The 56,531-nt window shown below is 51.8% G+C and carries 58 protein-coding genes and 1 pseudogene (2 of these 59 running past the window's edge); 32 read left to right on the plus strand and 27 right to left on the minus strand.

The features are described from left to right. Together CMR03_RS13925 and ruvX are read left to right on the plus strand one after the other, a co-directional pair. Nucleotides 1–304: the 3' portion of a YqgE/AlgH family protein gene (locus CMR03_RS13925; RefSeq protein ID WP_063880835.1), read on the plus strand. Its footprint begins 260 nt before the window's first position; the window shows 304 of its 564 coding nt (coding positions 261–564); its start codon lies beyond the left edge, outside the window; its stop codon occupies nucleotides 302–304. Continuing rightward, entirely contained in the window at nucleotides 304–720 is a 417-nt protein-coding gene (gene ruvX, locus CMR03_RS13930; protein WP_063880836.1) for a Holliday junction resolvase RuvX, read from the plus strand. Before CMR03_RS13925 ends, ruvX begins: the two co-directional genes overlap by 1 nt. Here the strand turns inward: ruvX and CMR03_RS13935 are convergent. Next, nucleotides 717–1,712 carry a type IV pilus twitching motility protein PilT gene (locus CMR03_RS13935; RefSeq protein ID WP_096011790.1) on the minus strand — a complete coding sequence of 332 codons (996 nt, stop codon included), beginning with the start codon at nucleotides 1,710–1,712 and terminating at the stop codon, nucleotides 717–719. The genes ruvX and CMR03_RS13935 overlap by 4 nt on opposite strands. Nucleotides 1,713–1,727: 15 nt before the next feature. Between CMR03_RS13935 and CMR03_RS13940 the strand changes: the two genes are divergently transcribed. The 4 genes from CMR03_RS13940 to hemW are packed head-to-tail and all read left to right on the plus strand — an operon-like array spanning nucleotide 1,728 to nucleotide 4,749. Continuing rightward, entirely contained in the window at nucleotides 1,728–2,435 is a 708-nt protein-coding gene (locus CMR03_RS13940) for a YggS family pyridoxal phosphate-dependent enzyme (protein WP_063880838.1), read from the plus strand. A gap of 12 nt (nucleotides 2,436–2,447) precedes the next feature. Beyond that, nucleotides 2,448–3,002 (plus strand): YggT family protein, encoded by a 555-nt coding sequence (locus CMR03_RS13945; RefSeq protein WP_063880839.1) that lies wholly within the window; start codon nucleotides 2,448–2,450, stop codon nucleotides 3,000–3,002. Nucleotides 3,003–3,023: 21 nt separating this feature from the next. After that, entirely contained in the window at nucleotides 3,024–3,617 is a 594-nt protein-coding gene (locus tag CMR03_RS13950; protein ID WP_096011791.1) for an XTP/dITP diphosphatase, read from the plus strand. Beyond that, complete coding sequence (gene hemW / locus CMR03_RS13955) at nucleotides 3,610–4,749, plus strand: radical SAM family heme chaperone HemW (protein ID WP_096011792.1); 1,140 nt, start codon at nucleotides 3,610–3,612, stop codon at nucleotides 4,747–4,749. Before CMR03_RS13950 ends, hemW begins: the two co-directional genes overlap by 8 nt. Nucleotides 4,750–4,812: 63 nt before the next feature. Here the strand turns inward: hemW and CMR03_RS13960 are convergent, their stop codons facing one another. After that, on the minus strand, nucleotides 4,813–5,547 hold the full coding sequence (locus CMR03_RS13960; protein ID WP_063881249.1) for a GntR family transcriptional regulator: 735 nt from the start codon (nucleotides 5,545–5,547) through the stop codon (nucleotides 4,813–4,815). A gap of 465 nt (nucleotides 5,548–6,012) precedes the next feature. Here CMR03_RS13960 and CMR03_RS13965 point away from each other — a divergent pair, with 465 nt between their 5' ends. From CMR03_RS13965 to CMR03_RS13975, 3 genes are read left to right on the plus strand one after another with little or no spacing between them, the layout of a single operon-like run. Continuing rightward, the gene (locus CMR03_RS13965) at nucleotides 6,013–6,474 is read left to right on the plus strand and encodes a PTS sugar transporter subunit IIA (RefSeq protein WP_096011793.1); all 462 of its coding nucleotides are present in this window, start codon (nucleotides 6,013–6,015) and stop codon (nucleotides 6,472–6,474) included. A gap of 25 nt (nucleotides 6,475–6,499) precedes the next feature. Then, entirely contained in the window at nucleotides 6,500–6,769 is a 270-nt protein-coding gene (locus CMR03_RS13970; protein WP_096011794.1) for a PTS sugar transporter subunit IIB, read from the plus strand. A gap of 44 nt (nucleotides 6,770–6,813) precedes the next feature. Further along, nucleotides 6,814–8,190 (plus strand): PTS ascorbate transporter subunit IIC, encoded by a 1,377-nt coding sequence (locus CMR03_RS13975; RefSeq protein WP_096011795.1) that lies wholly within the window; start codon nucleotides 6,814–6,816, stop codon nucleotides 8,188–8,190. 193 nt (nucleotides 8,191–8,383) lie between these two features. Here the strand turns inward: CMR03_RS13975 and CMR03_RS13980 are convergent, their stop codons facing one another. The 4 genes from CMR03_RS13980 to melR all read right to left on the minus strand — a co-directional run bounded on the left by CMR03_RS13980 (nucleotide 8,384) and on the right by melR (nucleotide 11,319). Further along, on the minus strand, nucleotides 8,384–9,100 hold the full coding sequence (locus tag CMR03_RS13980; RefSeq protein ID WP_096011796.1) for a YggN family protein: 717 nt from the start codon (nucleotides 9,098–9,100) through the stop codon (nucleotides 8,384–8,386). Nucleotides 9,101–9,142: 42 nt separating this feature from the next. Next, nucleotides 9,143–9,469 (minus strand): YggL family protein, encoded by a 327-nt coding sequence (locus tag CMR03_RS13985; protein ID WP_063880846.1) that lies wholly within the window; start codon nucleotides 9,467–9,469, stop codon nucleotides 9,143–9,145. After that, entirely contained in the window at nucleotides 9,469–10,188 is a 720-nt protein-coding gene (gene trmB, locus CMR03_RS13990; RefSeq protein WP_096011797.1) for a tRNA (guanosine(46)-N7)-methyltransferase TrmB, read from the minus strand. Before trmB ends, CMR03_RS13985 begins: the two co-directional genes overlap by 1 nt. Nucleotides 10,189–10,386: 198 nt before the next feature. Continuing rightward, nucleotides 10,387–11,319: a transcriptional regulator MelR gene (melR, locus tag CMR03_RS13995; RefSeq protein WP_063881250.1), complete on the minus strand. Its 933-nt coding sequence runs from the start codon at nucleotides 11,317–11,319 to the stop codon at nucleotides 10,387–10,389. Nucleotides 11,320–11,584: 265 nt separating this feature from the next. Between melR and melA the strand changes: the two genes are divergently transcribed. From melA to mltC, 5 genes are all read left to right on the plus strand, one after another. Then, a complete protein-coding gene (gene melA / locus CMR03_RS14000; protein WP_096011832.1) occupies nucleotides 11,585–12,940 on the plus strand; it encodes an alpha-glucosidase/alpha-galactosidase in 1,356 nt (451 codons plus the stop codon). Nucleotides 12,941–13,024: 84 nt separating this feature from the next. Continuing rightward, nucleotides 13,025–14,443 (plus strand): melibiose:sodium transporter MelB, encoded by a 1,419-nt coding sequence (melB, locus tag CMR03_RS14005; RefSeq protein WP_096011798.1) that lies wholly within the window; start codon nucleotides 13,025–13,027, stop codon nucleotides 14,441–14,443. 254 nt (nucleotides 14,444–14,697) lie between these two features. After that, nucleotides 14,698–15,783 (plus strand): A/G-specific adenine glycosylase, encoded by a 1,086-nt coding sequence (gene mutY / locus CMR03_RS14010; protein ID WP_096011833.1) that lies wholly within the window; start codon nucleotides 14,698–14,700, stop codon nucleotides 15,781–15,783. Then, nucleotides 15,783–16,055: an oxidative damage protection protein gene (locus CMR03_RS14015; RefSeq protein WP_013027107.1), complete on the plus strand. Its 273-nt coding sequence runs from the start codon at nucleotides 15,783–15,785 to the stop codon at nucleotides 16,053–16,055. The genes mutY and CMR03_RS14015 overlap by 1 nt, the downstream gene beginning before the upstream one ends. A gap of 52 nt (nucleotides 16,056–16,107) precedes the next feature. Further along, on the plus strand, nucleotides 16,108–17,187 hold the full coding sequence (gene mltC / locus CMR03_RS14020) for a membrane-bound lytic murein transglycosylase MltC (RefSeq protein ID WP_063880850.1): 1,080 nt from the start codon (nucleotides 16,108–16,110) through the stop codon (nucleotides 17,185–17,187). A gap of 1,092 nt (nucleotides 17,188–18,279) precedes the next feature. Here mltC and CMR03_RS14030 read toward each other — a convergent pair. After that, on the minus strand, nucleotides 18,280–20,430 hold the full coding sequence (locus CMR03_RS14030) for an ornithine decarboxylase (protein WP_096011799.1): 2,151 nt from the start codon (nucleotides 20,428–20,430) through the stop codon (nucleotides 18,280–18,282). Between the two features lie 602 nt (nucleotides 20,431–21,032). Here CMR03_RS14030 and acuI point away from each other — a divergent pair. Beyond that, on the plus strand, nucleotides 21,033–22,016 hold the full coding sequence (gene acuI, locus CMR03_RS14035) for an acrylyl-CoA reductase (NADPH) (RefSeq protein WP_096011800.1): 984 nt from the start codon (nucleotides 21,033–21,035) through the stop codon (nucleotides 22,014–22,016). Here the strand turns inward: acuI and CMR03_RS14040 are convergent. Beyond that, the gene (locus tag CMR03_RS14040) at nucleotides 22,013–22,531 is read right to left on the minus strand and encodes a CinA family protein (protein WP_096011801.1); all 519 of its coding nucleotides are present in this window, start codon (nucleotides 22,529–22,531) and stop codon (nucleotides 22,013–22,015) included. The two genes, acuI and CMR03_RS14040, sit on opposite strands and share 4 nt — an antisense overlap. Before the next feature lie 282 nt (nucleotides 22,532–22,813). Here CMR03_RS14040 and CMR03_RS14045 point away from each other — a divergent pair, with 282 nt between their 5' ends. Next, nucleotides 22,814–23,107, plus strand: a complete 294-nt coding sequence (locus CMR03_RS14045; RefSeq protein WP_063880854.1) for an Rdx family protein — start codon at nucleotides 22,814–22,816, stop codon at nucleotides 23,105–23,107. A gap of 16 nt (nucleotides 23,108–23,123) precedes the next feature. Here CMR03_RS14045 and CMR03_RS14050 read toward each other — a convergent pair whose 3' ends face one another. From CMR03_RS14050 to CMR03_RS14085, 8 genes are all read right to left on the minus strand, one after another. Further along, nucleotides 23,124–23,663: a PadR family transcriptional regulator gene (locus CMR03_RS14050; protein ID WP_096011802.1), complete on the minus strand. Its 540-nt coding sequence runs from the start codon at nucleotides 23,661–23,663 to the stop codon at nucleotides 23,124–23,126. 98 nt (nucleotides 23,664–23,761) lie between these two features. Next, nucleotides 23,762–24,544: a siderophore-interacting protein gene (locus CMR03_RS14055; RefSeq protein WP_096011803.1), complete on the minus strand. Its 783-nt coding sequence runs from the start codon at nucleotides 24,542–24,544 to the stop codon at nucleotides 23,762–23,764. Between the two features lie 232 nt (nucleotides 24,545–24,776). Beyond that, a complete protein-coding gene (locus CMR03_RS14060) occupies nucleotides 24,777–24,971 on the minus strand; it encodes a hypothetical protein (RefSeq protein WP_096011804.1) in 195 nt (64 codons plus the stop codon). Between the two features lie 168 nt (nucleotides 24,972–25,139). Next, nucleotides 25,140–26,006, minus strand: a complete 867-nt coding sequence (locus CMR03_RS14065) for a helix-turn-helix domain-containing protein (RefSeq protein WP_096011805.1) — start codon at nucleotides 26,004–26,006, stop codon at nucleotides 25,140–25,142. A gap of 225 nt (nucleotides 26,007–26,231) precedes the next feature. Continuing rightward, nucleotides 26,232–26,399, minus strand: a complete 168-nt coding sequence (locus CMR03_RS14070; RefSeq protein WP_074181036.1) for a DUF2474 domain-containing protein — start codon at nucleotides 26,397–26,399, stop codon at nucleotides 26,232–26,234. A gap of 1 nt (nucleotide 26,400) precedes the next feature. Further along, nucleotides 26,401–27,405, minus strand: coding sequence for a cytochrome d ubiquinol oxidase subunit II (gene cydB / locus CMR03_RS14075; RefSeq protein WP_063880859.1), 1,005 nt, complete (start codon nucleotides 27,403–27,405; stop codon nucleotides 26,401–26,403). A gap of 1 nt (nucleotide 27,406) precedes the next feature. Continuing rightward, complete coding sequence (locus CMR03_RS14080) at nucleotides 27,407–28,819, minus strand: cytochrome ubiquinol oxidase subunit I (RefSeq protein ID WP_063880860.1); 1,413 nt, start codon at nucleotides 28,817–28,819, stop codon at nucleotides 27,407–27,409. Between the two features lie 788 nt (nucleotides 28,820–29,607). Continuing rightward, the gene (locus CMR03_RS14085; protein ID WP_063880861.1) at nucleotides 29,608–29,991 is read right to left on the minus strand and encodes a winged helix-turn-helix transcriptional regulator; all 384 of its coding nucleotides are present in this window, start codon (nucleotides 29,989–29,991) and stop codon (nucleotides 29,608–29,610) included. A 102-nt stretch (nucleotides 29,992–30,093) separates the two neighbouring features. Between CMR03_RS14085 and CMR03_RS14090 the strand changes: the two genes are divergently transcribed. From CMR03_RS14090 to CMR03_RS14105, 4 genes are all read left to right on the plus strand, one after another. Beyond that, the gene (locus CMR03_RS14090) at nucleotides 30,094–30,951 is read left to right on the plus strand and encodes an SDR family oxidoreductase (RefSeq protein ID WP_096011806.1); all 858 of its coding nucleotides are present in this window, start codon (nucleotides 30,094–30,096) and stop codon (nucleotides 30,949–30,951) included. Between the two features lie 216 nt (nucleotides 30,952–31,167). Next, nucleotides 31,168–31,488, plus strand: coding sequence for an antibiotic biosynthesis monooxygenase family protein (locus CMR03_RS14095; RefSeq protein WP_096011807.1), 321 nt, complete (start codon nucleotides 31,168–31,170; stop codon nucleotides 31,486–31,488). Then, nucleotides 31,481–31,873, plus strand: a complete 393-nt coding sequence (locus tag CMR03_RS14100) for an amino acid-binding protein (RefSeq protein WP_096011808.1) — start codon at nucleotides 31,481–31,483, stop codon at nucleotides 31,871–31,873. Before CMR03_RS14095 ends, CMR03_RS14100 begins: the two co-directional genes overlap by 8 nt. Next, nucleotides 31,852–32,580 (plus strand): ArsR/SmtB family transcription factor, encoded by a 729-nt coding sequence (locus tag CMR03_RS14105; protein ID WP_096011809.1) that lies wholly within the window; start codon nucleotides 31,852–31,854, stop codon nucleotides 32,578–32,580. Before CMR03_RS14100 ends, CMR03_RS14105 begins: the two co-directional genes overlap by 22 nt. A 43-nt stretch (nucleotides 32,581–32,623) precedes the next feature. On the opposite strand, the gene CMR03_RS14110 is transcribed toward CMR03_RS14105, so the two are convergent. Continuing rightward, nucleotides 32,624–33,130: a GNAT family N-acetyltransferase gene (locus tag CMR03_RS14110; RefSeq protein WP_096011834.1), complete on the minus strand. Its 507-nt coding sequence runs from the start codon at nucleotides 33,128–33,130 to the stop codon at nucleotides 32,624–32,626. Between the two features lie 317 nt (nucleotides 33,131–33,447). Between CMR03_RS14110 and CMR03_RS14115 the strand changes: the two genes are divergently transcribed. After that, on the plus strand, nucleotides 33,448–35,106 hold the full coding sequence (locus CMR03_RS14115) for an alpha,alpha-trehalase (RefSeq protein WP_096011810.1): 1,659 nt from the start codon (nucleotides 33,448–33,450) through the stop codon (nucleotides 35,104–35,106). Between the two features lie 79 nt (nucleotides 35,107–35,185). Here CMR03_RS14115 and CMR03_RS14120 read toward each other — a convergent pair whose 3' ends face one another. The 8 genes from CMR03_RS14120 to CMR03_RS14160 all read right to left on the minus strand — a co-directional run bounded on the left by CMR03_RS14120 (nucleotide 35,186) and on the right by CMR03_RS14160 (nucleotide 41,347). Beyond that, entirely contained in the window at nucleotides 35,186–35,695 is a 510-nt protein-coding gene (locus CMR03_RS14120; RefSeq protein ID WP_063880867.1) for a ferritin-like domain-containing protein, read from the minus strand. Further along, nucleotides 35,692–36,189 carry a YciE/YciF ferroxidase family protein gene (locus CMR03_RS14125; protein WP_096011835.1) on the minus strand — a complete coding sequence of 166 codons (498 nt, stop codon included), beginning with the start codon at nucleotides 36,187–36,189 and terminating at the stop codon, nucleotides 35,692–35,694. The genes CMR03_RS14120 and CMR03_RS14125 overlap by 4 nt, the downstream gene beginning before the upstream one ends. 506 nt (nucleotides 36,190–36,695) lie before the next feature. After that, nucleotides 36,696–36,860, minus strand: a complete 165-nt coding sequence (locus tag CMR03_RS14135; RefSeq protein WP_006118264.1) for a con-10 family general stress protein — start codon at nucleotides 36,858–36,860, stop codon at nucleotides 36,696–36,698. 611 nt (nucleotides 36,861–37,471) lie between these two features. Then, nucleotides 37,472–38,290 (minus strand): alpha/beta fold hydrolase, encoded by an 819-nt coding sequence (locus tag CMR03_RS14140; protein WP_096011812.1) that lies wholly within the window; start codon nucleotides 38,288–38,290, stop codon nucleotides 37,472–37,474. Nucleotides 38,291–38,435: 145 nt separating this feature from the next. Next, entirely contained in the window at nucleotides 38,436–38,879 is a 444-nt protein-coding gene (locus CMR03_RS14145) for a DUF943 family protein (protein WP_096011813.1), read from the minus strand. Continuing rightward, nucleotides 38,872–39,696 (minus strand): DUF3289 family protein, encoded by an 825-nt coding sequence (locus CMR03_RS14150; RefSeq protein ID WP_167385753.1) that lies wholly within the window; start codon nucleotides 39,694–39,696, stop codon nucleotides 38,872–38,874. Before CMR03_RS14150 ends, CMR03_RS14145 begins: the two co-directional genes overlap by 8 nt. Before the next feature lie 97 nt (nucleotides 39,697–39,793). Continuing rightward, on the minus strand, nucleotides 39,794–40,321 hold the full coding sequence (locus CMR03_RS14155) for a hypothetical protein (RefSeq protein WP_158087004.1): 528 nt from the start codon (nucleotides 40,319–40,321) through the stop codon (nucleotides 39,794–39,796). Nucleotides 40,322–40,387: 66 nt separating this feature from the next. Continuing rightward, a complete protein-coding gene (locus tag CMR03_RS14160) occupies nucleotides 40,388–41,347 on the minus strand; it encodes a sensor domain-containing diguanylate cyclase (RefSeq protein WP_096011816.1) in 960 nt (319 codons plus the stop codon). Between the two features lie 438 nt (nucleotides 41,348–41,785). Between CMR03_RS14160 and CMR03_RS14165 the strand changes: the two genes are divergently transcribed. The 7 genes from CMR03_RS14165 to CMR03_RS14195 all read left to right on the plus strand — a co-directional run bounded on the left by CMR03_RS14165 (nucleotide 41,786) and on the right by CMR03_RS14195 (nucleotide 49,735). Next, nucleotides 41,786–42,031, plus strand: coding sequence for a hypothetical protein (locus tag CMR03_RS14165; RefSeq protein WP_241568448.1), 246 nt, complete (start codon nucleotides 41,786–41,788; stop codon nucleotides 42,029–42,031). A gap of 111 nt (nucleotides 42,032–42,142) precedes the next feature. Further along, nucleotides 42,143–42,805 carry a YfdX family protein gene (locus tag CMR03_RS14170; RefSeq protein WP_096011817.1) on the plus strand — a complete coding sequence of 221 codons (663 nt, stop codon included), beginning with the start codon at nucleotides 42,143–42,145 and terminating at the stop codon, nucleotides 42,803–42,805. A gap of 423 nt (nucleotides 42,806–43,228) precedes the next feature. Then, the gene (locus tag CMR03_RS14175; RefSeq protein ID WP_096011818.1) at nucleotides 43,229–44,812 is read left to right on the plus strand and encodes a methyl-accepting chemotaxis protein; all 1,584 of its coding nucleotides are present in this window, start codon (nucleotides 43,229–43,231) and stop codon (nucleotides 44,810–44,812) included. A gap of 200 nt (nucleotides 44,813–45,012) precedes the next feature. Beyond that, on the plus strand, nucleotides 45,013–45,408 hold the full coding sequence (locus tag CMR03_RS14180; RefSeq protein ID WP_063880873.1) for an acyl-CoA thioesterase: 396 nt from the start codon (nucleotides 45,013–45,015) through the stop codon (nucleotides 45,406–45,408). Between the two features lie 298 nt (nucleotides 45,409–45,706). Further along, complete coding sequence (locus tag CMR03_RS14185; protein ID WP_096011819.1) at nucleotides 45,707–46,993, plus strand: methyl-accepting chemotaxis protein; 1,287 nt, start codon at nucleotides 45,707–45,709, stop codon at nucleotides 46,991–46,993. Nucleotides 46,994–47,438: 445 nt separating this feature from the next. Then, nucleotides 47,439–48,191 carry a DUF1868 domain-containing protein gene (locus CMR03_RS14190; RefSeq protein ID WP_244181379.1) on the plus strand — a complete coding sequence of 251 codons (753 nt, stop codon included), beginning with the start codon at nucleotides 47,439–47,441 and terminating at the stop codon, nucleotides 48,189–48,191. A 335-nt stretch (nucleotides 48,192–48,526) separates the two neighbouring features. Beyond that, nucleotides 48,527–49,735, plus strand: coding sequence for an aldose 1-epimerase family protein (locus CMR03_RS14195; protein WP_063880876.1), 1,209 nt, complete (start codon nucleotides 48,527–48,529; stop codon nucleotides 49,733–49,735). A gap of 218 nt (nucleotides 49,736–49,953) precedes the next feature. On the opposite strand, the gene CMR03_RS14200 is transcribed toward CMR03_RS14195, so the two are convergent. Then, nucleotides 49,954–50,775 (minus strand): TIM barrel protein, encoded by an 822-nt coding sequence (locus CMR03_RS14200; RefSeq protein ID WP_096011821.1) that lies wholly within the window; start codon nucleotides 50,773–50,775, stop codon nucleotides 49,954–49,956. Nucleotides 50,776–51,155: 380 nt separating this feature from the next. Then, complete coding sequence (locus CMR03_RS25240) at nucleotides 51,156–51,332, minus strand: hypothetical protein (protein WP_158087005.1); 177 nt, start codon at nucleotides 51,330–51,332, stop codon at nucleotides 51,156–51,158. Between the two features lie 512 nt (nucleotides 51,333–51,844). Between CMR03_RS25240 and iolD the strand changes: the two genes are divergently transcribed. From iolD to CMR03_RS14225, 4 genes and pseudogenes are all read left to right on the plus strand, one after another. Next, nucleotides 51,845–53,785: a 3D-(3,5/4)-trihydroxycyclohexane-1,2-dione acylhydrolase (decyclizing) gene (gene iolD / locus CMR03_RS14210; protein WP_096011823.1), complete on the plus strand. Its 1,941-nt coding sequence runs from the start codon at nucleotides 51,845–51,847 to the stop codon at nucleotides 53,783–53,785. Between the two features lie 93 nt (nucleotides 53,786–53,878). Then, nucleotides 53,879–54,010, plus strand: a pseudogene (locus CMR03_RS14215) (inositol 2-dehydrogenase); the annotation flags it as partial. A 40-nt stretch (nucleotides 54,011–54,050) separates the two neighbouring features. After that, nucleotides 54,051–54,953 (plus strand): sugar phosphate isomerase/epimerase family protein, encoded by a 903-nt coding sequence (locus CMR03_RS14220; protein ID WP_096011824.1) that lies wholly within the window; start codon nucleotides 54,051–54,053, stop codon nucleotides 54,951–54,953. 606 nt (nucleotides 54,954–55,559) lie between these two features. Then, nucleotides 55,560–56,531: the 5' portion of a sugar porter family MFS transporter gene (locus CMR03_RS14225; RefSeq protein WP_096011825.1), read on the plus strand. Its footprint extends 513 nt past the window's final position; the window shows 972 of its 1,485 coding nt (coding positions 1–972); its start codon is at nucleotides 55,560–55,562; its stop codon lies off the right edge, out of view.

Genomic DNA, 56,531 nt, shown 5'->3' on the forward strand with positions numbered 1-56,531 from the left:
TTCGGCACAGCGAACCTTTACCTCCAGCATTCGCGTCTCAGACAACACCGTGATTACCACCTCACGCGACGTTCTGGAAGCGATTGGCACGGCCTCACAGCCCGATCATGTGCTGGTCGCGCTGGGTTATTGTGCCTGGGAAAAAGACCAGCTTGAAAACGAGCTGATGGAAAACGCCTGGCTGACCACACCGGCTAACAGCAACATCCTGTTTCAGACGCCGATCTCTGAGCGCTGGCGTGAAGCCGCACGCAGCATTGGCGTTGATATTCACAATATGGCCAGCGATGCAGGTCACGCCTGATGAATACACAAACGTTGTTAGGTTTTGACTTCGGCACCAAAAGTATCGGCGTCGCGGTGGGACAACAGCTGACGGGCAATGCCCGCCCGTTGAGTGCGCTCAAGGCGCAGGATGGCACGCCTGACTGGCTGCAAATCGAAAAACTGCTCAAAGAGTGGCAGCCTGATTTTGTGGTGGTGGGATTACCGTTAAATATGGACGGCACTGAACAGCCTTTGACCGCGCGCGCGCGCAAGTTTGCTAACCGCCTGCATGGTCGTTTCGGCATTCGCGTGGAGCTGCAGGATGAGCGCCTCAGCACCGTCGAAGCGCGAGCCGATCTGTTTGAACGGGGCGGTTATCGTGCGCTGAACAAAGGATCAGTGGATTCACAGTCAGCGGCAATTATCCTGCAGGACTGGTTTGAAACCCATTAAGCAATAACGCCTTCGGCCTGACGGGCCAGACGGCTCTGCTCAAACGTTTGCATTCCGGCCTGAGCGCCGGTTTGCAAAATGGCAGGAATCTGGTGCATTTTGCCTTCCCGAATCAGGTTGATGACCGCACTGGTCGTAATCAGCACCTCAAACAGCCCGACTCTTTTCTCATCGATGGCAGAAACCAGCTGCTGCGCGATTACCGCTTTCAGGCTGCCCGCCAGTTGCGTGCGTATCAGATTCTTTTCATCTGCAGGAAACACATCCACCAGCCTGTCCACCGCCTGAACCGCGCCGCGCGTATGCAAGGTTGCCAGCACCAGATGTCCGGTTTCTGCGGCGGTCAGTGCCTGACGAATGGTGTCACTGTCGCGTAGTTCACCCAGCATAATCACGTCAGGATCTTCCCGTAAAGCCGCTTTCAGGCCCAGACTAAACGACCGGCAATGCAACCCGACTTCGCGCTGTTGAATCAGGGATTGCTGGCTGTGATGAATAAACTCAATCGGATCTTCCAGCGTCAGAATATGCCGCGCCTGCAGGCGGTTAATGGCATCGACCATAGCCGCCAGCGTGGTCGATTTACCACTGCCGGTTGCGCCGGTAATCAAAATCAGCCCGTCCTGTTTATTCAGTAAGGTCGGCACCACCTCCGGCAGGCGCAACGCTGCCAGCGTGGAGCAATGGCTGGCAATAATACGCAACGCCAGTGACAGCCCGTTACGCTGCCTAAACAGATTGGCGCGGAGGCGTTGTCCATTCACCAGGGTTAACGCAAAATCCAGTTGCCCTTCTTGCTTCAGCTGCGCCTGCTGTTCAGTGTCCAGCCATGCCGAGGTAAACCGCGCCATCCAGTCAGCAGACAGGACAGGCTGGTCGGGAAGCGTTTCAAGCCTGCCCTGACGGCGCCAGTACGGCAAATGTCCGTTACAAAGGTGCAGATCGGCGGCGTTATGCTTTACACTAAGCGCCACTATTTCATCCAAATCCATTTTGATCTCCAGACTATGACTTCAATCCAGCACAACCTACAGCAAGTCCGTCAGCGAATCGCTGCTGCTGCAACCCGTTGCGGCCGGGCACCAGAAGAAATTACGTTACTTGCAGTAAGCAAAACGAAGCCTGCGAGCGCGGTCGAAGAAGCCGCAGCGGCGGGTCAGATTGATTTTGGTGAGAATTACGTTCAGGAAGGGGTCGAAAAAATTCAGTCCCTGGCCTCACATCCTGGATTGATATGGCATTTCATTGGTCCCCTGCAGTCCAATAAAAGCCGACTGGTAGCCGAACATTTTGCCTGGTGCCACACCGTCGATCGCCAGAAGATCGCCCAGCGGCTCAACGATCAGCGGCCTGAACATCTGCCGCCGCTCAATGTCTTAATTCAGGTAAATATCAGTGACGAAAACAGCAAATCTGGCATCATGCTGGATGCGGTTGCCGAACTGGCTCAGGAGATTACCGCCATGCCGCGTTTGCGGTTGCGCGGGCTGATGGCGATTCCGGCACCCGAACAGGATTATCAGCGACAGCTGGCGGTATGTCAGCAAATGGCTGATGCATTTCACCAGCTAAAACAGCAATATAGTGATGTTGACACCCTTTCACTGGGGATGAGCGATGACATGGAGGCGGCCATCGCCGCTGGCAGTACTCTGGTGCGCATTGGCACCGCTATATTTGGCGCGCGTGATTACACACAACCTTCACAACAATAATTGAGGAACTTCATGTTAACAATGACGTTTTTAGTAAAAACGATAATCGATCTCTACGTCATGGTGCTGCTGCTGCGCATCTGGATGCAGTGGTCACGTTGTGATTTTTATAATCCGCTTGCCCAGTTTGTGGTGAAGATTACTCAGCCGATTGTGAAACCCTTACGTCGTATCCTGCCTGCACTGGGTCCGATCGATACGGCATCTCTGTTGTTAGCCTTTGTACTGACAACGCTTAAATACCCGCTTCTGCTGCTCATCCAGGTCGGCGTGTTCTCTGTCGATCCCACCAATTTGCTGGTTGGGCTGCTGTCGTTGCTGAAATCTGCCGGCTATTTGGTGTTCTGGGTGATTATCATTCGCTCCCTGATGAGCTGGATCAGCCAGGGCCGCGGTGCGATGGACTTCGTGCTGATCCAACTGACCGAGCCATTAATGGCGCCGATTCGCCGCATTCTCCCTGCCATGGGCGGCATCGACTTCTCAGCCATGATTGTGATTCTGGTGCTGTATGCCCTGAATTTCCTTGGCATGGATCTGTTCCCGGGTCTCTGGTATTTGCTGTAAATGAATCAAACTGGAACTGTTATGCAAAAAGTTGTTCTTGCCACCGGTAATCCCGGCAAAGTACGTGAACTGGCGGATCTGCTCGCCGCCTTTGGTCTGGATATCGTGGCGCAAACCGAACTCGGCGTCGAATCCGCCGAGGAAACCGGCCTGACCTTTATCGAAAACGCCATCCTGAAAGCGCGTCACGCCGCGCAGCTTACCGGGCTTCCTGCTCTTGCAGACGACTCCGGGCTGGCCGTAAATGCGCTGGGTGGCGCGCCCGGGATTTATTCTGCCCGCTATGCCGGTGAAGAGGCCAGCGACCAGCAGAACCTGGAAAAACTGCTTCAGGCGCTGGAAAATACGCCCGACGGGCAACGTCAGGCACAGTTCCACTGCGTGCTGGTCTATTTACGTCATGCTTCTGATCCCACGCCGCTGGTGTTCCACGGTAGCTGGGACGGGGAAATTACCCGGACGGCAGCCGGTAACGGTGGGTTTGGTTACGATCCCGTGTTCTATGTTCCGGCATTGGGTAAAACCGCCGCCGAACTGACTAAAGCAGAGAAAGGAAACGTCTCTCATCGTGGTAAAGCATTGACGCTGTTACTGGAAGCGATGCGTAATGCCTGATTTACCGCCTCTGAGTTTGTACATCCACATTCCCTGGTGTGTACAGAAATGCCCCTACTGTGATTTTAATTCTCACGCCTTAAAGGATGAGGTGCCGCACGTTGAATATGTGCAGCACCTGCTGCGCGATCTTGAAAACGATCTGCCGCTGATTCAGGGTCGCGAGGTTCGCACGGTGTTTATCGGCGGCGGCACGCCAAGCCTGTTAAGCAGCAGCGCCATGCAGATGTTGATGGATGGTGTGCGCGAGCGCCTGACGCTGACGGCAGATGCGGAAGTCACGATGGAAGCGAACCCGGGCACGGTAGAAGCTGACCGCTTCAGCGCTTATCAACGCGCCGGCATTAACCGCATCTCCATTGGCGTACAGAGCTTCAGTCCGCAGAAGCTGGAACGACTGGGCCGTATCCACGGACCAGACGAAGCGAAACGCGCCGCCGAACTGGCTCAGGGATTAGGCTTACGCAGCTTCAACCTTGACCTGATGCATGGCCTTCCCGATCAGTCACTGACGGAGGCGCTGGACGATTTACGCCAGGCGATTGCGCTCAATCCACCGCATCTTTCCTGGTATCAGTTGACCATTGAGCCGAATACCTTATTTGCCTCTCGCCCGCCCACACTGCCGGATGATGACGCCCTGTGGGATATCTTCGAGCAGGGTCATCAGTTGCTGACCGCCGCCGGTTATCAGCAATACGAAACCTCGGCCTATGCCAGGCCGGGCTACCGCTGTGAACATAACCTGAACTACTGGCGGTTTGGTGACTATCTCGGCATTGGCTGTGGTGCGCACGGCAAACTGACCCAGCCCGATGGCCGCATTGTCCGCACGATAAAAGTGCGTCATCCGCGTGGCTTTATGAAGGGAAACTATCTCGACAAGCAGTACGACGTTGTGGACAGTGATAAGCCGTTTGAGTTCTTTATGAACCGTTTTCGTCTGCTGGAGCCCGCGCCGCGTGCTGACTTTAGCCGCTATACCGGGCTGGATGAAACGTGGGTTCGCCCGCAGATCGACCAGGCGCTTGCCGCAGGCTACATCACCGAAACGCCGGAATGTTGGCAAATTACAGAGAAAGGCAAACTGTTCCTGAACACGTTGCTGGAGCTGTTTTTAGCGGAAGCGTAGCGCATTCCCGGCCCGGAAGCCTGACGCAACAGGTTAGCGTAACCGGGCCGTTTACACCGCCGTTCAACCGCGCTCGGTATTCTGCCTTAGCTGTAACAGCCTCGTGTTAATAATGGCGATGTTAACCTCACAGGGCATACCATCATCCAGATAGACGGTTTCGTTGATCTCCAGCGCCGCATCATTCGCATTAAAATTCAGCAGCCTGAGCTGCTCACCGTCGGTAACGTTGATGGCATTCAGTTGCTGATCACGACGCTGAATTTTCTTGCCGGTGATCTGTTCAATGTACGAATATTTTGAGATTTCCAGTCGCCCAAACTCCATGCTGTTAAACAGGCTGACGGGCAGATGGATATATTCCAGCGCGACAGGGATGTCATCAAAGCACATCAGACGAACGATTTTGTATATCTGGTCGCTGTTCTTGATGCGTAAAGCCTGCGCCATATCGGGCCCGGGCACTTTGATAATACTGGCAGTGAGCACCTTCCTGACCGCTTTGTGTCCTTTTTTGTGCGCCTGATAATCAAACGGCGAAAGCGCATGAAACCGGCCAGAATGATTACTCTTGCCGATTGAGCCGACAAACAAGCCCGAACCTTTTACCCGATAAATGCGCTGCTGCTCAATAAGGATTCGGGTAGCTTCCCGCACCGTCGCCCGGGTAATGCCAATGTTCTTGGCAATGGCAATTTCCGTGTCCAGCTTATCGCCCGGCAGAAGGCCATCCTGCATGATCTTCGTCAGAATATAGTCGACAACCTCTTTTTGCTTCTCTGTAATGCCATCGAACATCAGCATGTTCCCGAATAGTGTGCCCGTGCCTGCGGTGCGCTACAGCAACGCCTTTACGCCTGATTTCCGTCACGACGTGCCAGTAAGAAAGGACCCAGATGTGATCCAGCTAACGATTTTGCACTCAAATTCCCTTCGTCCAGCCAGAAATGATTCTTGCATATTGTATCTGTACAGGTCGAGGTGCATCATCAAGATGACTAGACAGGTTTAACATGTCTATACGTAAGAAACGTTTTTTGCAACAGCGGATGTTCAAAACTGATGCGTGCAGTCAAAATAAAAACCATAATTTATAATGGTTTATATTTATTTTCTTTTTCATCCTGCTGCCAGCCGTTTTGCTGGATAAAACGGAAAAGGGATGACAGCGTGAAGAAACAAAGAAAGCTGACTGTACAGCTTGATGAATGCGGCGAGCCTGCATCCTGACTTTTTTGCATAACTTTTTATCCAGGATAACGTATGGCGAATCTGACCCAATGGCTGAATGCCGACAAAATTCACTATCTTGAACGCGTTTCTGACTGGAAAGCCGCGATTCAGGTCACTGGCGATCCCCTGCTCAGAGAAGGTGCGATTTCACAGGATTACATCGACACGATTGTCCGCCTTAAAGAGGAAACCGGCCCCTACTTCGTTATCGCACCGCGCATTGCCATGCCGCATGCCCGCCCTGAGCAGGGCGCAATGAAGCTGGGACTCTCCGTGGTGAAGCTTGCAAACCCGGTCACCTTTGATGCGGGGGAAAACGATCCTGTCGACATTCTTTTCATGTTCTCCGCCCCTGACAGCAACAGCCACATCGAGATGATCTCGCAGCTGGCTGAAGTCTTGACTGACGACGCCATCATGGAACGCGTGTACCAGGCACAAAGCCAACACGCGTTGTGCGCGGTGCTGTTAGCAAACGACATGTCCAATTAACCTATTCAAATTCAAAGAGGTTTTTATGAAAATTATGGCAGTGTGTGGTTCAGGCCTGGGAAGCAGCTTCATGATGGAAATGAACATCAAAAAAGTGCTTAAAGCGATTGATGTCACGGCGGACGTTGAGCATTCCGATCTCGGCTCAGTGACACCGGACGTGGCGGATGTGTTTGTTATGGCAAAAGACATCGCCTACAGCGCTAACCTGCCGCCGGAAAAAGTCATCATCATTAATAACATTATCGACCTGAAAGAAGTTGAGCAAAAAATTCGCGAGTACTTCAATAAATAATCCTGTCACCCACTTATAAAAGAACACTTACCGCTGAGGTTATTATGTTTATACAAAACCTTTTACTGGTAGTTGTCGACGTGCTGAAAGTCCCCTCTATTCTGGTCGGACTGGTGGCGATGTTCGGTCTGATCGCGCAACGCAAACCGCTGCCGGATGTGATAAAAGGCACGGTAAAAACCATCCTGGGTTTTTTAGTACTGGCAGGCGGTGCCACGGTGTTGGTTGGTTCACTAACGCCGCTGGGGGATATTTTTAAGCACGCATTTAACGTTCAGGGAATTATTCCAAATAATGAGGCGATGGTGTCTATCGCCCTGGCGAAGTATGGCGCGCCCACGACGCTTATCATGGCGTTTGGCATGGTGGCAAATATCACCGTTGCCCGTTTTACCCGCCTGAAATATATCTACCTCTCTGGTCATGTCACCTTTTATATGGCCTGTATGATTGCCATTATCCTGTCGGTGGCCGGATTTGAAGGCGTGCAGCTTATTTATACCGGCTCGCTGACGCTGGGAATGTTAATGGCTTTTTTCCCGGCACTGGCTCAGCCCTATATGCGTAAAATCATTGGGCACGATCAGGTTGCACTGGCGCATACCGGCACGGTGGGTTATGTCCTGTCAGGCTGGATAGGTTCTCTGGTGGGCAAAGGTTCAAAATCCACTGAAGAGATGAACATGCCAAAAAACCTGAGTTTTTTGCGTGACAGCACCATCTCGATTTCCCTGACGATGATGATCATCTATTTTATTTTGTCCGTCTCAGCGGGCAGGGAATATGTGGAGAGTCAGTTCAGCCACGGACAAAACTATCTGGTGTACTCGTTTGTGCAGGCTATTACCTTCGCTGCGGGTGTCTTTATTATCCTTCAGGGCGTGCGTTTAATTCTGGCGGAAATTGTGCCGGCATTTACCGGGTTTTCAGAGAAGCTGGTGCCCAACGCGCGTCCGGCACTGGACTGCCCTATCGTTTTCCCTTATGCGCCTAATGCCGTTCTGGTTGGCTTTATTTCCAGCTTTGTCGGCGGACTGGTGGGGCTGTTTATTCTTGGACAGCTGCACTGGATATTAATCCTGCCAGGTGTCGTACCGCACTTTTTCTGCGGCGCAACGGCAGGCGTATTTGGTAATGCAACCGGCGGTAAACGCGGGGCAATGTTAGGGGCCTTTGCGCACGGTATTCTGATTACCTTCCTGCCGGTCGCCTTATTACCTGTGCTGGGTGCCATCGGCCTGACCAACACCACCTTCTCGGACACCGATTTTGGCGTTACGGGGATACTGCTGGGTAATATGGCCAGGTTCCTTGATAAGGGAACGATCACCATGGTGATCACGGGAATTTTTGCCCTGCTGGTTATTTATAACTACGTTGCCAGCAACAAAACGGTCGCTAAAGAGGTTAACAACGACTAAATCCTGCCAGGGGCTGATGAATTCAGCCCCTTTTGTTTTGCAACGGATTCAGGAAGGGCGCAACCTTGATGACGCCTGACCACGGACGTCTTCATCGCCAGGGCGCGCAGACCCTGAGAACGGGCGACCACTGGCTCAATGAACCGCACGGTGAAGGGCAGACGACCTGCCGGAGCAGGCCCTCTGTGAAGCATTACTTCAGCGAACTGACCAGTGTTTTCCGGTCTTTCTCCAGAGCAATAACCCGGTTACAGACCGCTTTTCCAAACTGCTGGAAGTCGGCTTCCTGATTATTCCACTCGCTCTGAATGGCGTTTTGCAGGCCGCCAAGATTCCCCATCAACCCCTGTAAACCGCTGCCGCCACCGTTGGACATGGCTTTGCTGCCCATCTCATTGATGCTGTCCTGCAGAATACCGCCCATCGCCTGATTAACCAGTTGCTGACCATCGGCACGAACCTGATCGATCGCCTGATGATGGAAGGTTAAACCATCACTGCGATGCTCAATAATGCGGTTCATCTGGGTTTTTAACTGGGTATTCAGCGTTGCCAGCCGCCCATGTAACCGGCTGGATTCCCCGACTTGCTGGGTGATGATGTTATCCAGCGCAGCACGCCCTTTCTCCAGACGTGATGTGGCACCGTTATCGATCCAGGGAAGATCGCGACGTAAGGCATTTTGATAATCAATCGCCTTCTGACGGTTAGCCGCATTCATCGTCATTTTCTGACCGTTGAACTGCACATCGCCCAGCGTCGAGATCTGCATGTTGCCGTTTTCACCCACCACCTGCACGTTTTGTGGCGTAATAACAACATCATCCTGTGGTTTGACACTGCACTCCCAGGCGGCCTGGGCCTGCGTTGCTGCCAGTAAAAGACCGGCGACCAGCGCGTTACGAATCATACAATCTCCCTGTGTGGGTGTGAAAGCGACACTGCTGGTAACTTAGTCCCACCAGACGTCAAAGAGTTCGGTCACTTTCACATCCTGCAGCTTGCGGTCGTCCAGCCACTTGCGTACCAGCTCACGATGTTCATCGGTGCATTTACCGGTTTGCTCCAGGCAAATCAGCCCTTCCCATGCCAGATAACCGCTACCATCGAAAGCCAGACCATTAGGCGCGATCGCTTCATTGATGAACTGATTCAGGGTTTCGTCGATGTCACTTTCAGCGGTGCCTTCAGGAAAACGCCAGGCCACAGAAAAGCCCAGTTCCTGAAATTCATCAATATGTAATTTTTTACGTAAACGGCGGCTGCGTTGTGTGGCCATTATTTCACCCTCTCAAACATTAAATCCCATACGCCATGGCCTAAACGCTGCCCGCGCTGCTCAAATTTTGTCAGTGGACGCGTTTCCGGACGCGGCACATACGTGCTGTCTTCAGACAGGTTTTGATAACCTGCAATGCTGCTCATGACCTCAAGCATATGTTCTGAATAGGCTTCCCAGTCGGTCGCCATATGGAACACGCCACCCAGCTTAAGTTTACGCATCACCAGTTCGGCAAAGGGCACCTGCACAATGCGGCGTTTATTGTGACGGGCTTTATGCCACGGGTCCGGGAAGAAAAGCTGAACCATGCGCAGTGAGTTATCAGGAATCATTTTTTCCAGCACTTCAACAGCATCATGACACATAACCCGCAGATTGCTGACCTCCGCTTCTTTTGCAGAAGCCAGACAGGCCCCCACGCCCGGCGCGTGCACTTCAATCCCCAGGAAGTTTTGATGTGGCGTATTTTGCGCCATGGTCACCAGCGAGGCGCCCATACCAAAGCCAATTTCCAGGGTCACCGGCGCATCACGACCAAACAGCACAGGCAAATCAATGGGATCAGGCTGATATTCAACACCCATCTCCGGCCAGTAATTATCCAGCGCCAGCTGCTGGCCTTTGGTTAAGCGGCCCTGACGGCGCACAAAACTACGAATCCGACGCAACGGGCGTCCATTTTCATCATATTCCGGGGTGATGACATCATTAATCATGTAGAAGCCTGCTGGTTTGCCTGTTCTGGGAAACGGGCATTATGCAAAGTTCAAAAGCAGAAGCAAGCCTTTGCCACGTTCTGCTTTATTCCTGGGTGCCCTGAAGCGCGATTTCCTGCCTGAGTGTAGAGTAAACCGCAGAAATTTCCTTGTTGAGATCACCCTGTCAGGATCTCGACGCATCACGCGAAAAACGGCTTATAAAGCCATCGTCTGCCGCCGCTGCTGGCTCAGCTTACGATACTGCTGTGGAGACATGCCGACATATTTAGCAAATGTACTGTAGAAGCGGCTGCTGGATCGGAATCCGGCCGTCAACGCCACATCAAGCACGGTGATATCGGTGTCGCTCAATAACGCTCTGACATGGTTGATGCGCATGGCGGTAATGTACTGTTTTAACGTGAGCTGCATAACGCGCTGAAAAATGCCCATCGCATAATTGGCATTGAGCTTAACGTGTTCGGCTACGTCATTGATGGTCAAAGCCTGATCGTAGTTATCCGCAATAAATTCCAGCATCTGACTGACATAAAACTGGGCATGACGCGACACACTGTTTTTGTGCGTGCGAGAGGTTTTGTTCACCCCTACCGGCTGCCATCCCGACAAACTAAAGCGTTTAAGCATCAGGCCAATTTCATCGACGGCAAGCTGGCGGATCTGTTCGTCGGGGCTGTTGAGTTCCTGCTGCCAGCGCTGCACTTCAAACACACTGAGTTGCTGCTTTGCCACAGACTTAATCACCATGCCGTGAGTAACATGATTGATTAACTCTCTGTCGAGCGGCCAGGACAAAAACAGATGCATCGGCAGGTTAAGGATAGCCATGTTCTGGCAGTTGCCGGGACGCGTAAGCTGATGCGGCGTACAGGCCCAAAACAGCGTGATGTAACCCTGTTTAATCTGGACGACTTCATTATTGATCAGGTACTCCACGTCACCGTCAAACGGGACATTCACCTCCACCTGACCGTGCCAGTGGCTGGTGGTCATGGCCAGCGGCGGACGCAGTTCGATATCCATGCGCTGGTATTCAGAATAGAGCGACAGCGGACTGCGGGTCTGCTTTTCATCGCTGCTACACATATGCGGGTCGGGTGGAAGCGGTACGCCAGGCTGCATCATCATCATTCCCTCTCCTGAATTATCAGAACCCTGCCATATCTGAAGGGCTCAGGCCAGTAGCAGAGGCCAAAAATGGGCGGTTCGCGTTAATAATTCTCTGCTTTTCAGGCCAGATACTCTTCTTTCCAGGTAAATTTATCCCAAAAACTCAGATCCGATGCTGGCGGCGGGCAGATCTGAGCTTTTGGGAATGCTCCCCTGATTAGAAGGAAGTTTCGTTAGTTACGGCGTGACACTATGACGTTATCCAACCTTGCAATGGAGCATCCTGATGTCTGCACCCAAAATTACGTTTATTGGCGCGGGTTCCACTATTTTCGTTAAAAATATCCTTGGCGATGTCTTCCACCGCGATGCGCTGAAGTCAGCCCATATCGCGTTGATGGATATTGATGCAACCCGGCTTGACGAGTCCTACACCGTGGTCAGCAAGCTGATGAGTTCGGCTGGCGCGGCAGGCCATATTACCTGCCACAGTGACCAGAAAACGGCATTAGTCGATGCCGATTTTGTGGTGGTGGCGTTCCAGATTGGCGGCTATGAACCCTGTACCGTCACAGACTTTGCGGTATGTAAGCGCTATGGCCTTGAGCAGACCATCGCGGATACGCTTGGCCCCGGCGGCATCATGCGCGGGCTGCGCACCATCCCGCACCTGTGGCAGATTTGTGAAGATATGACGGCGGTGTGCCCCAATGCCACCATGCTTAATTACGTCAACCCCATGGCGATGAATACCTGGGCGATGTACGCACGTTATCCGCATATCAAACAGGTTGGCCTGTGCCATTCCGTTCAGGGAACCGCTGAAGAGCTGGCGAACGATCTCAACCTCAACCCTGCCGATTTACGCTACCGCTCTGCCGGTATCAACCATATGGCGTTTTATCTGGAGCTGGAGCGGAAAACCGCAGAGGGTACCTACGTCAATCTGTATCCGGAACTGCTGGCCGCCTTTGACGCCGGGCAGGCACCGAAACCCAATATTCACGGCAATCCACGCTGCCCGAACCTGGTACGCTATGAAATGTTCAAAAAACTGGGCTATTTCGTCACTGAATCTTCAGAACACTTCGCGGAATACACGCCCTGGTTTATCAAGCCGGGACGAGACGATCTGATTGAGCGCTACCAGATCCCGCTGGACGAATATCCTAAACGCTGCGTAGAGCAACTGGATAACTGGCGTAGCGAACTTGAGCATTACAAGCGCGCTGAACGCATTGAAAGTAAGCCATCGCGCGAGTATGCCAGCGCCATTATGAATGCGATATGGACAGGCGAGCCTGCCGTGATTTACGGCAATGTGCGCAATGATGCGTTAATCGACAATCTGCCTCAGGGATGCTGTGTGGAAGTCGCCTGCCTGGTGGACGCCAACGGGATTCAGCCCACCAAAGTCGGCACGCTGCCGTCACATCTGGCGGCCATGATGCAAACCAATATCAATGTGCAAACGCTGCTGACCGAAGCCATCCTGACGGAAAACCGTGACCGGGTTTACCACGCCGCCATGCTGGACCCCCACACGGCAGCGGTGCTGGGCATTGAGGAGATTTATGCGCTGGTGGATGAGCTGATCGCCGAACACGGAGACTGGCTGCCCGCCTGGCTTCACGCGTAACGTCTTTGTCTCCGGACATGCAGTCCGGCTGCTGCTGTATTCCATAACAGAAGGCGGGCGCTGGCAACAGCGTCCCGGTACCCGATGAGCATTTCAATAACGACAAAACTCAGCTACGGATTCGGCGCGTTTGGGAAAGATTTCGCTATTGGCATTGTTTATATGTATTTGATGTATTACTACACCGACGTAGTGGGTTTATCGGTTGGTGTCGTCGGTACACTGTTTTTAGTGGCACGGATCTGGGATGCCATTAACGATCCGATCATGGGCTGGATCGTTAATGCCACGCGATCACGTTGGGGGAAATTCAAACCCTGGATTTTTGTGGGCACGCTGGCGAACTCGCTGGTGCTGTTCCTGTTGTTTAGCGCCCACTTATTTGAGGGCACGGCCCAGTTGGTGTTCGTCTGCGTCACTTACATCTTATGGGGCATGACCTACACCATTATGGATATCCCGTTCTGGTCGCTGGTGCCCACTATCACTCTGGACAAGCGCGAACGTGAAGAGCTGGTGCCCTGGCCGCGCTTTTTCGCCAGCCTTGCCTCCTTCGTCACCGCAGGCATTGCCCTGCCCTTTGTCAGCTATGTTGGCGGTGACAATCGCGGATTAGGCTTCCAGATGTTTACGCTGGTGTTAATTGCCTTTTTTATCGCATCAATGTTGGTGACGCTGCGAAACGTGCATGAAGTCTATTCGTCCACTGACGATGAAACCACGGACGGCAGCCGGTTGGGACTGAAAGCCATTGTCGCCCTCATCTATCGTAACGATCAGCTTTCCTGCCTGCTGGGAATGGCGCTGGCTTACAACGTCGCGGCTAACATCATTACCGGCTTTGCCATCTACTATTTCACCTACGTTATCGGCGATGCCACTCTTTTCCCCTACTATCTCTCTTATGCCGGTGCGGCGAACCTGGTGACGTTAATCCTGTTCCCAAAACTGGTGAACATTCTGTCGCGCCGAATTCTGTGGGCGGCGGCATCCGCGCTGCCCATACTGAGCTGTGGCGTGCTGTTTGCCATGGCGCTGGCGGGCTATCACTCCACTCCGCTGATTGTGGTGGCCGGCATCCTGTTAAATACCGGTACTGCCCTTTTCTGGGTGCTCCAGGTGATCATGGTGGCGGATACCGTCGATTACGGTGAATACAAGCTGCATGTGCGCTGCGAGAGCATTGCTTATTCGGTGCAGACTATGGTGGTGAAAGGCGGTTCAGCCTTTGCCGCTTTCTTTATCGCCGTGGTGCTGGGGATAATTGGCTATATGCCTAACATCGCGCAGTCACAGGAAACCCTGGTAGGTATGCAATTTATTATGATCGCACTGCCCGCGGTATTTTTTATGCTGACGCTGCTGCTCTATTTCCGTTTCTACAGGCTGAACGGCGATATGCTGCGGAAAATCCAGATCCATCTCCTGGATAAATACCGTAAACCGCCGGCGTCAGAAGCGATTCCGGTCAGGAGCCTTGCGATACCTGGATCTGAACCGTAAAAGCCGCACGCCGGGCTTTTAATACCGGGTTTCGAACAGCCACAGCAGGCCAGGTGCATGTCATCTGGCCTGCTGCTGTCTGGCATTTGTGATTGATGCTGGCGTGCCCGTGGCGACTCGCCCAGGGGCGGTCAAGGCAACGCATCCGATGGGCCTGAATGAAACAGGCCTTTTCAATCTTCCGGTTTACTCTCACGTGCGCTTATGCTGGAATTCCTGCCCGAATGTCGCGTAATCACGGAAATATCCCCTTTATGATGCAAGCCCCGCAGTTCGCGCAACAGGTGCTGGACTGGTATCAGCGCTTTGGCCGTAAAACCCTGCCGTGGCAGTTGGAAAAAACACCTTATAAGGTGTGGCTGTCTGAAGTCATGTTACAGCAAACCCAGGTGACCACCGTTATTCCCTACTTTGAACGCTTTATGGCGCGGTTTCCTACCGTCAGCGATTTAGCCGCCGCGCCCCTGGACGAGGTATTGCATCTCTGGACCGGTCTGGGTTACTACGCCCGGGCGCGCAACCTGCATAAAGCGGCAAAACAGGTCGTGGATGTTCATGGCGGCGAGTTTCCCCGCAACTATGATGACGTCGCCGCTTTGCCTGGCGTGGGACGTTCTACCGCTGGCGCTATTTTGTCTCTGTCGCTGGGTCTGCATTTTCCTATTCTGGATGGTAACGTTAAACGGGTTTTGGCACGTTGTTACGCGGTAGGTGGCTGGCCGGGTAAAAAAGATGTCGAAAAACGTCTGTGGCAAATCAGCGAGGACGTCACCCCAGCCGAAGGCGTCAGTCAGTTTAACCAGGCAATGATGGACCTGGGCGCAATGGTGTGTACCCGCTCCCGACCGAAATGTGACATCTGTCCGCTTAACAGCGGATGCGAAGCCCGGGCGAACAACAGTTGGGCCAGCCATCCAGGGAAAAAGCCGAAACAGACGTTGCCGGCGCGCAGCGGCTGGTTTTTGATGATGCAACATGGCGACAAGGTCTGGCTGGAACAGCGTCCGCCGGTGGGCCTTTGGGGCGGATTATTCTGCTTCCCGCAGTTCACCAGTGAAGAGGCGATGACCGACTGGCTGACGGCGCGAGGCATCCGGGCGAAACCTCAGCAGCTCACGGCGTTTCGTCATACCTTCAGCCATTTCCATCTGGATATCGTCCCAATGTGGCTGTCATGGCCTTCTGCCGGGGCATTAATGGATGAAGCGGGCGGTCTCTGGTATAACTTAACGCTGCCGCCGTCTGTGGGATTAGCCGCACCCGTAGAGCGTCTTTTGCACGAACTGCGCCATCCCCAGCAGTTGCCTTTAGGCCGCTGTGAGATTAACGAGGAAGAATAATGAGCCGCACTATTTTTTGTACTTTTTTACAACGTGACGCTGAAGGACAAGATTTCCAACTCTACCCTGGCGATCTGGGAAAACGCATTTACAATGAAATCTCGAAAGAAGCCTGGCAGCAATGGATGGCCAAGCAAACCATGCTGATCAACGAGAAAAAGCTCAACATGATGAACCCCGAAGATCGCAAAGTGCTGGAAAAGGAGATGATTAATTTCCTGTTTGAAGGCAAAGACGTCCACATTGAAGGCTATACGCCACCCGAAGCATAACCTTTTTGGCCTCAGTACTGGGGCCGTTTTCCAGGTCAGGCATGTATTTTAGATGAATAAAAAGCTGATAGCCCTGCTGGTGATTGCACCCCTTTTAGTTTCCTGTTCCGGAAAAAAGAACCCGACCTATTCAGAAGAGTGGGTGAAGGACACCAACGGATTTGACATCCTGATGGGGCAGTTCGCCCATAACATTGAGAACATCTGGGGTATCAATGAGGTTCTGATTGCCGGACCAAAAGACTACGTCAAATATAGCGACAACTATTACACCCGCAGCCATATCAACTTTGAAAGCGGTAATATCACTATTGAGACCATTTCCGGTACCGATCCCACTGCCAGCCTGCGTCAGGCGATCGTGACCACCTTGCTGATCGGCGAGGACCCGGGCAATGTCGATCTTTATTCTGATGTCAACGATATCCAAATCAGTAAAGAACCGCTGCTGTATGGTCAGGTACTGGATAACACCGGGCAGGCCATCCGCTGGCAGGGCCGTGCTCAGGCGTTTGCGGACTATTTGATTGCGAATAAACTGCAGCGTCGCAATTCTGGTCTGCATGTGATCTACTCAGTTACCATCCCGATGGTGCCTAACCATCTTGATAAGCGTGCGCATAAATATCTGCCGATGGTGCGCAAGGCTGCTGAGCAATATGGTGTTGATGCGTCTCTGATCCTCGCGATTATGCAGACCGAATCCAGTTTTAACCCCTACGCCGTCAGCCATTCTGACGCACTGGGTTTAATGCAGGTGGTACAGCATACCGCGGGCGTAGATGTGTTCCGCATGAAGGGTAAATGGGGCAAACCAAGCCGCAGCTACCTGCTGGATCCCGAGAACAACATTGATGCCGGTACGGCTTACCTGTCATTGCTGCAGCGCAGCTATCTGGCAGGCATTCAGGACCCGCTTTCGCGTCGCTATGCCGTCATTACCGCCTATAACGGCGGTGCAGGCAGCGTACTGCGTGTGTTCTCCAGCGATAAGGATCGTGCGGTCACTATCATTAACGGTATGTCACCCAGTCAGGTTTATCAGACGCTGTCTAAACAGCATCCGTCTGCGGAATCGCGGCATTATTTGTATAAGGTGAGTACGGCGCAGCGGAGTTATCATCGGTTTTGATGGGGGGCTGCCCGTCGGGCGATGGGTTGTTCTGCCCTTCGGGCGTTGGGTTGCTTACTCTGGCTGTGAGAAGGTTCCGCCCGCCAGGCGTTGGGTTGCTTACTCTGGCTGTGAGAAGGTTCCGCCCGCCAGGCGTTGGGTTGCTCACTCTGGCTGTGAGAAGGTTCCGCCCGCCAGGCGTTGGGTTGCTTACTCTGGCTGCGAGAAGGTTCCGCCCGCCAGGCGTTGGGTTGTTTACTCTGGCTGTGAGAAGGTTCCGCCCGCCAGGCGTTGGGTTGCTTACTCTGGCTATGAGATGGTTCTGCCCGTCGGGGAATGGGGTGCTTACTCTGGCTATGAGAAGGTTCCGCCCGCCAGGCGTTGGGCAGTTTCAGCCTGCCCGTGCAGGCGGACGTGTTAAGGGGCTTACGCCAGCCCCTTAACAATCCCGGCGTCCGGCAGCCGTCGCTGTTCCTTCGTCACTCACTGCGGCCTGACGGGCCGGACGGATGCACCCTCCCTGGCGCAGCCGTCCTCTTCGCGGCATCCCTGCCGCTCCGCCCTGGCCTCCGCTCTCTCCTCAGCGCTCCGGATGCCTCCTGAAAACCCCCGCCCGTGAGGGCGTATATTTTCCCCAAAGACCGGCTTCGCCTGTCTGTTGTTAACATGCTCAATCAGAAATCAAGACTGGGAAGCCTGATAAAGCAGGAACAATTTATATAAATAAGCCGGATGCTTTTCGGGCAGCTGAAGCGACGCGGAAAGTAGTTTTGGCACAGGTATCAAAGCGGGGGAGTTGACCGGCCTTCCCGTCCGCTGAGCGGATGAGGGATTTCCGGATGAGCCGACAGGACGTCGGCGAGAGCCGGGCCGCGCCAGGGACGGCGCGTCCTGGCGGTCCGGCAGAAATCCTGAAGTAGTGAAGGGACCGCGCAGCGGCGGGCGGGCAGGACGGGAGCCCGGGGTCAAGGGGCCGCGGCGACTGGCGGCCCCTTGTCGGTCGCCCGCACGGGGCAAACTGAAACTCCCTGCCGCCTGGCGAGCGAAACCTTCTCAGAGCTTCCGAACGTCAGCTCCATGAAAGCCCTCCGCCGCCAGGCAAAAAACCATGCCTCATTGCACCATCATATTCGCCACCAGATACTTACGTCCGTCGGCATCTTCCTCGGTGTAAACCCCTTGTAACTCCGGAGAAAAACCAGGCAACTGGTTAATGCCCGCTTCCAGCGCCAGGAAATAGCGCTGTACCGCCCCGCCCCATGCTTCACCCGGTACCACACAAAGTACGCCAGGTGGATAAGGCAGTGCGCCTTCCGCCGCAATACGCCCTTCTGCCGTTGCAATCGGTACCAGCTCAACTTCACCACGAATATAAGCCTGATGCGCATCCTGTGGGTTCACTTTAACCTGCGGCAAACCCTGCTCGCGGAACATCATGCGTTGCAGATCTTTTACGTTAAAGCTCACGTACAGGTCGTGCATCTCCTGACACAGACGGCGCAAGGTGTAACCCGCGTAGCGTTTGGCGTTTTTACGGTAAAGCGTGGGCAGCACTTCAGCCAGCAGCGTATCGTCTTTAACATGCTGCTCAAACTGCGCCAACATCGCGACCAGAATCGCCATTTTTTCCGGGCTTTCTGCTGGCGTTAGCAGAAACAGAATGGAATTGAGATCGCATTTTTCCGGCACGATGCCGTTCTCACGCAGGTAGTTCGCCAGAATGGTCGCTGGAATACCAAAATCAGCGTATTCGCCACTGGCAGCATCAATGCCTGGTGTGGTCAGCAGCAACTTGCAAGGATCGACACGGTACTGATCGCGATCGTATCCGGCAAAACCGTGCCATTTAGCGTTAGGTTCGAAGCTAAAATAGTTAAGATCGCGTGCGATCGCTTCCGTTGGCGCATCCTGCCAGCGCTCGCCATTGACGATTTCCGGCACGAAAGGCAGGATCATTTCACAACGCTCAAAGATCGCTTTGCGCGCTTCAATGCCCAGCATCACGCACTCATCCCACATACGGCGTCCCGCCTCGCCCTGATGCATTTTGGCGTTAATATCCAGTGCGGCAAACAGCGGATAAAACGGGCTGGTTGATGCGTGCAGCATGAATGCGTTGTTCAACCGCTTGTGCGGGCAGAAACGCTTTTGCCCACGAATATGGTTATCTTTTTTATGAATCTGCGAGGTCTGCGAAAAGCCCGCCAGCTGCTTGTGCACTGACTGGGTAACAAAAATGCCGGGATCGTTTTCGTTAAGCTCAAGCGTCAGCGGAGAGCAACCTTCCATCAGCGGAATAAACTGCTCATAGCCCAGCCAGGCCGAGTCAAACAGAATGTAGTCACACAGATGACCAATGCGATCCACCACCTGACGCGCGTTGTAGACCGTGCCGTCGTAGGTGCCTAGCTGAATAATCGCCAGCCGGAATGGACGCGCGTCGTTGGCCCGCTCAGGTGCGACTTTCTGGATCTGTTCGCGCAGATAGCCGTCGTCAAAACAGTGCGCATCAATGCCGCCAATAAAGCCAAACGGATTACGGGCAGCCTCAAGATAAACAGGCGTTGCCCCTGCCTGGATCAGCGCACCATGATGGTTGGATTTATGATTATTGCGGTCAAACAGCACTAAATCACCGCGCGTCAGTAAAGCATTGGTGACCACTTTATTCGCGCTTGAAGTGCCATTTAACACAAAGTAGGTTTTATCCGCATTAAACACTTTGGCGGCAAATTTTTGTGCATGCTTCGCCGAGCCTTCATGGATCAGCAGATCGCCCAGCTTAACGTCGGCATTACACATGTCCGATCGAAAAACGTTTTCGCCATAAAAATCAAAAAATTGCTTACCTGCAGGATGCTTTTTAAAAAACGCACCGCCCTGATGACCGGGACAGGCAAACGTGCTGTTTTGCATGTCGACGTAACGCGTCAGAGTTTCAAAAAACGGCGGCAATAATGCGGCTTCATAAGCCTGAGCGGCGGTTTCCAATGCCACCCAATCCTGCGGCTCGCCATTCAGTTCACCCGTGACGCCAGGCAGGTGCATCACCTCTTCTTCGAAGGCATTGGCAACAAACACCGGTAAATTAAAACCAGTGTGACGTAACAACGCCAGCACGCCACTGCGTGTATCAGCCAGCGAGACGACCACAGCCGCCACATCGGTAAAATCAGTATTATCCAGCGTAACCACGTCGCGCGCAGTATTCAGGGTCAGATTAGGCGCAACAGCAGCGCTGGCAGCAATTTTAAGTGGTGTCATAACACAAATCCCTAACAGTCAGGGAGTGGGTGCCTGAGGCACGGCAATAGGGAAATTTCCCCGGCGAATAATGTCTGACGCGATAGACCGATAGACATCAGTAAAGAGTAGTCCTTACTCATGTCCAACAGTTGCGGCCCGATTGGCCTCACCGCATAGTGAACGATGTGTGTGTAACTGGCATGACGACGAGGAACAGTTCACGCGCCAGCTCAGGCGAGTGGGAACAAGTGCGGATGCGCATTGAACCGGACATGATAGCGTCCTCTGTTAGCGGGCGGTGGCAAGAAAAAAGTGGCGGTCATAATGTCATTTTTTACCGGCAGGAACAACCCGACAACTTTAAATATCAGGTCAATAAACACAAAATAAAAAAGCCTTAAATATCATTTAATTGCATTTAAAACGTTCATAGCCAACCGATTAAGTTTCTGTAATTAATGCAAAATTATGCAATATGCAAATACGGCAGCACCTTCATCAGCCTGTACTGGAACACCACCAAATTGCGGCACGTCGCGCACTTGTCGGTCCAGTGCCTACCGCAATCGGCGTATCCGGCGTAAACTTGCCTGATTATTCTTACGCCTGACGGAGGCTGCATGTTTAAGGCACTGGTCATCGACAATGACGAACAGGGTTACCGCTCTCAACTCAAAGAACTCTCCGAAACACAATTACCCGATCAAGACGTCACCCTCGACGTAAGCTATTCCACCCTCAACTACAAAGACGCGCTGGCAATCTGCAATAAAGGGCCGATTGTGCGCCAGTTCCCAATGGTGCCGGGGATTGATTTCGTCGGACGCGTCACGGCAAGCCGCCATCCTGACTGGCAAGAAGGCGATGCGGCGCTGCTCACTGGCTGGGGCGTTGGGGAAAAACACTGGGGCGGGCTGGCACAGAAAGCCCGCGTGTCTGGCGACTGGCTGGTCGCGCTGCCGGATACGCTGACACCCTTGAATACCATGGCAATTGGAACGGCGGGTTTTACCGCCATGCTGTGCGTGCTGGCGCTTGAAAAACAGGGCGTTAAGCCCGGTAGCGGTCCGGTTTTGGTCACCGGTGCCAGCGGAGGCGTCGGCAGCTTCAGCGTCGCTTTACTGGCAAAGCTTGGCTATGAGGTAATCGCCTCCAGCGGACGGGCCAGCGATGAAGCTTATTTAATCTCCACCCTGGGGGCCGCCGCGGTGATGGATCGCGCCGAGCTGACCCAACCCGGCAAGCCACTGGGCAAAGAGCGCTGGGCCGCCGCCATCGACAGCGTCGGCAGCCACACGCTGAGCAATGTGCTGGCCGGGATGCAGCGTGACGGCGTGGTGGCGGCCTGCGGCATGGCACAGGGGCTGGATCTGCCCACCAGCGTCGCGCCCTTTATTCTGCGCGGTGTGACGCTGGCAGGCGTAGACAGCGTGATGTGCCCTAAACCGCTGCGACAACAGGCCTGGCAGCGGCTGGGGCAGCTTCTGGATGATGCGTTACTGAGCCAGATGACAACAGTTATCCCGCTCAGTGAAGTATGCCAGGGCGCACAGGACCTGCTGGATGGCAAAATCCGGGGCCGTCTGATCGTCGACTGTGCTTAATGCTCTTTTACGGTCTGGAGCGACGAAGGCGGGCGCGTCAGCAATTCGCTCAGCCCCTGAATCGCCCAGATCGTCCCCTGCTCCATCACCGCTTTCGGCTCACCGGAAAAGTGCTGGCAGCGGGCGATGACGTCACCGTCCGGCAATGCCCATCCTACCCAAATCGTACCTGCGGGGGTGCCATCCTGTCCGCCGTCCGGCCCGGCATAGCCGCTGATAGCCAGACTGACCGGCTCACCAGAGCGTTCACACGCACCCCGAGCCATTTCGCATACGGTTTCCCGGCTTACCGCCGTATGTTTTTCCAGCGTGTCCTCGCTGACGCCAAGCAGTCGTACCTTGGCGCTTTCGCTATAGGTCACAAAACCGCTGGTAAAAAAATCGCCACTGTTTTCGACTGCAGCCAGCGTCATGCTGATTAATCCTGCTGTGCAGGACTCCGCCGTCGCCAGACGAAGACCAGAGGATAAAAGTTGCTGCCCCAGTAACGCTGCGGCCTCATTAAGTTTCATCATGGGTTTTCCTTTGTTTTCTGCCATGAGTGAAGTATGGCCGAAACCACACAACCTGAAACAGCTAATCTGATGTTTTATCAGAATAAACGCAGGCGCTTACCTGTACCGTTTCGGCTGGCGATGGGTTAAGGTTTGCGCTGCTGTCTGCCACGGGTGAGGATTCGCGTCAGGGTTAGCAACAAAACATCAAGACAAGAAACCCATGCGTAACAGCACAGCCGGACGCGCACGCTAATAGCGCCTGCTGGTCTGAGCGTTAACGAATAAGAAAGAGAGGGAAAGATGCAAAAACCCGTGATCGTCATCCACTACTGTACCCAATGTAACTGGCTGCTGCGCTCCGCCTGGATGGCGCAGGAACTGCTGCAAACTTTTGCACAGGACTTAGCCAGCGTGACGTTGCGTCCGGGCACCGGCGGTGTATTTGAAATTACCCTGGATGAGCATCTGTTGTGGGAACGCAAACGTGACGGCGGATTCCCCGATGCCCAGACGCTTAAGCAGCGGGTAAGGGATATCTGTTTCCCGGAGCGTTCGCTGGGGCACATTGATAAAAATAAATCTGACGACAGCTGATCGCCAGCCTCAGTCATTAACTGCGGTTGATTTCATCTGCCGCAGTCATCAGCACCGCAACAATTTTTTCCCGGGTCTCATCGGTAATCTCCTGCTGCGCCAGCCGAGTGTTTAAGGCACTTTTGAAGTGATAAATAGCCTGCTCAATCTCCGGAATGCTGCGGTTATTGACCAGAACCGCAAGGGATGACAAACGCTTAATCAGGCGAGATAACAATGCGGCATCGCGCTTTAGCATGGCATGGCCCGTTTCGGTCAGCACAAAAGCCTTACGCGCGGCGAGAGGATCATGGATATGAATGGCGTCCATCTCCTCCAGCCATGTCAGATTGGGATAAATGATACCAGGGCTGGGCGAATACTCGCCTTTTGACAGCTCCTCAATACATTTAATCAGCTCGTAACCATGCGTGGCGCGCTGCGAGATAAAATGCAGCATCAACAGACGGATCTCGCCCGCATCCAACATTTTTTCACGGCGCTTGCGACGTCCACTGCACGGCTCCGAATGCGCATCGTGGTTACTCTGCCCTGAATGTGCCGAATCCATTTTCATTCTCTGCCTGAGTCAGTGGAAAGAGCCTGATGGTAGTGGGCCGTCAGGCAAAATTCAATCAACAGCAGGTCACGTAAATCCAGTTAGCAGAAGAAGACTTACTTTTGATGCCAGTAAGCCACGGCACGCACAAAATCAGCGTCAACCCCGCGCTGCGTGGTGAAATAGTCACACAGCTGTTTCACGAACTGCCCTTCTCCGGTGAGCCAGATAAAGGCGTCGTGCTGTGGAATCGCTATCTTATCCAGTGCGGCAGTGAGCTGCGGTAAATCCGCCAACGTCATGTTACCCCTGCCGAGCCAGCTGATCTCTGCATTGCCGGTATCCGTCAGGTAAGCGCGCCCGGCGGCCTCATCGGCGTAGGCAAACAGATGCAGCGCCTCTGCCTTTACTGTGCTGCTGCGGCGCTTAAACGCTGGCAGCCCGGTTTCATCGCACACATAAAGCTGAAAAGCATAATCTGTCGGCACCAGCAAAGAACCCCGCGGACCACCGATGATTAAGGTATCACCCACCTGCGCCTGCGCTGCCCAGTTACTGGCGACGCCGCTTTCATGACTGTAAAAATCCAGCGTCAGCGATGACTGGCCGTCGAACGCCAGTGGCGTATAGTCGCGCGCTACCGGCCGCAAGCCGTCTTGCCACTGAATACCGTCCTCGTTGATCGTCGGCAGTGCCAGCGCTGCGCCGTCAGCGGAGGGAAAGAAGACCTTAATATGGTCGTCAAAACCTGGGGAGTTGAAGCCCATCAGGTCGTCACCTGTGAAGACGATGCGCCAAAACGTGTCGGCGAGCCTGGTTTTTGCGGCCACATGGATGCGACGAAAGCGCAGTTCGTTACGTACGCGTTCAGGTAAACGACGGGGATAAGATGTATGCACGGTAGCTCTCCGAAAACGCGGCTGTGCGAGCGGGGATGGTTTTCGCGCGGCCTGAGTAAATAGAAATCATTCTCATGTTAGCGGCTCAGGATAGCTATGATATATCTTAAGAACAATGACCAAAAATGCGATCGGTTATGAAGCGAGGGATCGCAAGGGAAGAAGAAACGGGCGCGTAAAAACAAAAAAGGCGCTTGCGCACCTTTTAAGAGGACTGACGGCAATAACGTTGTTATCGAACCGGGTTTTGTCCGCTGCTTTGAGGCAGAGAGCTGTCACCGAGTATCTCGTTATGCGTGCCCTGCGAGGCAGGGTGCAAACCTGTTGGCACATTGACAGGATCGGTCATTTGCGCGCCAGCCAGAGCCGGAGCCACAGACAGCGCGATAGCCAGCAGCATTGCTGATATCTGGGAAAGTTTAATCATAGTTTTTAGCCTGATAAGGCGCAGAAAGCAGGTGAATATTCCAGCTCAGAGAAATAAAAGCCGTCGTAGTGGCTCCTCAGTGAGCTTCAGGGAGAATTTTACGCCTCGCCAGATTACCTGCTTATAAAATCGTGCGCTTTATCACAGTATGGCGCACGTAATGTGCATTCAGCATTGCGTTACCGGGATGGAAAATACGCCTTCAATGTTGTCAGCTGTGCACCGGGCTAAATCCAGGCACAGTAAATCCATCCCCGGACGGCAGGCAACGCCCAGTTTGGGCAAATGCAGATAATAAATATCCGCGATAAAACGCGTGAGTTGTTCCGGCGTACCGCTCCACGTAAGGCTGGCATACAGGCCAGGCTCAACTATGCGGACCGGCTTATCCTGATGGACATCAGCCGCTGGCTGAACCTCAACCCCGCGAAACAGACTGATGTGCTGCTGTTCAACCGCGCTGCTTCCGGGACCGTACTGAAACCCCAGCCAGCCGTGTGCAGTTCCCTGATGTGCAAGGACAAAATGACGAACCTGTTCGGCAACGCGCTGATGGCGATCGCTTATATAGTCGCCGTACCTGCACTCCCACTCCAGCGTCTCGCCCTGCAACTGCAACGCCTCTTCACGTACTGTCAGTAACACCTGTTTTACTGGCGCGCGCTGGGCAATGCGTCCGTGAAAATGGCGCACAGGTAAGACTCTGAGGCGTCGGAAAGCCCCCGGCGTCATCGTGAAATGGTTTTTAAAGACACGATTAAAATTTTGCTGATTTTCAAAGCCGAAACGCACCGCAACATCAATCAACGGCATGCGGGTCAGTCGCAGTGCCATGGCGGCGAGCGTGAGCCGGCGTTTTCGCGTATAGGCCGCCAGTGTTTGCCCGGTCATCTCCTTGAACAAACGCTGCATATGCCATTTTGAGTAGCCGGATTTGAGGGTGATCTGGTCGATATTAATGTCGTTGGTCAGGTTGGCCTCAATCCAGTCGACTAAATCATTAATATGCTGTTTTTTTATGGTTTGACTTAGCATTGATGTATGAACAGAAAAAGAGGGGGAAATTCGTCATAAAAGAGTAACAAAAAGCCTTACAAAATGTAATGAAGCGCAGGGTAAACGTCAGGATGGACGGCGAAAAGCGCATTAATTGCCTGGGTTACTATTAAAAAAGCCAGCCCGAAGGCTGGCCGATAACAGAAGAACAGAGCAAACCGGGTACGATATCCTGCCCCGGTTTCGGTACGCAGTGGGTGAAGCTTAGTGGCTGCGCATGCCAGCGGCGGTCATCATCATTCTGAACAGCGTGGCCACCACACCGAGTGCCAGCACACTTGCCCCATAGATAACCACCAGCCACAGCACGCGTTTCCACCACGGCGACCGGGTTTCATTCTGACGTTCTTTGCTGCTGACCTGGGTCTGCATATCAATGGTATCCTTCGTCTGCTTTGATTTTTCCGCGGAACACGTAATAGCTCCAGAAGGTGTAGCCCAGGATCATCGGGATAATCAGCAGGCTGCCCACCAGCATAAATGCCTGACTCTGTGGTGGAGAAGCCGCATCCCAGATAGAAACTGAGGGCGGAATAATATTCGGCCAGATACTGATTCCCAGACCTGAGAAGCCCAGGAAAATCAGCGCCAGCGTCAGCAGGAAAGGCGAATAGTGCGCCTCACGCTTGATGGCGCTTCTCAGTCCCCAGGCACACAGCAGCACCAGAACGGGCACCGGCAGGAACCAGAACAGATTCGGCATGCTGAACCAGCGGTGCGCAATGTTATGGTGGGTAAAGGGTGTCCAGATGCTGATCACGCCAATAATGACCAGCAGTGCCACGAGCAGCGGCGTTGCCAGTGCGGACATTTTACGGTGCAGCTCATGCTCGGTTTTCATGATAAGCCAGGTACAGCCCAGTAATGCATAGGCCACCACCAGTCCGACGCCGCAGAACAGCGGGAACGGGGCCAGCCAGTCCATCGTGGAACCTGCAAAGCTACGACCGGATACCGGAATACCGTCCAGCATGGCACCTACCGCAACGCCCTGGCTAAAGGTCGCCAGCAGCGAACCGGCGATAAACGACTTGTCCCAAAATGCCCGGTGATGCTCGACGGCCTTAAAACGGAACTCAAAGGCCACGCCGCGAAAAATCAACCCAATCAGCATGGCGGTGAGCGGGATAGAAAGCGCATCCGCAATAACCGCGTAGGCCAGGGGGAACGCGCCAAACAGGCCCGCACCACCCAGCACCAGCCAGGTTTCGTTACCATCCCAGACTGGCGCAACCGTATTCACCATCATGTCGCGCTCGCCTGCATCCTTATTGAAAGGAAACAGCAGGCCAATGCCCAGGTCGAAACCGTCCATCACGATATACATCAGGACAGCAAAAACGATAATCGCGAACCAGATAACAGAGTAATCAACCATCTCAACGCTCCTCATTCTGGTGAGTGGCAGCAGAGAGCGGACGTGATGGCGTTTTGATCTGACCGGGGCCACCCGTTTCAACGATATCGCCTTCGCCCGTCACCGGACCCTGCTTAATCAACCGCATCATATAGTGATAACCCACACCGAAGACGGAGGAGTAAACCAGGATAAAGGCGAGCAGGCTGATACTCATGTGCATTTCGCCATGCGGCGATACCGCATCGATAGTGCGCTGTACGCCATAAACGACCCACGGCTGACGGCCAATTTCTGTGGTAAACCAGCCGGCTAAGATGGCAATCAGGCCCGATGGCCCCATCAGTAAGGCAAACCACAGGAACGGACGCGACTCGTACAGGCGCCCTTTAAAGCGTAACCACAAGCTGACCACGCCCAGCGTAATCATCAACAGGCCCAGCGCCACCATCACGCGGAATGACCAGAAGATGATGGTTGAGTTTGGACGATCTTCTTTCGGGAAGGATTTTAGCGCCGGTACCTGCTTATCCAGACTGTGCGTCAGAATAAGGCTGCCAAGATAAGGAATCTCCAGCGCATACTTAGTGCGTTCTTCTTCCATATCCGGCACACCAAACAGAATGAGTGGCGTCGCTTCACCCGGCGGGTTTTCCCAGTGGCCTTCGATAGCCGCAATTTTTGCCGGCTGGTGTTCCAGGGTATTCAGCCCGTGCGCATCCCCAATCATGGCCTGAACCGGTGCCACAATCAGCGCCATCCACAACGCCATTGAGAACATCTTACGAATGGCGGGATTGTCATTGCCTTTAAGTAAATGCCAGGCTGCAGAAGCGCCCACAAAGAAGGCACTGGCCAAAAAGGCCGCCACGGACATATGTAACAGGCGATAAGGGAATGACGGGTTAAAGACAATTTTAAACCAGTCTTCCGGCACGACAACGCCGTTCTGAATCAGGTAGCCCTGCGGCGTTTGCATCCAGCTGTTGGAGGACAGAATCCAGAACGTGGAAATTAACGTGCCGAGCGCCACCATGCAGGTCGCAAAGTAGTGCAGGCCGGGACCGACACGGTTCCAACCGAATAACATCACCCCCAGAAAACCGGCTTCCAGGAAGAACGCCGTTAATACTTCGTAGGTCAGCAACGGGCCGGTAATACTGCCCGCAAACTGAGAAAAACCACTCCAGTTGGTGCCAAACTGATACGCCATGACCAGCCCGGAAACCACGCCCATACCAAAGTTCACCGCAAAGATTTTCGACCAAAAATGATAGAGATCGCGATAAGTTTGATTATGCGTTTTTAGCCACATTCCCTCCAGCACAGCCAGAAAACTGGCCAGGCCGATCGTGATGGCGGGAAAGATAATATGGAAGGAAACAGTAAATGCGAACTGAATCCTGGCGAGATGAAAGGCATCTAATCCAAACATTGCTTACCTCTTTGCCACATAGAACACCATATAGTTACTTATAATTAACAACTTATGTACAAAGAACGTCATCCCATTGCACAGAAAAATTCCATGGCGAATGTAAAACGCTTCGCCCTGGTAAAACAGAGACAATCAGATATGTAAAAACTATAACAGTATTTTTTGATTTAGATCATTTTTTTGTTGAAAGATCTTTTATTTGAAAAACAACAATAAAAAGTTAATTACAGCGCCGCAATGTGACATTTTTGTTATTAAATTAGAGGCTAAAAAAGTACATTCCCGTCAGGCTGTACTGGGTAAAAAAAACCTCGCAACTCGCTGTTTTTCTCTGTTATTCAGCCTTTCCCGGCTGGCTTAAATCCGGTAAAAATCTACATCCCACAATAAAATCACTTGTTTTTTATATTGTTAGCAGGATAGTGATCTTATCTTCTCTCTCTGACGGTTTTTGCCCGTTCGGGACATATTTAACCAAGAATAAATAAGCGTTTACTCGCGCCATTCAGCACAGGCCAGTTTGCTATTTATGTTAAAATTTAACGCAGTATGTAAATAAAGAACTATCAGCTAAAACCCAAAGTCATTATTTCTTCCCGATAGCTCGCTGAAATAACCGCATTAGTAAAAACGATGTTAAAAAATGCCAGCGAACAACCTCCCCTGTGGCGCTGGCCGGTTGTTCATGCCGGTCAGATGCAGTGCAGCCTTTACTCTGCGTAATCGGCTATGGCCAGGCTGGCGCGTCACCTGACAGGCAAGCGCGCCCCGTTCAGGGTGAAAATTTATTCCCCGGTGGCGTCTTTTTCACGATGAGACAGAATGCGATCAACGTTCTCTTCTAACCAGTCGGCCAGGCCGACCACCTGCTCCCCCACTTCCAGGCCCAATGGCGTGAGGCGATACTCCACATGCGGAGGCACCACATCATAGGCAATACGCTGCACAAAACCGTCTTCTTCCATGTAGCGCAGGCTCTGTGCCAGCATGCGTTCACTCACGCCGCCCACCGTCCGCCGTAACTCGCTAAACCGTAGCGTTTTATCTTTCAGCGCCAGCAGGATTAACACGCTCCAGCGGCTGGTAATGCGCTTTAACAGGTCACGTGACGGACAGTTAACGTGCAACAGCTCACCGCGTTTAAATCTTTCACTAATCTTTTCAGACATTTAGTTATATCACTCCACGCTAACAATTCTGTAAGTACTTACTAAAAGTTAGTTTATCGCTTAGGCTGTTTTTTACCAACCCTATGTTAAAGGAGTTACCCAATGATCGCTGTTACTGGTGCGACTGGCCAGCTGGGCCGTTTAGTCATAGAAGCATTACGCAAAAAGATTGCTGCAGACCACATTGTTGCCACCGTGCGCTCGCCCGCTAAAGCCGGTGACCTTGCCGCATTGGGCGTTGTAGTGCGTGAAGCGGATTACAACAAACCTGAGACCTTAGCGGCCGCCTTTAAAGGGGTAGATAAAGTACTGCTGATTTCGGGAAGTGAAGTGGGCCAACGTGAAGCTCAGCACCGCGCCGTGATAGACGCAGCCAAAGCCGCAGGCGTGAAATTTATTGCCTATACCAGCCTGCTGCATACTGATACTTCTCCGCTCTCACTTGGCATTGAGCATCGCGCGACCGAAGCCATGCTGGCGACCTCTGGTGTGCCTTCCGCCCTGCTGCGCAACGGTTGGTACACCGAAAACTATGCCGCCAGCATCGCGCCAGCCCTGGCACATCATGTGTTCCTTGGTGCTGCGGGCGAAGGACGAATCTCTTCTGCTGCGCGCCAGGATTATGCTGAGGCAGCGGCCGAAGTGATGGTTCGTGACGATCAGGCCGGAAAAGTGTACGAGCTGGCAGGCGATGACAGTTACACCCTGGCTGAATTTGCCGCTGAAATTGCGGCACAAAGCGGAGAAAAAGTCGATTACGTGAACCTGCCACAGGCGGAGTTTGCCGCAGCGCTGAAAGCCGCAGGTTTACCGGCACCGCTGGCGGACTTACTGGCGGACTCCGACGTGGGTGTTGCTCAGGGCGGGCTGTTCGATGATTCGCGCACGCTGAGCCAGCTTATTGGTCGCCCCACCACCGCTTATCAGGACGTGATTCGCGCGACGCTGGCAAAAGGCTAAGGTCGACCCGCTAACCCCCGCTTTACTCGCTAACGACGCCGTCGTCTACCGGAGCAGGATAACCGGTAGACGACGGCGATCTTGTCTTGATTGCGCCTGATGCCTGCATCCTTATCGCCTCTTGCCCGCGAGGCGTACACCATGATTCGGTACACGCCGAAGCAAGACATTTTGCCGTGCGTAAACTGCCTGCATGTTTACTCATGGAGATCCAAAATGATTGCTGTTCTTTTTGAAGCAGAGGCACTGCCTGCAGCGCAACAACGCTACCTTACACTGGCGGCTGAGTTGACACCCGCGCTGGCCGAAATACCGGGGTTTATCAGGATCGAACGATTTCAGAGCCTGAGCGCGCCCGGCAAGGTTTTATCGTTATCGTGGTGGGAGGATGAGAGTGCAGTAAGAAACTGGCGGGAAAACACGCGGCATCAGTCGGCACAGGAAGAAGGTAAAAAACGCATTTTTGCCCATTACCAGATACGCGTTGTCCAGCTCATTCGGGACTATTCAGGGCCAGAGGGGCGCGATCATGTTTGATATTCACGTCGTGTTCAGTAATACACCGGGGGCGCTTTCATCATTTGGCACCCTGCTCGGCCAGCATGGCATTGGGCTGGAAGGCGGTGGCGTTTTTACAACGTCGCACGAGAGCCACGCGCATTTTCTTGTTGAAGAGGGGCCCAAAGCACATCAGTTATTGTCTGACGCCGGTTTCGACGTCAGAGAGCTCAAAAAACCGTTGATCAGGAAGTTAGCGCAGGCACAGCCGGGAGAACTGGGTGAAATTGCGCGGGTCATTGCGGAAAATGGCATTACTATACTGGTTCAATACAGCGATCACAGTAACCGACTGATCCTCATCACCGATGATGATGAGCGGGCTGGTGACGTCACCCGAACATGGACATTAGCGACAGCATGAAACTGATCCCTTCCCGGCATCAACAAGATCATCCGCCTTCACTGGAGACCAGCATGTCTGCGGTCGCCACCGCGATGGCGGATGCATCCAGAATGCATATTCTCTGTGCACTAATGGATGGCCGGGCATGGACCGCCACTGAGCTAAGCGTGGTTGCCGACATCGCCCCTTCCACCACCAGCGGTCATTTGCATAAGTTGCTTGATACCGGCCTGATCGTCTGTGTGGTGCAGGGCAGGCATCGCTACTACAGCCTGGCCGATCGCGAGGTTGCCGGGCTACTGGAAAACCTGATGGGCGTTTCGGTTAAGCCCGGTAACGCCGTTAAAACCACGACGCCAAACCGGCTGAGGCGAGCCCGAACCTGCTACGACCATCTGGCCGGTGAGATTGCGGTCGAGATCTATGATTTTCTGCAATCGGCAGGCTGGATAACGTCAGACGGCACAGCCTTAACGCCGTGCGGCACGGCGAACTTTGACAAGGCGGGCATCGTGCTTGCCCCTCGTTCCCGACGAAAAGCATGCTGTCCCTGTCTGGACTGGAGTGAAAGACGCTTTCATGCCGGGGGCGAAGTGGGTGCCGCTTTGTTACGCTTTCTGCTGCAAAAGCACTGGCTGATGCAGGCGCCGGGATACCGGGAGCTTGTTGTAACGGACAGCGGCAAAGCGGCACTGCAGCGTCTGTTCAGTATCAGCCCGATCTGACCGCCGCCCTGTATTGCCCGTTTGTTCAGCACAGGTTACAGGCTTAGCGCTCAGGTTCAGCATCCCGCCGCATCAGCAAGGTATCGTGAAAAACGCCGTTGACATAAAGCGCAGCAACATCTGTCGCGTAGGTCTGAAACCCCGCCGAGCGGTACAGCCTGGCAGCCGCGATGTTGGTGGCGCTCACGGCGAGTTTCAGGCTGCGGCATTCACGGGCTTCCGCTATCGCAGCCGTGAGCAGCGCCTTCGCCAGTCCGCTGCCCCGCCATTCAGGACGCACATACATTCCCCAGAGCGTGGCGATGTGCCGCTGTTTCACGCCTGGATTAAAGCGCACGCCGACGATGCCAGCTGTCTGGCCCTGGTCATCGATGCCCGCCAGCATACGGTTTTCACGTAGCATTGCCGCAAAAAAAGCGTCCGGCTGCTGACGCTCGCGATCGTAATCCGCGCCAAAGGCGTCGGGATGACGCCTGAGTGCCTCCAGTCTGATAGCACGGAATGCCGACACATCCTGCTCAGCGAGAGGTTGTAAGATGTAAGGTTTCACCACGGAATTGTCCTTAGCGGGGTTGTTCGCACCATTTTGCTTTATCCTGACACTTCTGTGTATTTTGACGGCTACGCAGGTCAAAAACATGCCCGCTGGCGATGATCAAAATTTATTTAGTTATATCCTAAGAGATTCATCTGAAATGCATTTAATGCAAAACTGGTCATATTTGGTTGAATTGACTGTGTTTTATTCAATGCATACGATTAATCGACAATTTTTATTACGTTCATAGACAATCTGCATTGTTGTTCCTGCCTGCGAGAGGTCTATAATTTCTCTTTTGTGCAACCCCGTTCGCTCAGGAGGCCGTTATTAATACTTATCGCCAGCAACTCAATGCATTCGAAGAGAATCGTGCCGGGGCGGAAGTTGAGTATCAATACGATCCCCATGAACTGAAGCTGGACCGCATGCAGGATTCTGAACCTGAGCCAGAGCTGATCGAAGGCTTACCGGCTCCGGATGCGCTGACGCCTGCCGATCGCTATCTTGAGCTGTTTGAAGCCGTCCAGATGTCGGGCATTTTCGAGGACAGCAAAACCTTTCCCGATTGTTCGCCCAAGTATGATCCACTGGATGTTCTGATGCGCTATCGCCGTCAAAAGCGCAGCAAGGACTTCGATCTGTCGCGTTTCGTTACTGAGCATTTTTATATGCCAGGCATTAACGAAAGCTTTTACGTCTCAAATCCCGATAAAACGCTCAACGAGCATATCGACGATCTGTGGCCGGTTCTGACCAAAATGCCGCAGCAGCATATGCCGCACTCCTCGTTGCTGCCGCTACCTAAGCCCTACGTGGTGCCCGGCGGACGCTTCGGTGAAACCTACTATTGGGATTCCTACTTCACCATGCTCGGCCTGGCTGAATCGGGCCGTGACGATTTGTTGCGTCATATGGCGGACAACTTCGCCTGGCTGATCGATAACTACGGTCATGTGCCAAACGGTAACCGTACCTATTATCTCAGCCGTTCACAGCCACCGGTGTTTGCCTTGATGGTGGAGCTGTTTGAAGAGGACGGCGTGCAGGGTTCACAGCGCTATCTGGATCAACTGATGAAAGAGTATCAGTTCTGGATGGACGGTGCGGGCTCGCTGATGCCAAACCAGGCTTACCGCCATGTAGTCCGTATGCCTGACGGCTCGTTGCTGAACCGCTACTGGGATGACCGGGATACCCCGCGCGATGAGTCCTGGATCGAAGATGTGGAAACGGCTCGTCTTTCAAAGCGCCCGGCAAGCGAAGTTTATCGGGATCTGCGCGCAGGTGCCGCGTCCGGATGGGATTATTCGTCGCGCTGGCTACGTAATCCCAAACGCCTGGCGAGCATTCGTACCACGCAGTTTATCCCCATCGACCTCAATGCGTTGTTATACAAGCTTGAGTTGATGATAGCCACGCTGTCTCATGCCAAAGGCGAAGAGCTTACCGCCCTGGCCTGGCAGAAAAAGGCCGAGGCGCGCAAGCGGGCAATTACCCGCTATTTATGGGACAGCACGGCTGGTGTGTTCCGCGATTACGACTGGCGTCGTGCACGCTTCGGGGCCTTTACCGCCGCCGCCGTGGTGCCGTTGTTTGTCGGTCTGGCTACGCCTTACCAGGCACACCTACAGGCTATCGCCCTGCGTCACCTGCTGCTCAGTAACGGCGGCCTGCTCACCTCAATGGTGGAAAGCGGTGAACAGTGGGACAAACCGAACGGCTGGGCCCCTATGCAGTGGATGGCCGTCGTCGGCCTGAATAACTACGGGGAAGAGACGCTGGCGAATGAAATTGCCGTTAACTGGCTGAACACGGTGAATAACTTCTATCAGTTGCACCATAAACTGGTAGAAAAGTACGATATCAGCGGCGATCGAGCCCGTCCGGGCGGCGGAGGCGAATATCCGTTACAGGACGGGTTTGGCTGGACAAACGGGGTAACGCGTCGTCTGATGGCGATGTATGGCCACCTGATGGCTGATTAACCGCCAGCCGTACCGAACAGACGCAAAAAAGCCGGGAATCTGTCCCGGCTTTTTTTATACCCGTCAGCGCGTAGTCACGTTATTTCTTCGCTTCTACACCTGGCTGGGCTGAGCGCTGCAGGAACTGTTGAGTTACCTCCGGCAAATGCTGGAACAGCCATTCAGCCATCGCAATTTCCTGGTCGCGAATCTCTGTCAGCACTCTGACACCTTCGCTGTCGCCGACCTGCTCCGCTGCCGCGATGAGACTGGTGTAACTGGCAATCTCTGCGTTTTCGAACACATAGCCGCTCATTGCGCCTTTCACGACTTCGTCAGGGGTAAACATACCGCCAATCGCCTGCCCCATTGCCGCCATTTTTCCCATCACGTCTTTCATAATGGAATGGTCAATATCGTGGCGTTCCAGCAGTTGCTCCAGCAGCCTGAGCTGATGTTTGGTTTCATCCAGATGCTGTGCCAGGCGCTGCTCCAACGCCGGATAATGCTCCAGACGGCCCGCCATTTTACTCAGCATGCTCTCAGCCTGCTTTTCCATGGCGTGAGCATCACGAAGCCAGTCATGATAATTTTCAATCGCCGTCGTCATTTTGATGCTCCTTTAACCTTACTGATAGCCTGTGCAACGCCGGTCAGTTTTTCATCGGTCTGTTTTTCTTCCTCAAGCGTTTGAGCCAGCAGCTTTGCCGCTTTGGTGTAGCCCAGCTTCAGTGCCAGCGCATGCAGGGTGCCGTAGGTAGCAATCTCATAATGCTCAACTTTCTGCGCCGCCCCGATCAATCCCTGATCGCGTACTTCACCCTTTTCAACAGACTCAATAATCTCCTGCGCTTCTTCCACCAGCCCTTCAAGCGCATGACACTTCATACGTTTAATTTTAACCTCGGGCGTGATGTCGACTAATTCATCAAGACGCTCAATTTGCCCGCGTGTCTCTTCAAGATGTTGATTGAACGCAGCGATAAGATTTTCATCACTGGCTGCGCGGGCCATTTTTGGCAGCGCCCGGGCTATCTGTTTTTCAGCACTGTAAACATCTGACAGGTCATGGATGAAAAGATCATTTAACGTTTTAACAGTCATAAAAAGCGCCTCATTATTTAAACAGCCACACCGTAATTTCAGCGCAGCAACCGTAAATCTCACTCTCATATAACCTTAGTGTAATTAGCGGAAATTGCGTTTAACTTTGCACAAACCCACAGCAAAAGTAGCATTACCGATGCAATTTTTCTTTTACTACCAGTCATTTACTTCTTTTAATTTATCTTCGGTCAAAGAATGATTTTTCATCAATAACGACAAACCTGTACAAAAAATCAATAAACCGTACAACTTAATCCACGCTTTAAATAAAAACGTTCCGCCCGCTGGACTCAGGTTCCATTTTTTTAAATTTGTGATTTTTTTGATATCGGACGACAAGATAAAAAAATACCGGAAAGGAATTTCCTTTCCGGCAAGATTAACGCAATCTCACACCAGAGATGATTGACACAACGAATTACACTGGAAGGTTTATCTGTTTCGAAGAAACATTAAGCTTTTCAGTGCGCAAAGATAATGATTAAGTCTTTGTTAATTAAGCATTAACTCCGGCGACTGACTTTACCACCTTTACGACCTGCTTCAATAGCGCGTTGCGGATCGTTCTTAAAGTTTCCACCGCTGTTTTGACCACCTTTACGTCCCGCTTCTGCTGCACGTTCTTTGTCTGCAGCAAAATTACCCGCCCCACCACGATATTGCGTCATTCTGTGTTCTCCTCAAATTTCATTATTCAAACAGCACAGTTGAAGTTACATCAGCTAAAGGGTGCCAGAAATAAATGTAGTCATAAAACGTACCTTATCAAGCATGATGTTTGAGAAAAGGCATCACATTTCTGGTCATGGTTTGTGAAGAACTTCCCTCTCATTCTTTAGTGATGAAACTATTTAAAGCAGAAACTTAACTAAACCGCATCAGGTGCCCATTGTGTGACAGCGGCACCTTCCAGCCTGTATTAATCGATCGATTCATTAAAAAGTCCACTCTGTTTTTCTTTTAAAGCGAAGCGTAACAACGTGATGATTGCGCCTGATATCGTCAATCTGATCAATAAATGATCTATTTAACCAGGCGTGATAACGCAAATTCCTTTATCAAAAGATTTCATCGGATGAAAATAAGCGAAGCGGTAAATTCGTTTATTATTAAGATACTGATAAAAAGCAGATCATTTAATAATCAACCAGACATCAATTAGCAAAATGACCGGGTCAGGAAAGAGAGAAAAAGATAAAGAGGGCGTTTTAAATAAGCGAAGCGTAGGAAAATAAAAAAAACGCCCTGACGGGCGTTCTTTTCGGACTATTCTGCCCTGCTACTTTTGCAGGAACGTCAGTAAATCTTGATTAAGCTGATCCTGATGCGTCACTGCAAACCCATGCGGACCCTGGTCATAGATCTTAAGTTCCGAGCCGGTTATCAGCGCATGGGCCAGTTTACCGGTTGCTTCAAAAGGCACGATTTGGTCGTGGCTGCCGTGGATGATTAACGTTGGCACATCGACTTTCGCAAGGTCCGACCGGAAATCCGTTTCAGCAAAAGCGGTAACGCAGTCCAGCGTCCCTTTCAGGGAGGCCATTAACGCAATCGTTAAGGTCTGAGTTAATACACCGTCAGAAACCTGTTGACCGGCGTTCGTGCCATAAAACGGCGCAGCAAACTCGTTAATAAACTGCGCGCGATCCTTGAGTAGCCCCTGTTTAATGCCGTCGAAAACGGCTTTTTCCACCCCTTCTGGGTGATCGTCTGTTTTGCCGAAAATCGGCGTAATCGCACCCAGCAGCACCAGGCTTTTGACTTTAGCGGTACCGTACTTACCGATATAGCGCGACACATCACCGCCGCCCATCGAGAAACCGACCAGCGTTACGTCGCTGAGTTGCAGGTGCTCAATCAGACTATGAATATCTTCAGCAAAGGTGTCGTAGTCATAGCCTTCCCAGGGTTGATCGGAACGCCCGAAGCCGCGACGGTCAAAGGCGATGGCGCGATAGCCCCGTTCAGCCAGAAAGTTAAGCTGGCTATCCCACATATCTGCATCCAGCGGCCAGCCGTGGCTAAAGAGAACCGGCTGACCTTTTCCCCAGTCCTTGTAATAAAGATTAAAGCCATCTTTGCTTTTAAACAGACTCATAAGTGCCTCGCTATGGGTGAAAGTCATGACTCTTCAGGCCAGCGCGAATAACGTTACCGCGACAGCCGTGGCAGAGGGCGATACCTGACAAGTTTGGCAGAGGGGGGAAAATGTTCCAATGCGGAACAGAGGTTTTATTTTGTTGTCACTTAATGTTTTTCTTATCGTTTCCTGTTTCAATGCTTATTGTCCCGTCTTTGTTATTTTCAACTCTCATAATCATTTTTTTATCAATGCATTTATTTTCATTACTATCAAAACACATCATATCTTGTGTTTCAGAGTTAAATACTCTTATATCACCTTTAGGTTTTGATTTGAATCCATCGCCATAATCCCAAATATTCACATACCAATCTCCGTTGCTTGCAGGTTTTGGTATGTCATATTTTTTTCTCAAATATTCTTTATTTTCATTCCACCAGGCGATTTTACCGTTTTCTGTTAGCGGGAAGTTTTTAACTGCAATATTCGAAAAATTTAGCTCTTGATCTACGACGATGATTTCTGTTTTTCGTAAAACTTCCAGGTAAAAACCTACAGCAATTACGATTATGAAAATAGCTATAATATATTTTTTGTTAAGCATTTGAATTGCCTTTGATAGTCACATAAGTTTCCATATCTGTAAAGAATGGTCTAAATCCGAAATTCACAGATCTTTGTAATACAAACCAAGTCTTAAAGAAATAGAACTGGTTGAATTTCCAGTTCCTGACATCATCTTGATCTAAACCAAAATGGTCTTGAACTTTATATTTTATTTTAGCTGTGTATTCGTTTTGACTTATTGCAAGCTCTACAATTGAAATCTCAGTGCTGTATGTATCATGAACCGCTAAACCCAGTCCATTGAAGCTATCCTGAGTTCTTGTGAATTTTGGTAGTATGCTACTTTTAATATTTATCGCTATTTGTGGTATAGCCTCATTAGGGAGTGTTTTTTTATCGTAATTTATATTTTTATCAAGTATTTCTTTTATTCTTTTAAGGCTGCTATTTAAACTTTTATCAGAAATGATATTATGGTTTAGTGCAGCATTCAGGCTCGCATTTTTGAAGCTATTTCCGTTCGACATTTGCATATGATCGAACATCTGTTTAATGATTCCTTTGTAAGGACCAAAAAAAGAGAAAGGAAGCGTTAGTTTTTTTAGATCCTCAAACATCAGTTTCGCACACGTTTGTTTACTAATTTTTTTCCCAGGAGTAGGCGAGTAGAAGCGGCTTTGTGGATGGCTGAAAGGCGTTAAAAGTTCGAGAGTATACGGATTTACTACAGTCGAAACATCCCGAAGGTTCAAACGATTTTGCAGAAATGAATCAGTCAAATCCCCGAATTTCATATCATCAGAATTTGAATCGTTAAATTTTTTCTGTGTCGAATAAACAATTATTGGTTCCATGTTATTTAATCCGTTTAACCTACCAACAAGCCAATGATAAACCATTGCTCATAAAAAAGGCACCCTACAGGATGCCTCTTGCACGTCGTTATGGGTATCAGTCTTTCAGTAGTTTGTGCTCAATCTCTCTTGCCTGTGCAATGTTTGCATCTGTGAGGAAGCGTCTCACCGCCTTTAACCAGATCCTGAAGTGCCTGGGCATAGCTTTCTTTCCGTTCCAGGTATGAAGCTTCACAGCCCCGTCTTCATAAGCAAACATACCTTTAGCCGCTGTAGGAGCGGGCTTTACAGCCTCTTTTGCCTTCTCAGTAGCAGCGGAAGGGATAGTGTTTGAAACGGGCTTAAAACCGCCTAAAGGCGCTTTCAGCAACTCAGGATTCTTACCCTTCTGCACAAAAAGCTTAATCTGACGATTTTTTGCCTTATCTTCATCTTCTTGAGTATGAGTAATGAGTAGAGACGCAAGACGGGTTCCGTTTAACAGCATTTGTTCCAGATCCAGTGGTAAACGACCTCTGCCTGACCACTGCATAACCTGACCATGACTTTCATACTGATACTTAGCTGCTACAGAGACGGGTTCTTTCTGTCTGTTGTTACGAGCTGGAGCATTTGCTGACAGCAACTGAGCAACCTTATTGTCTTCGCTTACCTTAATGCCAGGCCCAGCAACATTTGCGAACAGAGGACGCTACAGATAACCCTCGTGTGACAGCGCTACGCCGCATTTGCCATTTTTCTTGATGCTGTACATAGCCGCATCCGCGCGTGCCAGTGCGCTGTCAAAGTTCTCCGGGTATTCAACCTGAACCACGCCGATGGATGCGCCAATTGAGGCGCTGCCGTTGGCCACTTCAAAAGGCTGTAAGGCTGCCTCCAGGCAAGCGTCGGTGAGCTTCTTTGTGAGCGGATGAGACAACGCAAAAGGAATCAGTAAAACAAATTCGTCGCCCCCCAGACGGCCAATGATGACATTCGCCGGACAGGCCGCGATAAAGCGCTGGCTGAGTTGAATCAGGACATCGTCACCACTGCGATGACCTAAGGTGTCGTTAACATGTTTAAAGTTATCTAAATCAATAAAGGCAATACAAAAGGCTACGTCCGTTTTCATCTCGCGGAAATGGTTGATTAACGCATGGCGATTGGTTAACTGCGTGAGCGGATCGTGCATAGCCAGCGTGGCCAGTTGTTCTTCGTACTGTTTCTCTTTGGTCATATCAATGTGGGTGCCCGTCACTTTAGTGGGCCTTCCCTGCTCATCCCATTCGCTGACACGACCGCGATCCAGTACCCAGGTAATTTTGCCCGTTTTGCCAATCATGCGATGCAACGCCTCATAGAAAGGCGCTTTCCCATCAATATGATCGTAGAAAGCCTTTAACACATCGCTGGCGTCGTCCGGATGCAGGTAGGATTTCCATACATCGAAATGCGCACCGACCTCTTTAGGCTGAAAGCCCAGCATCGATCCCCAGCGTCGGTTAAAGATAACCAGCTTGCCGCTGGGAATATCCAACTGCCACAGACACAACCCCGTGCCGTCCAGTGCGGCGCTTAATTTATTACGGGCATCGTGCGCAATACGCTTTAACCGTGCGTTATGTTTTTTTAAATTCGCGATTTGCTGCCGCAGGGCTTCTTCAGACATAGGGATAACTGGAAAGGGAAATGTCTATTTTGCCAGTGCTATACATTGTGTAAAGCAGCATGTTGAAAAGACGATGAGACGCGGACAAAACCGGCGTCGACAGGATTTCTCACCCTTAACGGCGTCAGAAACAGCACACGACAAAATCTTAAGGGATAACGTCAGGGCGTTTACATTGTCCCGGCGAGCCTCAGGTTGGTCACAGAGGTATCGCGTGAAGTGTTGGTCAGATGTCAGCCTGTACGTTTTCATCTATAGAAAGCTTTGCTTTTTTAAAGAACAGGCGGCCTGTAACAACAGCATTCTGATAACCACTTGATATGTAATCATAAATAAAATCATAAAATGTAACGCTGACATGTTTATGCAAACTCATAATCACACTTAAATATCTTCCGGGTGTTAAGTAAAGACGTCAGCACGACATCAAGGAGATAAATGATGAACCCGTTAATCACGCTTTCTTTTCACGGTACTCAGTGTAAAAATCAGTCACAACAAGATTCCCATCTCACCGACGCGCTTTTTTTAGGCGATATGTTTTTCGCTCATAATAATGACAACGAACATCATGTAAAAAATTATGGATTACATGGCGCTGCGCCCGGCCATTTCTGTGTAAGAAATGCTGTGCTGGATAATCATTTCCACACTAGCCAAAAAGGGGCAGCGATATATATCTGACCACCACCGCGCATTATTTTTGCCAATCAGTAATAACCCGTAAGAAGGCAATATCGATGTAATCAATGACGTTAGCACCTTTCGGATGCATAAATGCAGAGGATAACTATCATGAAAAAGATGATTATTAACTCAATGATTGTAGCCGTACTCGTTTTTACCGGCGGTGCCGCAGCCGCAGAATCATTCAAAGACAGCCATACGTTAAATAACGAAGTCGTGTCTGCGCAGGCCGCACAGGCGATGAATGACATTCAGCTTTCTCGCAATGCGTTATTTAATGGCCAGACGCAGCAGGCTAAAACGCTGGCGACCCAGGCTGAAACGTATCTTAAAGATAATAGCGTGGACTGGACCAGGTATATTCGCTACGACAAAAAGGCCCCAATAACAGGTGATAACTATATTCGTATAGGCTCGGACGTCTCGGTTTCTGAAGATTATCAACTTTCCAAACAGAAAAATGACGCGATCGATCAAGCCAACCAGCATATTAAGGCGGGAGATAAACAAGGCGCGCTCAATGCGTTGAAACTGGCAGGGGTTGCCGTTACCGAAACGCAGGAACTCATGCCGTTGCAGCAAACCGAAAATGACGTTTCCAACGCGCTTGCCATGATGAAACAGGATAAGTACTACCAGGCAGGCATGTTGCTGAAATCAGCAGAAGAGGGGGTCATTTACGACACCCAAACCTATTCAGAAAGCCCTGTTAACCCAACCATGCATCACACCCAAACGGGTACCCATGCTCAGCCAGGTAATAAAGGATAACCATCCTTTTTAATAAAGTTACGTTATTAAATAACGCTGCCGCTTTCATTATTCAGGATGAAAGCGGCAACGTACATCTATAAATACACTATAAGATAATCTGCTTATCTCTTGTTGCGCATAAGTATTACGAATACATCCCACTTCATAAAAAAAGAAATGACTTTTTCACTGAACAAACCATCTTTTCTGCTTATTCGAATTTATTTAAACGAACGCTGCCGCGCGATACACTTTTTCAAACAACGCTCCAGCACCCTGTCCTTTCTATTGATAACCAATGAAATTACTTTTTAACTAAACTAAAGGATAGTTTTCTAAAAAAAAAGACTTCAGGTTATAAACTGCAATTCATCTTTGCCGATAAACGAAGTGTAATGGCTTTAATCACAAAAATAATAAGATCACTTATCGGGGAAAAACATGAAAATCACAACTGGCCGTAAAATCGCTTTAGCGTTCGGCATCATCGTCATCGTCTCGCTGATTGGCAGCAGTTTGTCGATCACTAACTTTCTTAAACTGCGCCAGGCCAACACCTGGAACGTCCACAGTTACCAGGTCATGAGCGTCAGCGACAGCATGCTGACCGATATGATTAATATGGAAACCGGCGTGCGTGGGTTTGTTGTCTCTGGCAATGACAACTTTCTGGCACCGTTTAACAGCGGTAAAACCGCTTTCGATCAGAAGTACAGCCAGCTACGCTCAATGACTGCGGATAACGCCGAGCAGCAGCAAAGGCTGGCATCACTGCTTGAATTGCATAAAAGCGTTCAGGGCGTAGATGAGCAACTGATCGCCTTACGCCGCGAGGTGAACAGCGGCAAGCAACCATTGGAGACCCTGACGCATTTCTTTCAGGAAGGCCGCGATAAAGCGTTTATGGATCGCTATCGCGCCATCGCTGCTGAATTCAACGGTGCAGAAGCCACACTGTTAGCCAAACGTTCTGCAGAGGTAAACAGTCTGGCCTTTGCCACCAAAATGACGCTGAGTCTGGCAGGTATCACCACCATTCTGCTTTCCATCATTCTGGGCACCATTATTACGCGCAGTATTATCCGCGCACTGGGCGGCGAGCCAAAAGCGGCTGCCGATATTGCCGGGATGATTGCGCAGGGTAACCTGACCGTGGAGATCGCCGTTCCGGTCAAAGGACAGAGTAGCCTGATGGGCTCTCTTGAAGCCATGCGCATGCAGTTAGTCACCATCGTCAGCGGTATCCAGTCCTCTGCTGAGCTGATCAACAATTCAGCGAGCGAAATCGCGCAGGGCAATGTCGATCTGGCCCAACGTACTGAAGAGCAGGCCGCGGCGCTTGAACAAACGGCTGCCAGTATGGAACAACTTACCGCTACCGTGCGTCAGAATACCGATAATGCGCGTCATGCGAATACACAGGCCGACACAACGTCACACGTGGCGACGCAGGGCGGTGATGTGGTGAAACAGGTTGTTGAGACCATGCGCTCCATTTCAGAAAGCTCAGGCAAAGTGGCAGAAATCATTTCGGTCATCGAAGGCATTGCTTTCCAGACCAATATCCTGGCGCTGAACGCCGCGGTTGAAGCCGCAAGAGCGGGTGAAGGTGGACGCGGATTTGCCGTTGTCGCCGGTGAGGTGCGTTCGCTGGCCTTACGCAGTTCCACTGCTGCCAAAGAGATCAAAGATTTGATCACTCAGTCGGTTGAACATGTGGCAAAAGGCTCAGGACTGGCCCGCCAGGCCGGTAATACGATGGAAGAGATCGTGAAATCGGTGCAGGGCGTGACGACGATTATGGGCGAAATCACCATCGCTTCCGATGAGCAGAGCAATGGTATCGGTCAGGTCAGCATTGCCGTCAGCCAGATGGACCAGGTGACCCAGCAGAACGCCGCTCTCGTTCAGCAGGTTTCTTCTGCCGCACAAGGTATGCTGGAGCAAACGGTGATGTTGCGCGACGCGGTTTCCATCTTCCGCATCGAAAAAAGCGCTAACCTCGCTACCCCGGCTTTCCGCTAACCGGCACGCTTTTATTCTGCATGCCTGAGTCATCACAGAGCCCGGACCCGCTAACCGCTGGCCCGGGCCTGTCTTAACGCTTGCGCCGATCATGCCTGTTGCCCCACGCGTTCCCCGCGTATCCCTTGCCAAAAAAAGCGTTTTAAAAACCCCCAATGACCACTAAAGTGAGCATAACCTTACTCACAACGGGCGCAACTATGTTTACGAAAACCTATCAGGTTGACGAAAAGCACATTGATTTTCAGGGCGTGGTGGATGGACTTTACTATCCGTTTTATATGGAATGGACACGTCACGCATTTATGAAAGAGCACCTTGGCGTCGATCTTGAAGAAGAGTTTGCCGCAGGCCGAATTCATATGCTACTTGAGTACTCGCTGCGCTTTAAAAAGAGCCTGAAAAAAGGCGATGAAATGCAGGTCACCTGCGCGCTGGCCGCCAATGAAAAACGCAACCGCGTTAACTTCATCCAACAAATTCTGGTAAACAATGTGGTGTACGCCGAGGCGGTTTTTACCGGCACCTGTCTGGAAAATGGTCGCCCGTCCATCCCGGAATTTTTGCGCAGTGCGATCCCGGATAATCCGTCGTAACGCGGCCTCACTCTGCCGCATTGCAACGACGTCCGCCGCACGCGGATGCTGTTAAGGCCGTCACCTCATCGGTGAGGCGCATGCCCTCTGTTGTCTCCACTGCATGTCCTTGATGAATAGCGTGACGCGCCTCACTGCTCTGTTTCGATATGACCGAAATGTGACCTAAATATGACACACGCGATGCCGATAACCTTAGTGGACCCGAGTCGATCGGCCTCCCTTTAAACGGGTCGTTGTCTCTCCACTACGTGGTCAAAATCTTTTGACCTTTTAACGGCTATAAATGGAGAGATCTATGTTTTCCCTCACGCGTTTACTACCAGGCAAAATTTCGCTGGCCGTGTCAGATGATCAAAATAACATTCAGGCGATAAAGGCCTGTAGCGGTTGGATCGAATTTACCCCAGAGGGGATCATTCTCTCGGCCAACCCGGCCTTTCTGGCCGTGACCGGCTATCAGCTTAACGAAATCACCGGACAGCACCATCGCATGTTCTGTAAGCCAGAGTTCGTCCACTCCCGTGAATATGGCCAGTTCTGGGAAAGACTGGCATCCGGGCAGTCGTTCAGCGGCATCTTCGAACGCTACAGAAAAGACAAAAGCCTGCTCTACTTGAGCGCCAATTATTTCCCCGTGAAAGACAAACACGGCACCGTTAAAAAAATCATCAAAATCGCCAATGACATTACCGACAGGCATGAAGAGCTGACGCACAAAGAAGCCATTATTACTGCGCTGAATAATACAATGGCGACGATTGAATTTACTCCGCATGGTGACATCATCAATGCGAACGAAAACTTCCTCGCGCTGATGGAGTACGATCTTGCAGAAATCAAAGGCAAGCATCACCGTATGTTCTGCTTCGATGCGTTCTATAAAGAAAACCCGGATTTCTGGAATAAAATTCAGCATGGCCGGTCCTTTACCGGACGTTTCGAAAGGGTAACTGCGTCAGGGAAGCGCGTCTGGCTTGAAGCCAACTACAATCCGGTTAAAGATGCCTCGGGGCACGTGTATAAAGTGATTAAGCTGGCTTCCGATATCACCGAACGCGTGGAAACGGCGAAGCAGGTTGCCGATATCGCCATGAGCACGTCTGAAAAAACCTCTCATATCACCGTTAATGCAAACGATGTACTGAGCCAAACGGTGCGTAACGCGGAATCAATGGCCTCGCAGGTCAATGCGGCAGCGGCAATCAGTGACAAACTGAATTACTCGGCCAAAGACATCAAAGAGATTGTCTCCACCATAAACAACATTGCCGGACAAACTAATATTCTGGCGCTGAATGCCGCAATTGAAGCCGCACGTGCGGGCGAAGCGGGACGCGGTTTTGCCGTCGTGGCGGAAGAAGTCAGACGTCTTGCCGCCTCAACCTCTCAGGCGACGCAGAAAATCAGCAAGGTGGTTGAAGAAAATACTAATCTTATTGATGAGATGTACCGACAGCTCGATGAAATCAACCACTTTCTCACCACAGAAAACGACAAGATCACAAATCTCTCAGACAATATTCAGGAAATTTTTAGCGGGGTAAAAGAGTTCGTCACCGTGATTCACAGGCTGGATGTGTAATCGAAAAGCGCCAGTATCGATAATATGCTGACCGCTTGCGTCAGCGGCGCGCCTGGTCAGGCCATCCTGAAAAGACGACCATCATTCCCTCAGCGCAGAGCGGCTCACGCGTCAGCCCTTATCACATTGTGATGCCGCCCGCTGCCATCGGCTCCCTTTATCGATGTCGGAGCAACCCGTTCAATTCTGCTTTCCCGCCCATCGGGTCATCGTATGGTCACAGACTTCGCGTAGCCTGCTTGATCATTTGCACATATTTTTATCGGGCAGGCTGCCTGTGCAACGCTGGTACGCCGGTTAAAGGGTTGGTCTGCAATGATGCATAGACCAGAGGCACGCACAGTTGCCGCCTCAATCCCGTTCGCGCATGCATGACACTTTTGAGTGCGTTTGCCGGACGATTCGCTGATAGAGGGGGAGCACCATGACAACACGGAGAACACTTTTGAAAGGAACGCTGTTGACGCTGGCCGGAATGGCCACCTCCATGAGCCGGGCTGCCGACCATTTGCCGAACGACACAGGCAGAAAATTTGCGGCTGACGGGCGCGTACTGCCGTTTCGGGGCAACACGATTATTTGTCATCTGCCACAGCAAGAAAAAGATTCTGACGCGTTTGATGCGCTACTGGATATTTACCGCGCATTACCGGCTGAACCCTGGGCGCGCAACGTCACGGCACTGCCGCCATCCAGCTATCATATGACGGTCTTCGGTGGCGCAAACGACAAGGCTCGCCGCTACCCGTTATGGCCAGCAGGGCTTCCACTCGATATGCCGATAGAGGAATGCGATCGCATCCTGGCCGATCGGCTGCGGCAATTTCGCCTGGGTGAGGATGCATCGCCCTACCGTATGTGCGTTGATCCGGCAGAGCCGTCCGCGAAGGAAAAGCCGCTGACGCTTCGCCTGCTGTCAGCCGATGAGGATACCGAAACCCGCCTGCGCCGTTTGCGCGATCGGCTATCGCAGGTGACTGGCATTCATGAGCCAGACCATGAGCGTTACGGTTTCCACATCACCCTGGGTTATCAGTTCGCCCCCCTGACCGACGACGAGGACGCCGCATGGCGACGTTCGCTGGCGGCATGGAAAACAACCATTGCCCAACGTGTCCCGGTGATAACCCTGGGTAATCCTGAGTATTGCCTGATGAACGATATGTTCGCATTCAAGCGCCAGTTTTATCTGACATAAACGGACGCGCGTCTGCAACAGGCAAGCCAGGCGCGGCTGAAAATGCCGCCGCCCCCCCCCAACCAGGCATACCGGCAAAGCACGTTTATAATGACCTGGCCCGCCCGACTTGCCCGGCTCTTTACGCCCGCTCGTATCGGCTGAATCGTTACAACGCTAATCCTGTTAACCGCCGTAATCGTCACCTTTCTCATTTTTATCTGTGACCCGGCGCACAGTGCTGGGGCATTTGTGGATTCTTTTTCCAGCAGGTGAGGCGAATCACGTTTCGGTTAAGTGCAAATCAGTAAATTCCCTTAACGACTGAAAAAACGATTCAGCTTAAGGAAGGAAAGATGAAGACTAAAATCGCACTTGCCGTATTCGCCGTGATGATATCGGGTTCCGTGTCAGCAAAAACCTGGGTGCTGACGAGTGCTGAACAAGGCACAGACAAAGGAAACTGGCAAATAACCAGCAGCGAGCTGAAGTTGCAGGGCAAACCGTTCAGCATCGAACAGAAAGTCCTGCACGGCGGTAAACAAGAAGGCAGTAAAATCCTTGAGATTCGCAGTCAGGATGGCCTGACTATCACGCTGATCCCCACCCGAGGAATGAACCTGCTGCGAGTAGAAGGTTTTGGCACCCGGCTGGGCTGGGATTCCCCCGTGAAAGAGGTGGTGAACCCGGCTTACATCAATCTTGAAAGCCGAAATGGCCTGGGTTGGCTGGAAGGTTTCAACGAAATGATGGTGCGCTGCGGCTATGAATGGACCGGACATCCGGTGAACGACAAAGGGCGCATTTATACGTTGCACGGTAAAGCGGGTAATACACCGGTATCCCAGCTTGAAGTCGAGGTAGCCGATGCGGCTCCGCATGAGATTCGTATTCGGGGTTTGATCAAAGAGAGCACGTTCAAAAAAGCGGATCTCCAGACGCTTACCGAACTGCGCTATGTGCCAGGCAGCAACCAGTTCAGCCTGCATGACGTGCTGACTAACCATTCAGATTACCCGCATGATTACGAGATTATTTATCACAGCAACTTTAGTACGCCGATTCTGGAAGAAGGCGCTCGTTTCCTCGCCCCGATGTCGAGCATCAGTCCGTTTAATGATTACGCCAAAGCGGGTTTGAAAAACTGGCAAACCTATCAGGGACCGACCAAAGACTTTGATGAAATGGTGTTTAACATCAAGCCGCTTTCCGACAAGGATCATCACACGGTCGCTGCCGTCGTCAATAAAGCCGGAAACAAAGGCGCCTCCATCCAGTTTGATACCCAACAACTGCCACTGCTGACTTTGTGGAAAAATACCGACACGCTGAAACAAGGTTACGTCACCGGTATTGAACCCGGCACCAACTATGCTTATCCGGTGACCGTTGAACGTGAACAGAAGCGGGTGAAACAGCTGGCGCCAGGAGCAAGTACGGCGTTTGATCTGACCTATACGCTATTGCACAACAGCGAGCAGGTTAATGCAGTTGAAAAACGCATTAAGGCGATTCAGGGCGACACGAAGATTGATGAGAATGCTACGCCAATAGCGACAGAGTAAAACATCCTGCCTCTCTGCCGGGAAGTTTGTCCTCTCTCAGAGCGGACAGATGATGAATCACACTGACGGGCATGATTGCCCGTCAGTGCTTCAACGAAGCCTGGGCGCGTTTACTTCGACGCCCTGTTGGCTGTTCCTCATAATGCTGTTTCTGCGAACCGAAGATGCATGAGATATCATCGATAAATCAGCAGGTTAAACCTCACAGGCGAGGCACTTTACCTCAAAGAATGTTGAATCAGTTGGATACTGTTTTTAATTTCATGCTGAATCTTGTTCTCATCCCAGTCCGCCAGTTCTGGCGCAAAAGGTTCAAAGGCATAAATGCCTTTATAGCCTCGTTCTTCAAGCTGTTTAACCTGGCGACAGGTGAACAGGCGATCTTCCGGCGTTAACATTATGCGCTCGGCATCGGTCAGGCTTTCACGCGGACGTTTGTCCTCCACGCCCGACAGGTGAACCAGACCGATTTGGGCGATATCCACCTGGCTGAATTCGGCGTCAGCATCGGGATAGAGATGATGATGGAAGGTATCGATTAATAATTTAAAGGGAACATGGGCATCGCGAATAAGATTCTGCGCCTGCGCTGCTGAACGCAGCGAGCTTTGTGGAAAGCCCAGCGGCTCAACCAGTCCGGTTATTCCATAGGTCGCGAACAGCGGTGCCACATCGCGCAGCGCGTTTACTGTTACCTCTGGCGCAACCGACGAGCCGTCGTTCAGGGGACAAAGCACCAGCGAACGCGCGCCCACCGCTTTCGCATCAGCCAGTAAGGACTCGGTCAGTTGGCGAACCTGTTCCGTACGCTGATTGAAGGGATAAACGGCGTTTATGGTAATAATGTCAATGCCATAGCGTTCAGCCAGTGCGCAAACCTGGGCAGCACTCAGGTTGTCCATCACTTTACCGCTGGGCAAGTCGTTACGAAGTTCAACCTTATTCAACCCCAAACCGTTCACCAGTCTGAAGAAGGCTTCAATGCTCAGCGAGGGGGCGATCTTTCTGTTGATACAAAAACGTTCTGCGGCGATGGTCATGCGACTCTCCTGAACCCGGTAACATCAAGCGAACCCAACGGGATAATGAAAATATTTATTTCATTTTATATTAAAAGGAAAATAAATTTCTTTGATGACTCTCGCAAAATACGTTAACGCCTGGTTAGAAACCTCAGAAAACAAAGAACAAAACCCGCCATTTCCCTTAATTAACAACAGAATATTCACCATTCTTCGCCTGACAAAAAACCGGCAGGTTCACGTGGAAAAATGCACCCCTGATGAAATGGAAATTTCATTTAAATGCCCTTTAAGCACCCTGCGAGGACAGCGACAGTCAGGTGTGAATCTTTTACCGATGTCAGGCAGTACCTGATTATCGCGGGTTAGGTTATTAGTGGAGAGCAACCATCCAGCCATTATAGTGTGGTCATCGGGGCGATAGCCTGCGCGCCGTTGACGGTTGGGCGACCAGAATAGTTGAAGCAACGGGCGACATCGTCCGGCCTCGCCGCGCTTTGCCGGGCAACGGAAGCGACGGGCAGCCGCTCCATAACAATGACGTCAAACCGCATTGAGGCGGCATTTGTGAGCATGTCGTTTTGTGTGCCTTGCCGGGCCGGGTCATCGATCTGAGCGCGTTCCGCATGGGGGCAGTGATCGCCCTTACATGGACTTTACATTCCAGAATTAATTTAAATGAAATATAAATTTAAACAGTGCGAATGCGCTGTCACTTTTTCCTCTGCGCCTGGCGCGCGCGGCCGTTATGACGTGCCAATGCATCCCAATAAGCAGCCTGTCTGAAGTGGTATTTTTATTTTAGAATTCAAAATAATGCCGCATTCCTCGATCTTTCATGCGTATGCATTGCTCACCTGGCAGGCACTGCGCCCCCGCATCCCCGCCGGAATAGCAGTAGAGTTTGATCGCCCTCGCAAAATGAAATCTTTCTTCTGTATTATGGTTTAATGAAAAATATGTTTGCCTATAATCGGGCATTATCCAGATTAAGGTACAACCTCTTCACTGCGTCAAGGCAAACACCGCCTGACAGAGCAAGGGGCCGGGCGACAGGCTACTACCGATCAAAACAGGAATGAGCAAAATGGGCAAAGTGAGACTGACAATGGCGCAGGCGCTGGTTACGTTCCTTGATAATCAGTATCTGAAAGTGGATGGTGAAGAGCTCAAATTTGTTAAAGGCATTTTCGCTATATTCGGGCACGGTAACGTGCTGGGACTGGGTCAGGCGCTGGAGCAGAACTGCGGCGATCTGCGGGTGTTCCAGGGGCGTAACGAACAAGGGATGGCACATGCGGCAACCGGGTTTGCGAAGCAATCTCTGCGTCGTCAAATCATTGCCTGCACCTCTTCTATCGGCCCTGGTGCGGCCAATATGATTACCGCAGCAGCCACGGCCACAGCAAACCGCATTCCTTTATTGCTCCTGCCCGGTGACACTTTTGCAACACGGCAGCCCGATCCCGTGCTGCAGCAAATCGAGCAGAGCCACGATCTCAGTATCAGCACTAACGACGCGTTTCGCCCGGTAAGCAAATACTGGGATCGCATTACTCGCCCGGAACAACTGATGAGCGCCTGCCTTAATGCGATGCGCGTTCTGACCGATCCCGCTGAAACCGGCGCGGTCACACTCTGTTTGCCTCAGGATGTGCAGGGCGAAGCCTGGGACTATCCAGAGTCCTTTTTTGCCCGACGGGTGCACGTGTTAGATCGTCGTCCGGCCAGTCAGGCGCAACTGGATGACGCTATTGCTGCTATTAAAGCAAGCCAAAAGCCGCTGATCGTCTGCGGCGGTGGGGTGAAGTACGCGGGCGCAGGCCAGGCATTGATGCATTTTGCCAGCCGTTACGGTATCCCGTTTGTCGAAACCCAGGCGGGTAAAGGCACCGTTGTCTCATCACACCCTTTTAACGCGGGCGGTGTCGGAGAAACCGGCTGTCTGGCCGCCAACCAACTGGCGAAAGAGGCCGATCTGGTTATCGGCATCGGTACGCGCTTCAGCGACTTTACCACCTCATCGAAATGGATTTTCCAACATCCGTCCGTCCGCTTCCTGAATATCAACGTCAGTAATTTTGATGCCTGGAAACTGGATGGTATGCCGCTTCTGGCCGATGCGCTCACGGCGCTCAACACGCTGGATGCGGTGCTGGAAAAAGAAACCTGGCGCGCCAGTTGGGGCGACCGTATTGCCGAGCTGCTCACTCAACAGCACAAAGAAACTCAGCGTGTCTATCAGGCAGTATGGAAGGAAACGTCTTTCGTGCCTGAAATCGACGACCATCTGGATCGCGAGTCAGTCTACCGAGAATTTCGTCAATTAACCGACTCAACCCTGACACAAAGCAGCGTACTGGGCGTCCTCAACGAGGTGCTTCCCGAAGAATCGGTGATTGTGGCCGCAGCGGGAAGTCTGCCGGGCGATTTGCAACGTGTCTGGCGCACCCGGGCCGAAAATACCTATCACGTCGAGTACGGTTACTCATGTATGGGTTATGAAGTCAGCGCCGCGCTGGGCGTAAAACTGGCACAGCCGCAAAGCGAGGTCTATGCGCTGGTGGGCGACGGCTCTTTTATGATGCTGCACTCCGAGCTCGTCACATCGCTGCAGGAAGGCGCGAAGATTAATATCGTGCTGCTCGATAACATGACTAACGGATGTATTAACAACCTGCAAATGGAACACGGCATGAACAGTTTCTGCACCGAGTTCCGCTACCGCTCCCCGGAAAATGGCCGACTGACCGGTGGCCTCGTTCCCGTCGATTTTGCCGCAATTGCAGCGGGCTATGGCTGCAAGACCTGGCGAGTCACCAGCCTTGATGAACTGCGTCAGGCGCTCGATGCCTCGCGCCACGAAGCGGGCAGCACACTGATTGATATTAAAGTGTTGCCGAAAACGATGGTGCACAAATATGGCAGTTGGTGGAACGTTGGCGTCGCGCAAACGGCGCTTTCGGAACGGATTCGCAAGGTTGCCAAACAGATCAATGAAAAACGCGCGCAGGCGCGCGATTACTGAGTGCCGTCCTGATCCTGAAGCCTGTGAACATGTGGGCGTAAGATCATGGCGTTACGCCTCGGTGTCACAGGTGCTGGCCTCATCGGTAAAGAACGTATTCGCCGTCCCTCAGCCTGGGATGGCTATGCTGCATCTGTTGCGGCCGATGCCAGCCTGAAAACAGCGGAAACTGGCGAAACGGTAAGCGTTACGCTGCCTGAACGCCACTCTTTTTATCAGCGTTAAGCGCTGGCCTACCATCCATTTTTACTGACAGGTAACAATGATGAAAATTGCATTTGACGTAGACGTGATAAAAGATCTGGGCGTAACCCGGATGGTGCACCAGGTCGCGGATTGGGGTTATAAGTACATCGAGCAGTCGCCGCATCCCCAGATCAATCCTTTCTATAAACATCCGCGCGCCAGCCGTGAAATCATTACGGAATATAAGCGGGCGCTGAATGAAACCGGTTTAGAGATATCTTCATTTATTTGTGTTTATCGCTGGTCGGGGCCTGATGAACTGCGTCGTCAGGCCGCCGTGAAAAACTGGAAGCGCCTGGTTGAAATCGCCGTCGAGATGGGCGTGCAGGTCATTAATACCGAATTCTCCGGCGATCCAAATCAACCAGAAATCTGCGACGAAATGTTCTATCGCTCGATGGAAGAACTGTTGCCTGTTTTTGAACGCGAGGGCATTCGTGTTGAGATTCAGGCTCATCCGTGGGATTTTTGCGAAGAGAACGACGGGACGGTCGACGTAGTGAAATCGTTTCGCAGCGATAACGTCAAATATATCTACAGCGTGCCGCACACCTTCTTTTACGACCAAGGAATCGGTGACGTCGCAAGAATGTTGCGCTATGCCGGTGACGATCTGTCCCACGTGCTCATCGCTGACACCATGAACCACACCAGGCACTGTCGTTATATCGTTAATCCTCCGGGTGTAGATGCCACCATCCACCAGCATGTTGCCGTAGGTGAAGGTGAAGTGGATTTCGACGCGCTGTTCCGTACCCTGCGCGAAATGAAATTCGCCGAGAAGACCTTCAACGTCGGCGGTGAATCTATCGTGGCCGCGTCCCTTTTTGGTTATCCGGAAAAGATGAAGTACCAGGCTGTGGAAACGCGTGAATTGATTGAACGCGAATTGCTCGGTCACCAGGATACCTCAGCAGTATAACGGTAAGACGTTCGGTAAAGAGCAAGCGGGCTCATGACAAGGATGTCATTGATTTTCTCATGTATTCCGCTGACCAAAAGCGTCTGGCAAAAAGGCATCAAGCGCTGGAGAGGCAAGAGCACAGTTACGCTCGCTCAGCCGGCAGGCAACGCACACCACTCTCGGGATGAAAAGTGGGCACAGCATCGTTGATAACAACCGTCGTGCGTAAGCGCCTCTTACCACCTGACACTGATTTTCTACCCGCTACTTTGTGAAAGAAAAATTCCAAATACTCCACTTAATTCCAGTCTCGTTCAGACCGGTTTAATGCCGACAGCGCGGTAAATTTTCACGCGCTGGAATCGAATAATATCAATATCCTGGCATCACGCTGGTCCAGCATGCTGCGTTCACATTTTGTTCAGCACCTCTCCTCTTCCTGTCGTTTCATAAAAAATAATTAACAAAACATGATCCACAACTCAAACATAAAGTTTCATAGTTAACATTGATGAAATTTTTGATCTAAATTAATGCTGTAAATTTAGGTGTACTGAGGCGAATGCTTTGTGCCTGGACAAATTTTAGATTTATTTCTTTTACATCAGGTGACTGGAGTCTTGTATGACGAAAGAACAATTTCTCACACTGAACAACGCATCGGGCCCAAACAGTAACGCACCTACTTCGCCTTTTGTGAAGGTCGTTGCGCTCATCGCAACGCTAGGTGGTTTACTTTTTGGGTACGATACCGGCGTGATTTCTGGCGCGTTGCTTTTTATGGGCGATGAGCTGCATCTCACCCCCTTCACAACCGGGCTGATCACCAGTTCTTTGCTGTTTGGTGCCGCCTTTGGCGCGTTGTTATCGGGCCATCTGGCGGCACCAGCGGGCAGAAGGAAAATAATCCTCTACCTGGCCGTTATTTTTGCGATTGGCGCGGCAGGCACGTCACTGGCACCAGACGTAAACTGGATGGTTTTTTTTCGTCTTATCCTGGGCGTGGCGGTCGGCGGCGCGGCGGCGACCGTGCCGGTTTATATCGCAGAGATGGCCCCCGCCAATAAACGTGGGCAGTTGGTCACGCTCCAGGACCTGATGATTGTCTCGGGTCAGCTCCTGGCTTATATCTCGAATGCGACCTTCCACGAAATATGGGGAGGTGAAAGCACCTGGCGTTGGATGCTGGTGGTAGCAACGCTTCCTGCCGTATTGCTGTGGGTCGGGATGATGTTTATGCCCGATACGCCACGCTGGTATGCCATGAAAGGCCGCCTGGCTGAGGCTCGCAGCATACTTGAACGCACGCGCCACAAGGATGAGGTGGAATGGGAGTTGATGGAGATTACCGAGACGCTGGAAGAACAGAGTTCGCTGGGTAAACCGCGTTTACGTGAAATGCTGACGCCGTGGCTGTTCAAACTTTTTTTGATAGGTGTCGGTATCGCCGTTATCCAGCAGCTAACCGGCGTCAACACCATTATGTATTATGCCCCCACCGTGCTGAAGTCAATCGGTATGTCGGATAATGCCGCGCTTTTTGCCACCATCGCCAACGGCGTGGTGTCCGTCTTGATGACGTTCGTTGGGATCTGG

The organism is Pantoea allii (assembly GCF_002307475.1).
In the GTDB taxonomy this organism is placed as follows: Bacteria; Pseudomonadota; Gammaproteobacteria; order Enterobacterales; family Enterobacteriaceae; genus Pantoea; species Pantoea allii.

Bases quoted from the DNA above. Each gene is read 5' to 3' on its own strand.
- ruvX (WP_063880836.1), top strand. From the start codon at position 304: ATGAATACACAAACGTTGTTAGGTTTTGACTTCGGCACCAAAAGTATC.
- CMR03_RS13935 (WP_096011790.1), bottom strand. From the start codon at position 1,712: ATGGATTTGGATGAAATAGTGGCGCTTAGTGTAAAGCATAACGCCGCC.
- CMR03_RS13940 (WP_063880838.1), top strand. From the start codon at position 1,728: ATGACTTCAATCCAGCACAACCTACAGCAAGTCCGTCAGCGAATCGCT.
- CMR03_RS13945 (WP_063880839.1), top strand. From the start codon at position 2,448: ATGTTAACAATGACGTTTTTAGTAAAAACGATAATCGATCTCTACGTC.
- CMR03_RS13950 (WP_096011791.1), top strand. From the start codon at position 3,024: ATGCAAAAAGTTGTTCTTGCCACCGGTAATCCCGGCAAAGTACGTGAA.
- hemW (WP_096011792.1), top strand. From the start codon at position 3,610: ATGCCTGATTTACCGCCTCTGAGTTTGTACATCCACATTCCCTGGTGT.
- CMR03_RS13960 (WP_063881249.1), bottom strand. From the start codon at position 5,547: ATGTTCGATGGCATTACAGAGAAGCAAAAAGAGGTTGTCGACTATATT.
- CMR03_RS13965 (WP_096011793.1), top strand. From the start codon at position 6,013: ATGGCGAATCTGACCCAATGGCTGAATGCCGACAAAATTCACTATCTT.
- CMR03_RS13970 (WP_096011794.1), top strand. From the start codon at position 6,500: ATGAAAATTATGGCAGTGTGTGGTTCAGGCCTGGGAAGCAGCTTCATG.
- CMR03_RS13975 (WP_096011795.1), top strand. From the start codon at position 6,814: ATGTTTATACAAAACCTTTTACTGGTAGTTGTCGACGTGCTGAAAGTC.
- CMR03_RS13980 (WP_096011796.1), bottom strand. From the start codon at position 9,100: ATGATTCGTAACGCGCTGGTCGCCGGTCTTTTACTGGCAGCAACGCAG.
- CMR03_RS13985 (WP_063880846.1), bottom strand. From the start codon at position 9,469: ATGGCCACACAACGCAGCCGCCGTTTACGTAAAAAATTACATATTGAT.
- trmB (WP_096011797.1), bottom strand. From the start codon at position 10,188: ATGATTAATGATGTCATCACCCCGGAATATGATGAAAATGGACGCCCG.
- melR (WP_063881250.1), bottom strand. From the start codon at position 11,319: ATGATGATGCAGCCTGGCGTACCGCTTCCACCCGACCCGCATATGTGT.
- melB (WP_096011798.1), top strand. From the start codon at position 13,025: ATGAGCATTTCAATAACGACAAAACTCAGCTACGGATTCGGCGCGTTT.
- mutY (WP_096011833.1), top strand. From the start codon at position 14,698: ATGATGCAAGCCCCGCAGTTCGCGCAACAGGTGCTGGACTGGTATCAG.
- CMR03_RS14015 (WP_013027107.1), top strand. From the start codon at position 15,783: ATGAGCCGCACTATTTTTTGTACTTTTTTACAACGTGACGCTGAAGGA.
- mltC (WP_063880850.1), top strand. From the start codon at position 16,108: ATGAATAAAAAGCTGATAGCCCTGCTGGTGATTGCACCCCTTTTAGTT.
- CMR03_RS14030 (WP_096011799.1), bottom strand. From the start codon at position 20,430: ATGACACCACTTAAAATTGCTGCCAGCGCTGCTGTTGCGCCTAATCTG.
- acuI (WP_096011800.1), top strand. From the start codon at position 21,033: ATGTTTAAGGCACTGGTCATCGACAATGACGAACAGGGTTACCGCTCT.
- CMR03_RS14040 (WP_096011801.1), bottom strand. From the start codon at position 22,531: ATGATGAAACTTAATGAGGCCGCAGCGTTACTGGGGCAGCAACTTTTA.
- CMR03_RS14045 (WP_063880854.1), top strand. From the start codon at position 22,814: ATGCAAAAACCCGTGATCGTCATCCACTACTGTACCCAATGTAACTGG.
- CMR03_RS14050 (WP_096011802.1), bottom strand. From the start codon at position 23,663: ATGAAAATGGATTCGGCACATTCAGGGCAGAGTAACCACGATGCGCAT.
- CMR03_RS14060 (WP_096011804.1), bottom strand. From the start codon at position 24,971: ATGATTAAACTTTCCCAGATATCAGCAATGCTGCTGGCTATCGCGCTG.
- CMR03_RS14065 (WP_096011805.1), bottom strand. From the start codon at position 26,006: ATGCTAAGTCAAACCATAAAAAAACAGCATATTAATGATTTAGTCGAC.
- CMR03_RS14070 (WP_074181036.1), bottom strand. From the start codon at position 26,399: ATGCAGACCCAGGTCAGCAGCAAAGAACGTCAGAATGAAACCCGGTCG.
- cydB (WP_063880859.1), bottom strand. From the start codon at position 27,405: ATGGTTGATTACTCTGTTATCTGGTTCGCGATTATCGTTTTTGCTGTC.
- CMR03_RS14080 (WP_063880860.1), bottom strand. From the start codon at position 28,819: ATGTTTGGATTAGATGCCTTTCATCTCGCCAGGATTCAGTTCGCATTT.
- CMR03_RS14085 (WP_063880861.1), bottom strand. From the start codon at position 29,991: ATGTCTGAAAAGATTAGTGAAAGATTTAAACGCGGTGAGCTGTTGCAC.
- CMR03_RS14090 (WP_096011806.1), top strand. From the start codon at position 30,094: ATGATCGCTGTTACTGGTGCGACTGGCCAGCTGGGCCGTTTAGTCATA.
- CMR03_RS14095 (WP_096011807.1), top strand. From the start codon at position 31,168: ATGATTGCTGTTCTTTTTGAAGCAGAGGCACTGCCTGCAGCGCAACAA.
- CMR03_RS14100 (WP_096011808.1), top strand. From the start codon at position 31,481: ATGTTTGATATTCACGTCGTGTTCAGTAATACACCGGGGGCGCTTTCA.
- CMR03_RS14105 (WP_096011809.1), top strand. From the start codon at position 31,852: ATGGACATTAGCGACAGCATGAAACTGATCCCTTCCCGGCATCAACAA.
- CMR03_RS14120 (WP_063880867.1), bottom strand. From the start codon at position 35,695: ATGACGACGGCGATTGAAAATTATCATGACTGGCTTCGTGATGCTCAC.
- CMR03_RS14125 (WP_096011835.1), bottom strand. From the start codon at position 36,189: ATGACTGTTAAAACGTTAAATGATCTTTTCATCCATGACCTGTCAGAT.
- CMR03_RS14135 (WP_006118264.1), bottom strand. From the start codon at position 36,860: ATGACGCAATATCGTGGTGGGGCGGGTAATTTTGCTGCAGACAAAGAA.
- CMR03_RS14140 (WP_096011812.1), bottom strand. From the start codon at position 38,290: ATGAGTCTGTTTAAAAGCAAAGATGGCTTTAATCTTTATTACAAGGAC.
- CMR03_RS14145 (WP_096011813.1), bottom strand. From the start codon at position 38,879: ATGCTTAACAAAAAATATATTATAGCTATTTTCATAATCGTAATTGCT.
- CMR03_RS14150 (WP_167385753.1), bottom strand. From the start codon at position 39,696: ATGGAACCAATAATTGTTTATTCGACACAGAAAAAATTTAACGATTCA.
- CMR03_RS14160 (WP_096011816.1), bottom strand. From the start codon at position 41,347: ATGTCTGAAGAAGCCCTGCGGCAGCAAATCGCGAATTTAAAAAAACAT.
- CMR03_RS14165 (WP_241568448.1), top strand. From the start codon at position 41,786: ATGATGAACCCGTTAATCACGCTTTCTTTTCACGGTACTCAGTGTAAA.
- CMR03_RS14170 (WP_096011817.1), top strand. From the start codon at position 42,143: ATGAAAAAGATGATTATTAACTCAATGATTGTAGCCGTACTCGTTTTT.
- CMR03_RS14175 (WP_096011818.1), top strand. From the start codon at position 43,229: ATGAAAATCACAACTGGCCGTAAAATCGCTTTAGCGTTCGGCATCATC.
- CMR03_RS14180 (WP_063880873.1), top strand. From the start codon at position 45,013: ATGTTTACGAAAACCTATCAGGTTGACGAAAAGCACATTGATTTTCAG.
- CMR03_RS14185 (WP_096011819.1), top strand. From the start codon at position 45,707: ATGTTTTCCCTCACGCGTTTACTACCAGGCAAAATTTCGCTGGCCGTG.
- CMR03_RS14195 (WP_063880876.1), top strand. From the start codon at position 48,527: ATGAAGACTAAAATCGCACTTGCCGTATTCGCCGTGATGATATCGGGT.
- CMR03_RS14200 (WP_096011821.1), bottom strand. From the start codon at position 50,775: ATGACCATCGCCGCAGAACGTTTTTGTATCAACAGAAAGATCGCCCCC.
- CMR03_RS25240 (WP_158087005.1), bottom strand. From the start codon at position 51,332: ATGCTCACAAATGCCGCCTCAATGCGGTTTGACGTCATTGTTATGGAG.
- iolD (WP_096011823.1), top strand. From the start codon at position 51,845: ATGGGCAAAGTGAGACTGACAATGGCGCAGGCGCTGGTTACGTTCCTT.
- CMR03_RS14220 (WP_096011824.1), top strand. From the start codon at position 54,051: ATGAAAATTGCATTTGACGTAGACGTGATAAAAGATCTGGGCGTAACC.